This window comes from Priestia sp. 179-F W1.4 NHS (assembly GCF_045369295.1).
Classification (GTDB): Bacteria; Bacillota; Bacilli; order Bacillales; family Bacillaceae_H; genus Priestia; species Priestia zanthoxyli.
In genome coordinates this window covers 346,030-402,608 of sequence record NZ_JBIQFF010000002.1, presented here as the reverse complement: position 1 = coordinate 402,608, position 56,579 = coordinate 346,030, and the positions used below count along the sequence as shown (strand labels likewise).

Annotated in this window: 62 protein-coding genes (2 of these 62 only partly in view); 46 read left to right on the top strand and 16 right to left on the bottom strand. The window is 38.7% G+C overall.

Annotation, left to right across the window (positions count from 1 at the left end):
• A protein-coding gene (locus ACH0CI_RS12565; RefSeq protein ID WP_335707891.1) for an aminotransferase class I/II-fold pyridoxal phosphate-dependent enzyme crosses the window boundary here: on the bottom strand, nucleotides 1-1,319 show its 5' portion. Its footprint begins 157 nt before the window's first position; 1,319 of the gene's 1,476 nt are visible here — the first part of the coding sequence; its start codon is at nucleotides 1,317-1,319; its stop codon lies beyond the left edge, outside the window.
• A gap of 530 nt (nucleotides 1,320-1,849) precedes the next feature.
• On the opposite strand from ACH0CI_RS12565, the gene ACH0CI_RS12560 reads away from it, so the two are divergent.
• Nucleotides 1,850-2,119, top strand: coding sequence for a UPF0223 family protein (locus ACH0CI_RS12560; protein ID WP_013056061.1), 270 nt, complete (start codon nucleotides 1,850-1,852; stop codon nucleotides 2,117-2,119).
• A 305-nt stretch (nucleotides 2,120-2,424) separates the two neighbouring features.
• Here ACH0CI_RS12560 and ACH0CI_RS12555 read toward each other — a convergent pair whose 3' ends face one another.
• A complete protein-coding gene (locus tag ACH0CI_RS12555) occupies nucleotides 2,425-3,060 on the bottom strand; it encodes a YktB family protein (protein ID WP_406901529.1) in 636 nt (211 codons plus the stop codon).
• 268 nt (nucleotides 3,061-3,328) lie between these two features.
• Between ACH0CI_RS12555 and ACH0CI_RS12550 the strand changes: the two genes are divergently transcribed.
• Nucleotides 3,329-3,514, top strand: a complete 186-nt coding sequence (locus ACH0CI_RS12550) for a hypothetical protein (protein ID WP_013056063.1) — start codon at nucleotides 3,329-3,331, stop codon at nucleotides 3,512-3,514.
• A gap of 195 nt (nucleotides 3,515-3,709) precedes the next feature.
• Complete coding sequence (locus ACH0CI_RS12545; protein WP_014460992.1) at nucleotides 3,710-4,516, top strand: inositol monophosphatase family protein; 807 nt, start codon at nucleotides 3,710-3,712, stop codon at nucleotides 4,514-4,516.
• A gap of 108 nt (nucleotides 4,517-4,624) precedes the next feature.
• Here the strand turns inward: ACH0CI_RS12545 and ACH0CI_RS12540 are convergent, their stop codons facing one another.
• Entirely contained in the window at nucleotides 4,625-4,810 is a 186-nt protein-coding gene (locus ACH0CI_RS12540; RefSeq protein ID WP_028414104.1) for a YlaF family protein, read from the bottom strand.
• 113 nt (nucleotides 4,811-4,923) lie between these two features.
• Between ACH0CI_RS12540 and typA the strand changes: the two genes are divergently transcribed.
• Nucleotides 4,924-6,762: a translational GTPase TypA gene (typA, locus tag ACH0CI_RS12535; RefSeq protein WP_013056066.1), complete on the top strand. Its 1,839-nt coding sequence runs from the start codon at nucleotides 4,924-4,926 to the stop codon at nucleotides 6,760-6,762.
• 160 nt (nucleotides 6,763-6,922) lie between these two features.
• Entirely contained in the window at nucleotides 6,923-7,240 is a 318-nt protein-coding gene (locus ACH0CI_RS12530; RefSeq protein ID WP_043979535.1) for a YlaH-like family protein, read from the top strand.
• A gap of 26 nt (nucleotides 7,241-7,266) precedes the next feature.
• On the opposite strand, the gene ACH0CI_RS12525 is transcribed toward ACH0CI_RS12530, so the two are convergent.
• Both ACH0CI_RS12525 and ACH0CI_RS12520 read right to left on the bottom strand, forming a co-directional pair.
• Nucleotides 7,267-7,701 carry a hypothetical protein gene (locus ACH0CI_RS12525; RefSeq protein WP_335708465.1) on the bottom strand — a complete coding sequence of 145 codons (435 nt, stop codon included), beginning with the start codon at nucleotides 7,699-7,701 and terminating at the stop codon, nucleotides 7,267-7,269.
• Nucleotide 7,702: 1 nt separating this feature from the next.
• On the bottom strand, nucleotides 7,703-7,903 hold the full coding sequence (locus ACH0CI_RS12520; RefSeq protein ID WP_013056069.1) for a YlaI family protein: 201 nt from the start codon (nucleotides 7,901-7,903) through the stop codon (nucleotides 7,703-7,705).
• 185 nt (nucleotides 7,904-8,088) lie between these two features.
• Between ACH0CI_RS12520 and ACH0CI_RS12515 the strand changes: the two genes are divergently transcribed.
• Complete coding sequence (locus ACH0CI_RS12515; RefSeq protein ID WP_406901528.1) at nucleotides 8,089-8,544, top strand: pyridoxamine 5'-phosphate oxidase family protein; 456 nt, start codon at nucleotides 8,089-8,091, stop codon at nucleotides 8,542-8,544.
• A 26-nt stretch (nucleotides 8,545-8,570) separates the two neighbouring features.
• On the opposite strand, the gene ACH0CI_RS12510 is transcribed toward ACH0CI_RS12515, so the two are convergent.
• Nucleotides 8,571-9,170, bottom strand: a complete 600-nt coding sequence (locus ACH0CI_RS12510) for a YhcN/YlaJ family sporulation lipoprotein (RefSeq protein WP_013056071.1) — start codon at nucleotides 9,168-9,170, stop codon at nucleotides 8,571-8,573.
• 216 nt (nucleotides 9,171-9,386) lie between these two features.
• Here ACH0CI_RS12510 and ACH0CI_RS12505 point away from each other — a divergent pair, with 216 nt between their 5' ends.
• Nucleotides 9,387-10,715 carry a PhoH family protein gene (locus ACH0CI_RS12505; protein ID WP_013056072.1) on the top strand — a complete coding sequence of 443 codons (1,329 nt, stop codon included), beginning with the start codon at nucleotides 9,387-9,389 and terminating at the stop codon, nucleotides 10,713-10,715.
• 37 nt (nucleotides 10,716-10,752) lie between these two features.
• On the opposite strand, the gene ACH0CI_RS12500 is transcribed toward ACH0CI_RS12505, so the two are convergent.
• On the bottom strand, nucleotides 10,753-11,253 hold the full coding sequence (locus ACH0CI_RS12500) for a hypothetical protein (RefSeq protein WP_013082306.1): 501 nt from the start codon (nucleotides 11,251-11,253) through the stop codon (nucleotides 10,753-10,755).
• A gap of 281 nt (nucleotides 11,254-11,534) precedes the next feature.
• Between ACH0CI_RS12500 and ACH0CI_RS12495 the strand changes: the two genes are divergently transcribed.
• The 3 genes from ACH0CI_RS12495 (at nucleotide 11,535) to pyc (ending at nucleotide 16,718) form a co-directional block, all read left to right on the top strand.
• A complete protein-coding gene (locus ACH0CI_RS12495; RefSeq protein WP_370506486.1) occupies nucleotides 11,535-11,801 on the top strand; it encodes an Fpa/YlaN family protein in 267 nt (88 codons plus the stop codon).
• A gap of 143 nt (nucleotides 11,802-11,944) precedes the next feature.
• Nucleotides 11,945-13,135, top strand: a complete 1,191-nt coding sequence (locus ACH0CI_RS12490; RefSeq protein ID WP_014460986.1) for an FtsW/RodA/SpoVE family cell cycle protein — start codon at nucleotides 11,945-11,947, stop codon at nucleotides 13,133-13,135.
• Between the two features lie 133 nt (nucleotides 13,136-13,268).
• Nucleotides 13,269-16,718 (top strand): pyruvate carboxylase, encoded by a 3,450-nt coding sequence (pyc, locus tag ACH0CI_RS12485; protein ID WP_335707015.1) that lies wholly within the window; start codon nucleotides 13,269-13,271, stop codon nucleotides 16,716-16,718.
• 39 nt (nucleotides 16,719-16,757) lie between these two features.
• Here pyc and ACH0CI_RS12480 read toward each other — a convergent pair whose 3' ends face one another.
• Nucleotides 16,758-17,660, bottom strand: a complete 903-nt coding sequence (locus ACH0CI_RS12480) for a COX15/CtaA family protein (RefSeq protein WP_406901527.1) — start codon at nucleotides 17,658-17,660, stop codon at nucleotides 16,758-16,760.
• 504 nt (nucleotides 17,661-18,164) lie between these two features.
• Here ACH0CI_RS12480 and cyoE point away from each other — a divergent pair.
• The 6 genes from cyoE to ctaG all read left to right on the top strand — a co-directional run bounded on the left by cyoE (nucleotide 18,165) and on the right by ctaG (nucleotide 24,149).
• Complete coding sequence (gene cyoE, locus ACH0CI_RS12475; RefSeq protein ID WP_028414097.1) at nucleotides 18,165-19,103, top strand: heme o synthase; 939 nt, start codon at nucleotides 18,165-18,167, stop codon at nucleotides 19,101-19,103.
• 137 nt (nucleotides 19,104-19,240) lie between these two features.
• A complete protein-coding gene (gene coxB / locus ACH0CI_RS12470; protein ID WP_028414096.1) occupies nucleotides 19,241-20,296 on the top strand; it encodes a cytochrome c oxidase subunit II in 1,056 nt (351 codons plus the stop codon).
• Nucleotides 20,297-20,330: 34 nt separating this feature from the next.
• Nucleotides 20,331-22,196 carry a cytochrome c oxidase subunit I gene (gene ctaD, locus ACH0CI_RS12465; protein ID WP_033578414.1) on the top strand — a complete coding sequence of 622 codons (1,866 nt, stop codon included), beginning with the start codon at nucleotides 20,331-20,333 and terminating at the stop codon, nucleotides 22,194-22,196.
• The gene (gene ctaE, locus ACH0CI_RS12460) at nucleotides 22,196-22,816 is read left to right on the top strand and encodes a cytochrome c oxidase subunit III (RefSeq protein ID WP_013056081.1); all 621 of its coding nucleotides are present in this window, start codon (nucleotides 22,196-22,198) and stop codon (nucleotides 22,814-22,816) included. The genes ctaD and ctaE overlap by 1 nt, the downstream gene beginning before the upstream one ends.
• 4 nt (nucleotides 22,817-22,820) lie before the next feature.
• Complete coding sequence (gene ctaF, locus ACH0CI_RS12455) at nucleotides 22,821-23,153, top strand: cytochrome c oxidase subunit IVB (protein ID WP_014460982.1); 333 nt, start codon at nucleotides 22,821-22,823, stop codon at nucleotides 23,151-23,153.
• A 57-nt stretch (nucleotides 23,154-23,210) separates the two neighbouring features.
• Nucleotides 23,211-24,149: a cytochrome c oxidase assembly factor CtaG gene (ctaG, locus tag ACH0CI_RS12450; RefSeq protein ID WP_406901526.1), complete on the top strand. Its 939-nt coding sequence runs from the start codon at nucleotides 23,211-23,213 to the stop codon at nucleotides 24,147-24,149.
• Between the two features lie 36 nt (nucleotides 24,150-24,185).
• On the opposite strand, the gene ACH0CI_RS12445 is transcribed toward ctaG, so the two are convergent.
• Nucleotides 24,186-24,545: a YugN family protein gene (locus ACH0CI_RS12445; RefSeq protein ID WP_013056084.1), complete on the bottom strand. Its 360-nt coding sequence runs from the start codon at nucleotides 24,543-24,545 to the stop codon at nucleotides 24,186-24,188.
• Between the two features lie 185 nt (nucleotides 24,546-24,730).
• Between ACH0CI_RS12445 and ACH0CI_RS12440 the strand changes: the two genes are divergently transcribed.
• The 4 genes from ACH0CI_RS12440 (at nucleotide 24,731) to ACH0CI_RS12425 (ending at nucleotide 27,960) form a co-directional block, all read left to right on the top strand.
• The gene (locus ACH0CI_RS12440) at nucleotides 24,731-25,150 is read left to right on the top strand and encodes a CBS domain-containing protein (RefSeq protein WP_028414093.1); all 420 of its coding nucleotides are present in this window, start codon (nucleotides 24,731-24,733) and stop codon (nucleotides 25,148-25,150) included.
• A gap of 190 nt (nucleotides 25,151-25,340) precedes the next feature.
• Nucleotides 25,341-26,357, top strand: a complete 1,017-nt coding sequence (locus tag ACH0CI_RS12435; RefSeq protein WP_406901525.1) for a CAP domain-containing protein — start codon at nucleotides 25,341-25,343, stop codon at nucleotides 26,355-26,357.
• Between the two features lie 84 nt (nucleotides 26,358-26,441).
• On the top strand, nucleotides 26,442-27,218 hold the full coding sequence (locus ACH0CI_RS12430) for a sporulation protein YpjB (protein WP_034266841.1): 777 nt from the start codon (nucleotides 26,442-26,444) through the stop codon (nucleotides 27,216-27,218).
• Nucleotides 27,219-27,282: 64 nt separating this feature from the next.
• Nucleotides 27,283-27,960 carry a zinc metallopeptidase gene (locus ACH0CI_RS12425; RefSeq protein ID WP_013056088.1) on the top strand — a complete coding sequence of 226 codons (678 nt, stop codon included), beginning with the start codon at nucleotides 27,283-27,285 and terminating at the stop codon, nucleotides 27,958-27,960.
• A 28-nt stretch (nucleotides 27,961-27,988) separates the two neighbouring features.
• On the opposite strand, the gene ACH0CI_RS12420 is transcribed toward ACH0CI_RS12425, so the two are convergent.
• On the bottom strand, nucleotides 27,989-28,855 hold the full coding sequence (locus ACH0CI_RS12420; RefSeq protein ID WP_013082317.1) for a YitT family protein: 867 nt from the start codon (nucleotides 28,853-28,855) through the stop codon (nucleotides 27,989-27,991).
• 312 nt (nucleotides 28,856-29,167) lie between these two features.
• On the opposite strand from ACH0CI_RS12420, the gene ACH0CI_RS12415 reads away from it, so the two are divergent.
• From ACH0CI_RS12415 to ACH0CI_RS12325, 19 genes are all read left to right on the top strand, one after another.
• Nucleotides 29,168-29,497: a nucleotide pyrophosphohydrolase gene (locus tag ACH0CI_RS12415; RefSeq protein WP_013056090.1), complete on the top strand. Its 330-nt coding sequence runs from the start codon at nucleotides 29,168-29,170 to the stop codon at nucleotides 29,495-29,497.
• A 13-nt stretch (nucleotides 29,498-29,510) separates the two neighbouring features.
• Nucleotides 29,511-30,311, top strand: a complete 801-nt coding sequence (gene dapB, locus ACH0CI_RS12410; RefSeq protein WP_406901523.1) for a 4-hydroxy-tetrahydrodipicolinate reductase — start codon at nucleotides 29,511-29,513, stop codon at nucleotides 30,309-30,311.
• Nucleotides 30,312-30,323: 12 nt separating this feature from the next.
• Nucleotides 30,324-30,722: a methylglyoxal synthase gene (gene mgsA, locus ACH0CI_RS12405; RefSeq protein ID WP_013056092.1), complete on the top strand. Its 399-nt coding sequence runs from the start codon at nucleotides 30,324-30,326 to the stop codon at nucleotides 30,720-30,722.
• A 10-nt stretch (nucleotides 30,723-30,732) separates the two neighbouring features.
• A complete protein-coding gene (gene bshB1, locus ACH0CI_RS12400; protein ID WP_406901522.1) occupies nucleotides 30,733-31,443 on the top strand; it encodes a bacillithiol biosynthesis deacetylase BshB1 in 711 nt (236 codons plus the stop codon).
• On the top strand, nucleotides 31,444-32,571 hold the full coding sequence (gene bshA, locus ACH0CI_RS12395) for an N-acetyl-alpha-D-glucosaminyl L-malate synthase BshA (protein ID WP_013056094.1): 1,128 nt from the start codon (nucleotides 31,444-31,446) through the stop codon (nucleotides 32,569-32,571).
• A gap of 15 nt (nucleotides 32,572-32,586) precedes the next feature.
• Nucleotides 32,587-33,780: a CCA tRNA nucleotidyltransferase gene (locus ACH0CI_RS12390; protein WP_098621483.1), complete on the top strand. Its 1,194-nt coding sequence runs from the start codon at nucleotides 32,587-32,589 to the stop codon at nucleotides 33,778-33,780.
• Nucleotides 33,765-34,754 carry a biotin--[acetyl-CoA-carboxylase] ligase gene (locus ACH0CI_RS12385; RefSeq protein ID WP_335707013.1) on the top strand — a complete coding sequence of 330 codons (990 nt, stop codon included), beginning with the start codon at nucleotides 33,765-33,767 and terminating at the stop codon, nucleotides 34,752-34,754. Before ACH0CI_RS12390 ends, ACH0CI_RS12385 begins: the two co-directional genes overlap by 16 nt.
• A gap of 272 nt (nucleotides 34,755-35,026) precedes the next feature.
• Nucleotides 35,027-35,860: a 3-methyl-2-oxobutanoate hydroxymethyltransferase gene (panB, locus tag ACH0CI_RS12380; protein ID WP_028407963.1), complete on the top strand. Its 834-nt coding sequence runs from the start codon at nucleotides 35,027-35,029 to the stop codon at nucleotides 35,858-35,860.
• A gap of 1 nt (nucleotide 35,861) precedes the next feature.
• Entirely contained in the window at nucleotides 35,862-36,719 is an 858-nt protein-coding gene (gene panC, locus ACH0CI_RS12375; protein ID WP_406901520.1) for a pantoate--beta-alanine ligase, read from the top strand.
• On the top strand, nucleotides 36,720-37,103 hold the full coding sequence (gene panD / locus ACH0CI_RS12370) for an aspartate 1-decarboxylase (RefSeq protein WP_335707011.1): 384 nt from the start codon (nucleotides 36,720-36,722) through the stop codon (nucleotides 37,101-37,103).
• A 202-nt stretch (nucleotides 37,104-37,305) separates the two neighbouring features.
• On the top strand, nucleotides 37,306-40,107 hold the full coding sequence (dinG, locus tag ACH0CI_RS12365; RefSeq protein ID WP_406901519.1) for an ATP-dependent DNA helicase DinG: 2,802 nt from the start codon (nucleotides 37,306-37,308) through the stop codon (nucleotides 40,105-40,107).
• Nucleotides 40,108-40,194: 87 nt separating this feature from the next.
• A complete protein-coding gene (locus tag ACH0CI_RS12360; protein WP_406901518.1) occupies nucleotides 40,195-40,992 on the top strand; it encodes a ComEC/Rec2 family competence protein in 798 nt (265 codons plus the stop codon).
• A 188-nt stretch (nucleotides 40,993-41,180) separates the two neighbouring features.
• Nucleotides 41,181-41,351, top strand: a complete 171-nt coding sequence (locus ACH0CI_RS12355; protein WP_013056102.1) for a YpmA family protein — start codon at nucleotides 41,181-41,183, stop codon at nucleotides 41,349-41,351.
• A gap of 11 nt (nucleotides 41,352-41,362) precedes the next feature.
• The gene (locus tag ACH0CI_RS12350; RefSeq protein ID WP_013056103.1) at nucleotides 41,363-41,851 is read left to right on the top strand and encodes a cell wall elongation regulator TseB-like domain-containing protein; all 489 of its coding nucleotides are present in this window, start codon (nucleotides 41,363-41,365) and stop codon (nucleotides 41,849-41,851) included.
• A gap of 133 nt (nucleotides 41,852-41,984) precedes the next feature.
• Nucleotides 41,985-43,169: a pyridoxal phosphate-dependent aminotransferase gene (locus ACH0CI_RS12345; protein WP_406901517.1), complete on the top strand. Its 1,185-nt coding sequence runs from the start codon at nucleotides 41,985-41,987 to the stop codon at nucleotides 43,167-43,169.
• Nucleotides 43,170-43,325: 156 nt separating this feature from the next.
• Entirely contained in the window at nucleotides 43,326-44,618 is a 1,293-nt protein-coding gene (gene asnS, locus ACH0CI_RS12340; RefSeq protein WP_335707006.1) for an asparagine--tRNA ligase, read from the top strand.
• A gap of 336 nt (nucleotides 44,619-44,954) precedes the next feature.
• Nucleotides 44,955-45,662 carry a DnaD domain-containing protein gene (locus ACH0CI_RS12335; protein ID WP_071276126.1) on the top strand — a complete coding sequence of 236 codons (708 nt, stop codon included), beginning with the start codon at nucleotides 44,955-44,957 and terminating at the stop codon, nucleotides 45,660-45,662.
• A gap of 140 nt (nucleotides 45,663-45,802) precedes the next feature.
• Entirely contained in the window at nucleotides 45,803-46,474 is a 672-nt protein-coding gene (gene nth, locus ACH0CI_RS12330; RefSeq protein ID WP_335707005.1) for an endonuclease III, read from the top strand.
• Nucleotides 46,461-46,961 (top strand): YpoC family protein, encoded by a 501-nt coding sequence (locus tag ACH0CI_RS12325; protein WP_028414078.1) that lies wholly within the window; start codon nucleotides 46,461-46,463, stop codon nucleotides 46,959-46,961. Before nth ends, ACH0CI_RS12325 begins: the two co-directional genes overlap by 14 nt.
• Nucleotides 46,962-46,996: 35 nt before the next feature.
• On the opposite strand, the gene ACH0CI_RS12320 is transcribed toward ACH0CI_RS12325, so the two are convergent.
• On the bottom strand, nucleotides 46,997-49,822 hold the full coding sequence (locus ACH0CI_RS12320; RefSeq protein ID WP_335707004.1) for a PBP1A family penicillin-binding protein: 2,826 nt from the start codon (nucleotides 49,820-49,822) through the stop codon (nucleotides 46,997-46,999).
• 63 nt (nucleotides 49,823-49,885) lie between these two features.
• Nucleotides 49,886-50,485, bottom strand: a complete 600-nt coding sequence (gene recU / locus ACH0CI_RS12315; protein WP_047751372.1) for a Holliday junction resolvase RecU — start codon at nucleotides 50,483-50,485, stop codon at nucleotides 49,886-49,888.
• Between the two features lie 73 nt (nucleotides 50,486-50,558).
• On the opposite strand from recU, the gene ACH0CI_RS12310 reads away from it, so the two are divergent.
• From ACH0CI_RS12310 to ACH0CI_RS12295, 4 genes are all read left to right on the top strand, one after another.
• On the top strand, nucleotides 50,559-51,554 hold the full coding sequence (locus tag ACH0CI_RS12310) for a DUF2515 family protein (protein ID WP_406901516.1): 996 nt from the start codon (nucleotides 50,559-50,561) through the stop codon (nucleotides 51,552-51,554).
• 340 nt (nucleotides 51,555-51,894) lie between these two features.
• Nucleotides 51,895-52,149 carry a hypothetical protein gene (locus ACH0CI_RS12305; RefSeq protein WP_033578427.1) on the top strand — a complete coding sequence of 85 codons (255 nt, stop codon included), beginning with the start codon at nucleotides 51,895-51,897 and terminating at the stop codon, nucleotides 52,147-52,149.
• Between the two features lie 45 nt (nucleotides 52,150-52,194).
• Entirely contained in the window at nucleotides 52,195-52,545 is a 351-nt protein-coding gene (locus ACH0CI_RS12300; RefSeq protein ID WP_013056113.1) for a YppE family protein, read from the top strand.
• A gap of 167 nt (nucleotides 52,546-52,712) precedes the next feature.
• Nucleotides 52,713-52,850, top strand: a complete 138-nt coding sequence (locus ACH0CI_RS12295) for a hypothetical protein (RefSeq protein ID WP_406901515.1) — start codon at nucleotides 52,713-52,715, stop codon at nucleotides 52,848-52,850.
• A gap of 90 nt (nucleotides 52,851-52,940) precedes the next feature.
• On the opposite strand, the gene ACH0CI_RS12290 is transcribed toward ACH0CI_RS12295, so the two are convergent.
• Nucleotides 52,941-53,111 (bottom strand): hypothetical protein, encoded by a 171-nt coding sequence (locus tag ACH0CI_RS12290; protein ID WP_165573332.1) that lies wholly within the window; start codon nucleotides 53,109-53,111, stop codon nucleotides 52,941-52,943.
• A gap of 126 nt (nucleotides 53,112-53,237) precedes the next feature.
• A complete protein-coding gene (locus tag ACH0CI_RS12285; RefSeq protein WP_013056115.1) occupies nucleotides 53,238-53,432 on the bottom strand; it encodes a YppF family protein in 195 nt (64 codons plus the stop codon).
• A gap of 229 nt (nucleotides 53,433-53,661) precedes the next feature.
• Between ACH0CI_RS12285 and ACH0CI_RS12280 the strand changes: the two genes are divergently transcribed.
• Nucleotides 53,662-54,075 (top strand): YppG family protein, encoded by a 414-nt coding sequence (locus ACH0CI_RS12280; RefSeq protein ID WP_013056116.1) that lies wholly within the window; start codon nucleotides 53,662-53,664, stop codon nucleotides 54,073-54,075.
• Between the two features lie 31 nt (nucleotides 54,076-54,106).
• On the opposite strand, the gene ACH0CI_RS12275 is transcribed toward ACH0CI_RS12280, so the two are convergent.
• Both ACH0CI_RS12275 and ACH0CI_RS12270 read right to left on the bottom strand, forming a co-directional pair.
• Nucleotides 54,107-54,253, bottom strand: a complete 147-nt coding sequence (locus tag ACH0CI_RS12275) for a hypothetical protein (protein WP_168760479.1) — start codon at nucleotides 54,251-54,253, stop codon at nucleotides 54,107-54,109.
• A 151-nt stretch (nucleotides 54,254-54,404) separates the two neighbouring features.
• On the bottom strand, nucleotides 54,405-54,842 hold the full coding sequence (locus tag ACH0CI_RS12270; protein WP_406901514.1) for a CotG/ExsB N-terminal domain-containing protein: 438 nt from the start codon (nucleotides 54,840-54,842) through the stop codon (nucleotides 54,405-54,407).
• A 168-nt stretch (nucleotides 54,843-55,010) separates the two neighbouring features.
• Between ACH0CI_RS12270 and ACH0CI_RS12265 the strand changes: the two genes are divergently transcribed.
• Together ACH0CI_RS12265 and ACH0CI_RS12260 are read left to right on the top strand one after the other, a co-directional pair.
• Nucleotides 55,011-56,099 carry a CotH kinase family protein gene (locus tag ACH0CI_RS12265; RefSeq protein WP_406901779.1) on the top strand — a complete coding sequence of 363 codons (1,089 nt, stop codon included), beginning with the start codon at nucleotides 55,011-55,013 and terminating at the stop codon, nucleotides 56,097-56,099.
• A 131-nt stretch (nucleotides 56,100-56,230) separates the two neighbouring features.
• On the top strand, nucleotides 56,231-56,579 hold the start of the coding sequence (locus tag ACH0CI_RS12260) for a hypothetical protein (RefSeq protein WP_033578430.1). Its footprint extends 731 nt past the window's final position; only the first 349 of its 1,080 coding nucleotides appear in the window; it begins with the start codon at nucleotides 56,231-56,233; the stop codon falls past the right edge of the window.

Here is a 56,579-nt window from a genome sequence, read left to right as displayed (position 1 = left end):
GGATAGACCATTACAAATTCTGCAATAATACGACCTGCTGACTCATGAAAAGGTACCACTTCGGTTTCAGCGTAAAAAGCATCACGAGGTGTTAAAGCCAATACAGGAATATCAGGTAATAAAATAGCTGGTTTTGCCGTTGTCTCAGAAAGGTTATGGAATTTTGCGGATAACTCACGCAGAGCTGTGACAAGACGTGAAAGATCTTCTTCTGTATCTCCGGGCGTGATAATACATAGAATATTATAAAGGTCAGACATTTCCACTTCGATATTATGAGCTTCCCGCATCCATTTTTCTACGTCATAGCCCGTAATTCCTAAATCTGAAACAGAAATAATTAATTTAGTAGGGTCTAAATCATACGTAGCTTTTGTGCCTAAAATTTCTCTGCCTATACATTGGATATGCTCAATTGTATTAATTTCTTTTCGTGCTTTTTCAGCAAGAGAAATTGCACGTTCAGCCAGCTCTTTTCCTTCTGTAGCTAGACGTTTTCGAGCAACATCTAAAGAAGCCAGCAGCAGGTAAGAGGTTGATGTTGTTGTCAGCATGCTTAAAATAGACTGTACGCGTTTTGGAGAAATTAAGCCTTCGCGTATGTTTAAAATGGAACTTTGCGTCATAGAACCGCCTAATTTATGCACGCTTGTTGCTGCCATATCTGCACCGGCCTGCATAGCAGACAGAGGCAAATCATCATGGAAGTGAATATGAACGCCGTGAGCTTCATCAACAAGTACAGGCACTTGATACGAGTGGGCAATTTCTACGATTTTACGAAGGTCTCCGGAAATTCCAAAGTAAGTTGGATTGATAACAAGCACTGCTTTTGCTTCAGGGTGCTGCTTTAAGGCTTTTTCTACAGAGTCCGATGTAATACCGTGAGAAATGCCAAGATTTTCGTCAATTTCAGGATGAATAAAAATAGGCGTAGCTCCTGAAAAAACAATCGCACTCATAACAGATTTATGCACGTTTCTAGGAACGATAATTTTATCTCCAGGTCCACATGTCGCCATAACCATTGCCATAATTGCTCCGCTCGTTCCTTGAACAGAGAAAAAAGTATGATCAGCACCAAATGCTTCTGCAGCTAAATCCTGCGCTTGTTTGATAATGCCTTTTGGCTGGTGAAGGTCATCAAGGGGACCGATATTAATTAAATCAATGGATAAAGCATCATCGCCAATAAATGAGCGGAATTCAGGATCCATTCCATTTCCTTTTTTATGTCCAGGGATATGGAATTGTGTTGGGTTTTTCTTAGCATGATTAACTAATCCAGTAAATAATGGAGTTGAAAATTGAGAAGACAACTTTGCTATACACCTCTTTTATCATAAATTGTCAGTCCCTCTAAGCAAAGCTTAGAGGGACTTTGATTGTTTTTTTATCAAATTACAGCATTCAATTTTATATACCAAAAACTAATGGCTGTTGAATTATACATATTAAAATATCAGATCTTTTTCTACAAAAGAAATTCAACAGAAATTCTACTCCGCAGTTTTCTTGATTTTAACCATTATATAAATGAATGAAACGCGTATGTTTACTACTGTTTGATAATATAAATACAATTTTTAGTTAAAAAAATACAAGTAATTGTAAACTGCTTATTACCCATTATTTTATAGTTCTTTATGTTTTGAAAATCCCCATAAAACAAAAGAATTATAGCACTTATTAACCTATTTGCAAAGATATTTTAAGGAGAAAATAAAAAGAAAAAAAAGGAGAAATTCTTTTGGGTGAAAAGAGAATAAATTTTGTGTACATTATAGATTGTGATAGAGTTAAGAATATAGATATACATAGAATGAAGAAATAAATGGAGTGATGAGAAGTGGAATATCAATACCCTATCTCCCTTGATTGGAGTACAGAAGAAATTATTGATGTAGTGAAGTTTTTTGAAAGCATTGAACGAGCTTATGAAAAAGGTATTGAGCGTGATCACCTAATGGCAGTCTATCGCCGATTTAAAGAAATTGTGCCAAGTAAAGCAGAAGAAAAAACAATCTGTAACGATTTTGAAGACCAAAGCAAATACTCTTCTTATCGAACGATTCAAAAAGCAAAGGCTGCTTCTTCTGGAGATATCATAAAAATGTAAAAAATGAGACTGGGACAAAAGTAGTTTAGCCGAAGTAAAAAACGAATCATTGATCAAATTGTTTGATCAATGATTCGTTTTTTTTGTTACGCTGAACATAGAGTTTATCTGTTTCGTTTCTTCTAGCAGTTGATTGGAAGGCAAGGCGAAGACTCCTGCGGGGAAAGCGGAACAGGCGAGACCCCGCAGGGAAATCAACTGCGGTGTCACAAGCGTTTCAGCTTATGTATCCCATTTATTGGTCTTTCGATGAGCTTCCTTTCGTTATGTGTCACCCTCATTTTTTTTATATCAATTCGTTAAAATTATGCATATGCTTTTTTAGTTAGTTCATATAATGGAGTTACCGTATGAAATGTTTGTTCAATACGAGCCATCCATTCTTCGCCGTTCATTGCAATCGCTTCTTCTTTTGGAATTGTAATGCCGCATAGGATCTCAGCTTTTTTAACCGTCTCTAGACGTTCAAACAAACTCTCTAAGTCTTCAGAAGATAAGTCGCCCATTTTTTTACTATCAGGTTTTGTATGATCTTTCGACCAAACAAACGAGTCTGGGATATTTTGACGAATCTCCTCCATGTTTTGTTTTAGCAGCTTTCCAAATTGTTCTTTAATAGGTGATTCGTAAATGACGGCGAACCACACAAAGACGTGTGTTTCCCAAAGGCCAATTTGAAAATGAGGGAGCTTTTTATACCCGCGTTTACTGTTAGCAAAGGCTACCCACGTATCTGCTGGCGGATTAACCGTTCTTCGTGCATGTTTGGCAATGTGTACGAACATTTCATCTCCACAAAGTGAAGAAAGAGTAGAAGCAAAATGATTGCTCAATTGTTCGAATTTTGGGCGTATCGTTGTCTTGATGGCTTCCATACGTGCATCAAGCCCCTCGATACGGAATACGTTAAAGTCATCTTGTGAAAATCCTGAGAATGCCATGTGAAACCTCCGTTTTTTTAGTGAATATGTATAGCTGCTGTGCATCTATGCAAGTAAGTATGATTTACGCGAAGATTCTACCACATCAAAAGCATAAACACCAATTAATTCGCATATGCTTGTCAAAACGTGTCTATCATTTTTTTATAGGTAATCACACAATTTAGTTGCATGAGATTAGGTTTCGACATAGACTATATCAATCAAAATATCTGAAAATTTAGTTTTCTATAAGTGGGTTCAATAATTTGAGAGGGGTGTTTGAAACATGAAACAAGTGGTGAATATGTATAAGAAGAATGATGGACAAAAAAGATTAGGTGTAATTCGGTTGGAGTTAGATTACGAGTTAGCGACGTTATATGAAGCCATGATGGAGAATAATGAGGAACAAAAACAAAAATGTAAGCGGAAGCTCGAGAAACTTCGTGAAGAAATGATATCTCTTCAGTAGCAGACACGGGAATAAAATAGAACAAATATGGGTAAACTGTAAAAAAGGATTAAACTGAATGAGCAGATTCATAAGTGGTAACAGAGCACGTGGGAGAAGAAGCGGCAGTTCTTCTCCCACGTGCTCTGTTAATTGACATCTTGCAGAGGTTTTTTTAAGCTTAAATAAGAGACGTATTTTTGAGGGGGAATTGAGATGACACAACGCTGGAAAGAAATTGATACATACGTTAAAGAGTGGCTAAAAGAAGCTGGACAAAAAATTCAACAGTCGTTTAGTAAAGAACTTCTCATTCAAACGAAATCGAATCCAAATGATTTAGTAACAAATATGGATAAAGAAATTGAACAGTTTTTTATCTCAAAAATCAATGAAACCTTTCCGGAACATCATATTCTCGGAGAAGAAGGATATGGGGAAGAGCTTGAATCAGAAGAAGGAACGATTTGGATTATCGATCCGATCGACGGTACGATGAACTTTGTTCATCAGCAGCGAAATTTTGCTATTTCCATCGGTATATTCGAAAATGGTGTAGGACAAGCAGGTTATATTTATGATGTTATTCATAATGAGCTGTATCATGCTTTAAAAGGACAGGGCGCGTTTATGAATGACATCCAATTGCCGAAACTTGAACCTGTACCAGTTGAAGAAGCTATTATTAGCTTAAATGCAACGTGGGTGACGGAGAACCGCCGTATTGATCCTTCCGTATTAAGTCCGCTTGTGCGTAAAGTAAGAGGGACCCGTTCATATGGATCCGCAGCTATTGAGCTTGCTTACGTAGCGGCTGGGCGCTTGGATGGATACATTACTTTACGTTTGGCTCCATGGGACTTTGCTGCCGGTAAAGTGTTAATTGAAGAAGTTGGAGGAGTCATGACGGATTTAGAAGGGAAGCCGTTAGAGATTCTTGAAAAAAGCAGTGTATTTGTAAGCAAACCAACATTACATGACGAAATCTTTCGTACGTACCTTGAAGGAAAGTGGAATAAATAAAATAGAAGTGAAGACTTACGTGTAGTCAAAGAATTTTGTGATGAAAAAACGTCATGAACCATTTTGATGTTGTAAATGGCCATGACGCTTTCAATCATCGCAAAAAAATTACAGCTGCCCTTTTTCTCGCATTTTTTTCTTAGTCGTAAAGCCAAGACCCATTACAACAATTAAAGCTACGATAGCTAAAATGACCCCGAGAGCGCTTCCTTCTCCGATAAATATGCCAATTGACATAATAGCTGCAGTTGCGATGAATGCATATAAAACGAATACCCACTTAATGTTTCTCATGTTGATTCCTCCCATTTGTAACGGATATTTATAGTGTACAACAAAATCATTCTGCAATTCTAGAGTTAGTGTGATATAATAGCTTAGTTATTACAAGCATAGGAGTGAAATGCGTGAACATTCGTAAAGATTTACGTAATATTGCCATTATTGCCCATGTAGACCATGGGAAAACAACGTTAGTAGATAAATTATTACATCAGTCCGGAACATTCCGTACTAATGAGCATGTTGAAGAACGTGCGATGGATTCAAATGACCTTGAGCGTGAGCGTGGAATTACAATTTTAGCGAAAAACACAGCTATTAATTATAAAGATACGCGTATCAACATTATGGATACGCCAGGACATGCTGACTTCGGTGGAGAAGTTGAGCGTATTATGAAAATGGTAGACGGTGTTCTACTTGTAGTAGACGCATACGAAGGATGTATGCCTCAAACGCGCTTTGTATTGAAAAAAGCATTAGAGCAAAACTTAACGCCGATTGTTGTTGTTAACAAAATTGACCGTGACTTTGCTCGTCCAACTGAAGTAGTTGATGAAGTAATTGACTTATTTATTGAACTAGGTGCAAGTGAGGAACAAATTGAGTTCCCTGTTGTTTATGCTTCAGCAATCAACGGAACGGCTAGCACGAACCCCGAAAAGCAAGATGAGAACATGTCATCTCTATTTGACTCAATCATCGAGCACATTCCAGCACCAGTAGACAACAGCGACGAACCACTTCAATTCCAAGTGGCAATGCTTGACTACAATGACTATCTTGGTCGTATCGGTGTAGGGCGCGTATTCCGCGGAACAATGAAAGTAGGCCAGCAAGTTGCATTAATGAAGCTTGACGGTACGGTAAAACAATTCCGCGTAACAAAATTATTCGGTTTCCTAGGCTTAAAGCGTGTTGAAATCGAAGAAGCAAAAGCAGGAGACCTGATCGCTGTATCAGGAATGGAAGACATCAACGTAGGGGAAACAGTATGTCCGTTTGACCACCAAGATGCACTGCCAATTTTACGTATTGATGAACCTACTTTACAAATGACGTTCTTAGTAAACAATTCACCGTTTGCTGGTCGTGAAGGTAAATTTGTTACATCTCGTAAAATTGAAGAGCGCTTAATGTCTGAACTTGAGACAGATGTAAGTTTACGCGTGGAAAATACTGATTCACCGGATGTATGGGTCGTTTCAGGACGTGGAGAACTTCATTTATCTATTTTAATTGAAAATATGCGTCGTGAAGGATATGAGATTCAAGTATCAAAACCTGAAGTAATCGTTCGTGAAATTGATGGCGTTCGCTGTGAGCCAGTTGAACGTGTGCAAATCGACGTGCCTGAAGAACATACGGGTTCTATTATGGAATCAATGGGTGCTCGTAAAGGTGAAATGGTTGATATGATTAACAACGGCAGCGGTCAAGTTCGTCTGATCTTTATGGTTCCTGCACGTGGTTTAATCGGTTATACAACTGAGTTCTTATCGTTAACTCGTGGATTCGGTATCATTAACCATTCATTTGATAGCTACCAACCAATGCAGCAAGGTCAAGTTGGAGGTCGCCGTCAAGGTGTGCTTGTTTCTATGGAAAGCGGTAAATCATCTACTTATGGAATCCAAGGCGTAGAAGACCGCGGTACAATTTTCGTGGAGCCAGGTACAGAAGTATACGAAGGTATGATCGTAGGAGAACACACTCGTGAAAATGATATCGTTGTTAACATCTGTAAAATGAAGCAAATGACGAATATGCGTTCTGCTAACAAAGATCAAACAACAGGTATGAAAAAACCTCGTATTATGTCTTTAGAGCAATCACTTGAATATTTAAACGAAGATGAATATTGTGAAATCACACCAGAATCTATTCGTCTACGTAAAAAAATTCTTGATAAAAATGAACGTGAAAAAGCAGCGAAAAAGAAAAAATACGCTGACACGAAATAATAAAAAAAGGAAGTCGTTAGCTTTATTTGCTAGCGGCTTGTTTTTTATCAATTATATCAGAATTTTCTATTTTTTGAAAGCGTTTTATAAAGAGAGAATTTGGAAAGGAAAAAGGTGGCTTATATCGAATAATGTAAAGTAAAGAATAGGGGGAAGAAAGATGGATGTAAAAGAACACCTTTCATTTTTTGCTGCTTTGTATCAAGTAGATGAACATGCAAAAATAGGAATGTGGCTGTTATACTTTACTATTTTAGGGCTATCTGTTCTCGTGTACAAACTCGGGTTTGCAAAGAAGCTGCCGCTTTTAAAATCTATGGTTATTTATCTATTTTTAGCTTTTGGATGTACGATTTTAACGTTTTTAGGCATTTTTTTACCTGTAGCTGAAGGGCTAGTGGTTGCAGCGCTTGTATTAATTATTTATAAAATACGGCTGTATCAGGCTAAAAAGCAAAACTCCACGTTGGGTTCATAACAGACTACATAAAAAGACGCTTGTAGCTACAAGCGTCTTTTTAGTATGCTATAGCCGAAGACAAGAGCGGCTGCGAAAATTAAATGGCCAGCTGTCCAATAAAAAATTGCTACTGCATCATCTACTGCAGGCGTAGGCTTAAGCGCAAGCAGCGTCAACGGAAAATACAAAGGAATGGTTGGAAGTGTTAATAAAAAAGAACACAATACGATTTTTCGAATAGACATATTGTTTAATTTACCTACTATGTAAACAAAAACGATCCCAATTGCAACGGCAATGAATAAATGAAAAACAAACTCCACCCATTCAGGCCATTGAATAGGGCCAATGATAGGAATAAAATCAACATTTAATAAAAGGGTATAAACTTGTTTGCCGGTTAGCCATTCTATCCATTTCAAACATAACCCAAGGATAATCCCGCTGAACATGCCGATACTTATTCCTAAACGGAGCACCTTACCAATCCTCCTCTGTCTTTTTCGACTCATATAGTTTAAAGTTACCAGTAGCTATGCGTTCTTTTGTTCGTTTTTCAATCCGTTCAGAACATTCATTGCACATATATGTATGGATAGGACGGTTGCGCAGTCGTTTTGCCACGAGCGTTTCATCCTCAATTGTTTCAATTTTATCGCACATGACACATTGTACTCTCATTTCTATCACCTCAACTTCTCTATACATCATTCTAGCCGAAAATTCTTGTTTTATAAAGTTTTTTTGCGGTGCTATCTCTCAGGAGAAAAGGAACGATAGGAAAACATTCCTAAAGAAGCAGGTAATTTTGCTTGTTAGCTCGAAGATAGTAACTAGTAAGTACATAAACAGTAGGAGGGATGAAAATGGCCAACGAAGTCGAGACTCAATTAGTAGATGCATTATACGATGAGCTACAGACAGAGAGATTTGCAACCATTTCAACTATTGATTTTGAAACAAATGCTCCAAATGTTAGTGCCATTTCGTGGTTAGTAGCTCCGACTAAACAAAAAATTCGATTTGCCGTAGATGTCAAATCGAGGATTGTAGAAAACATTAAACATACGAATAAAGCAGTGGTAAATATTCTTGCTAATGAATCATGCTACTCAATCAGCGGAATAGCTGAGGTATTGCAAGAAAAGTTAGAAGGAGTAGCTTTAAAGCTGACGCTAATTGAACTAGATATTAATGAAGTAAGAGATGTCATGTTCTATGGCTCTAAGATTTCAGTAAACCCTTCATATGAAAAGACCTATGATCCAGTAGCGGCCGCTAAACTCGATAAGCAAGTAATTGAAGCGATAAAAAAAGCTTAGCAGCAGCCTGCCGCTAAGCGACTTTCTTATTCATTTTTTTGAAGGTGATTATTAGATTGTTTTTCCTGCTCATTCTTTAAATTTTGCTCTTGTTTATTATTTAATTTTTGATTGTTTGTATCTGTTGAACTAGGATTTCGGCGGATTTCTTCTGCAAATTCAGGCATCACTCGGTTTACAATGGCTGCTAATTCATCTAAAAATCCTGTAACCGGCCGACCTTTGCGAATTTCATTTCCAATTTGTTTTAGTCGAGCGACCGTATCAGGATCTGCAATAACAACAGAGTTAGCGCCGTACGGATCAGCTTTCAGACCTTCGGCAACTGTATATTTGATTGAACTTACTTCTGAACGATCAATATCTTTGCCGACGTCAATGCCTACGATTGCATACTTGCCGAGCACAATGGCAGTAGCATCATTTACATTCGGAACGCTTGAAGCCAGTTCAACTAAATGGGCTGATATTTCATTAGCAGTACGCTTGTGAGAGCGTTCAGGAGATGAATTTTTGACCTGTACAATTCGATCTGTTTTTTGTCCTTCTTCAACGTCTGCCTGATTATTGTTGCAGCCGGTTAGTGTAATAAAACATAAGCTAATGGATAGAAAAAATTTGTTCATGTGGGAGACTCCTCCTTATGAATGACTCATTTTTTGTAGTAATTTGTATTTAGTTTCTAATAGTTCTTCTATCTTTATACACGTGTTCATATATTTAAAGAAAATGGTCCGTCCATTTAAGTTCACTTCACACATGTGCGTTACATAGTATATAAATGGATGGGTGCCTTGTTTCACTCCTTACAGGAAAAACAATCGGAGTAGGAGGCTGAATTATTGGGAAAAATTTATGTATTAGATACGAATGTTTTATTACAAGATCCGCATTCAATTTTTTCATTTGATGATAACGAAGTAGTGATTCCAGCCGTTGTGCTAGAAGAAGTTGATTCGAAAAAAAGAAATATGGATGAAGTCGGACGAAATGCAAGACAGGTATCCAAACTCATTGATAACTTGAGACAACATGGAAAGTTATATGAGAAAATCCCGTTAGAAAATGGGGGCCATTTGCGAATTGAACTCAATCATCGCTCTTTTCAGCAGCTTCAAGAAATCTTTGTGGAAAAAACAAATGATAATCGAATTTTAGCTGTTGCTAAAAATTTATCCCTTGAAGAGGAAACAAAAGAAGATGGACGTGAAGTGATACTAGTAAGTAAAGATGTGTTGGTACGTGTGAAGGCTGACGCAATCGGTTTAAGAGCAGAAGATTTTTTAAGTGATCGAGTAGTGGAATTCAATAGTATTTATACAGGCTTTTCAGAAGTCTATATTGCAAAAGAGCTGCTGAGTCAATTTTACGAAAAAGGAGAGCTGCTAACGTCTCAAATTGCGAACCACTCCTTTTTTGCAAATCAATTCTTAGTGATGAAAGATGCATTTGGAGGATCCGGATCAGCCATCGGCATTGTCGATCAAACAACAACGAAAGTAAAAAAACTGTTATTTGAATATGATCATATCTGGGGAATCAAACCTCGAAATGTTCAGCAAATTATGGCGTTAGAACTTCTTCTTAGAGACGACGTTCAACTGGTCACGTTAATTGGAAAGGCAGGTACGGGTAAAACGCTGCTTGCTTTAGCTTCAGGACTTATGCAGACGGAAGATCTAGGGTGTTTTAAAAAGCTACTTGTAGCTCGTCCAATTGTTCCTTTAGGAAAAGATATTGGATTCTTGCCAGGAGAAAAGCAGGAGAAGCTTCGTCCATGGATGCAGCCAATTTATGATAACCTAGAGTACTTATTCAACACTAAAAAACCTGGAGAACTGGATGCCATTCTAGCGGGGCTCAGTTCAATAGAAGTGGAAGCCTTGACGTATATAAGAGGCCGAAGCATTCCGGAACAGTTCATTATTATTGATGAAGCGCAAAATTTAACGAAGCATGAAATTAAAACAATTTTAACAAGGGTAGGGGAAAAGAGTAAAATTGTCCTTATGGGAGATCCGGCTCAAATTGATCATCCTTATTTAGATGAATATAACAACGGATTAACGTACGTAGTTGAAAAGTTTAAAGAGCAAAAAGTATCGGGCCACGTCCGGTTAATCAAAGGAGAGCGCTCCGGGCTAGCACAATTAGCAGCTGATATTCTTTAAAAGAAGCGGGGTTCCTTTTGGAACCCCGCTTCTTTTATTATGTAACGATGATTTCTTCCACATATTTAATAGGGTTATTTCGGTTAGATCCATCAGGTAAATAGACATAGATAGGCCCATCTTCTCTAAGAGGCTTTCCATCTTGGCTGAAACCAAAGATTAGTTTTTGTGCTTCTTCTAATGAAAAAGAAATCAGTGCGTCTTTTGTTTTAAATGAAACGTTGGTAGCTTCTTCAGTAGGTGAAGCGTTAGCTAGAAAAGGTGCAAATAAAATGCCGAATGTTCCATTTACTAGCTCCTGTTTTTTGAATTTCTTTTCAGTTTTTAACGTAGGAGGAAAGACGGCTCCCTCTTGAATTTCACGATCCCAGTGCTTCGAAACAGCCTTTGTGTACGCTTCTGTTTCGTCTTTTTGCTCCGGTGGATGTTCAAAGAAAACCTCCATATCGAGCTTGCGGTCATCGAAAATCCACACGCTTGGGTCGAGTGTCAGCGTATATTTTACTTTTCCTTTTAACATAATAATTGAATTCATCATAAATGCCCCCTTGCTAAAAGTATAAGCGCTTTCTCCTTATTTGTCACTTTGATGAAAAAATTTAGTTGAGAGTGATTCTCGTATGATATAATGTAAGAGTCAACGAAAGTGCGAAATTTCCTACATCTATGGTAACGGTTTTGAGAAAGTAACAGTATAAAAAAGACGACCAGCCTCACGGACATGTTTATCCTTGCTTTTTTGGAGCATAGCCTTTAAAATTGAGAGATAGATTAGGTAATCGCTCGCGAACGGAGGGATTGAGTTTGACGCCTGAGACAATGATAGATCATCGTGAAAAAGCGTATGCGTTGTTAAAAGCTGATGCAGATAAGATTTTGCAATTAATTCAAGTTCAAATGGATAACTTAACAATGCCACAATGTCCTCTTTATGAAGAGGTTTTAGATACACAAATGTTTGGTTTATCAAGAGAAATTGATTTTGCAGTTCGTCTTGGTTTAATTGATGAACGTGTTGGAAAAACATTGCTAGACCGCCTCGAGCGTGAACTTTCTGCACTGCATGAAGCGTTTACAAAAAAATAAAAATCACGCGATCGAAACTCAAACTATATATAAACGTAGTTTGAGTTTTTTATTACAGGTGGTTAAAATTTCCTAATTTACTCAAATTTGTACATAAAAGATGAAACGAAACAGAAACACGTCATTTTTAAAGGAAGAGGGTTATGGTAAAAAAAATATTTAGGCATTTTGACTATTCAATTGTAATTCCAGTGCTGCTTCTTTGTGCGGTTGGACTAGTTATGGTTTACAGTTCAAGTATGATTGTAAGTATTACAAGATATCATACATCAAGCGATTTCTTTTACAACAGACAAAAAATGTGGCTTGCTTTTACGCTTGTATTGTTCATTTTAACAATGCTAACACCTTACAAGCTGTATCCTAAAATACTGCCTTATGCGATTCTAGGCATTTTTGTACTGCTTTTGCTTGTGTTTGTAATGGGACATACGAGTAACAATGCGCAAAGTTGGCTGCAGCTTGGCGGGGCAAACATGCAGCCGGCTGAGTATGCCAAGCTTGTTGTCATTTTATACTTATCGTATGTTTTGTCTAAAAGGCAAGAGTATATTGACAACATCAAAAAAGCTTTTTTTGGACCTATGGGTCTTGTATTTCTAATATTAGGCTTTGTAGCTATTCAGCCTGATCTTGGAACGGGATCAATTATTTTTGCTATTGCCGTTACCATTATGCTATGTTCGGGAATCTCTAAAAAAACCTTTTTCCGCATGCTAGCACTAGGTATTATTTTGCTTACGGTCATTATTACGATTGGTTTTTTTACAGGTCAGTTTACTGCCAATCGAATCGGCCGTTTTACCGGTGCGTCAGATCCGTTTGCTAATGCTCAAGGAACCGGTTATCAGCTGGTTAATTCATATTTAGCAATAGGTACAGGAGGCTTAAAAGGCCTTGGTTTAGGAGAAAGTGTACAAAAGTATGGTTATCTTCCCGAGCCCCATACCGATTTCATTATGGCCATTATTGCAGAAGAATTAGGATTCTTTGGAGTTATGCTCGTGCTGGGCCTTTTAGGCTTCTTAATTTTTAGAATTTTAATGCTGGCTAAAAAATCTCAGGATCCGTTTGCTAGCATGATTTGTATTGGAGTAGCCAGTATGATAGGTATTCAAACAGGCATTAACCTTGGAGGGCTTACGGGACTCATTCCGATTACCGGCGTCACGCTTCCGTTTATCAGTTACGGAGGGTCTTCGCTGCTAACGCTTATGGTGTCTATGGGAATTATTGTAAATATTTCGTTTTTCGTAAATTATCAAAATAAAAAACAGAAAAATACGGAAAATATTGTGCTACATCCGAACAATACATCAACAACAAGTGATTGATTTTCGTAAAAAAATTGTGTAAAAAAAGCAAAAATTTATTGGGATTTTATTATTTTCCATTGATTTTTGCTTTTCTTTTATCCAATTTTGCTATATATTGAAGTTTATACGAAATTGAGAGGAGATTAGCAACATGAGTTTTGTAACTAAAAAAATCAAAAAAGTATTAGTAGCAAACCGAGGAGAAATTGCGATTCGTGTATTTCGAGCATGTACTGAACTGAATATTCGGACTGTTGCAATTTATTCGAAGGAAGACGCAGGTTCTTATCACCGTTACAAAGCGGATGAAGCCTATTTAGTAGGAGCGGATAAAAAGCCGATTGATGCTTATTTAGATATAGAAGGCATCATCGACATTGCTAAGTCTCATGATGTAGATGCTATTCACCCTGGCTATGGTTTTTTGTCAGAAAATATCCAATTTGCAAAACGTTGCGAAGAAGAAGGCATTATTTTCATTGGCCCAAAATCCAAGCATCTTGATATGTTTGGCGATAAAGTAAAAGCACGTCATCAGGCTATTCAAGCAGATATTCCCGTTATTCCTGGTACAGATGGTCCTATTGATTCAATTGACGAAGCAAAAGAATTTGCTAATCAGCATGGATATCCTCTAATGATCAAAGCAGCTTTGGGCGGAGGCGGTCGAGGCATGCGTATCGTTCGCGATGCAGACAGCCTGAATGAATCTTATGATCGTGCCAAATCAGAAGCAAAAGCGGCTTTTGGTAATGATGAAGTATACGTCGAGAAACTAGTTGAAAATCCAAAACATATTGAAGTGCAAATTTTAGGTGATGAACAAGGAAATGTTGTGCACCTTTACGAACGCGACTGTTCAGTGCAGCGTCGTCACCAAAAAGTAGTAGAAGTAGCACCAAGTGTTTCTATAGATGAAGACTTACGTCTCCGCATTTGTGAAGCAGCTGTGCAGCTGATGGAAAAAGTGCAGTACATAAATGCTGGTACAGTAGAATTTTTAGTATCAGGAAACGATTTTTATTTTATTGAAGTAAATCCACGTGTTCAAGTAGAGCACACAATTACTGAAATGATTACAGGTATTGATATCGTTCAATCGCAAATTTTAATTGCGGACGGCTACGCACTTCACAGCAAGGAAGTGTCTATTCCTGCACAAGACCAAATTCACGTACATGGATATGCAATTCAATCTCGTGTAACGACAGAAGACCCGTTAAATAACTTTATGCCGGATACGGGTAAGATTATGGCTTATCGTTCTGGTGGCGGTTTTGGCGTACGTTTAGATACGGGAAACAGCTTCCAAGGTGCTGTCATTACGCCGTATTATGATTCACTATTAGTAAAAGTAACAACATGGGCCTTAACATTCGATCAAGCCGCATCAAAAATGGTACGGAACTTAAAAGAGTTTCGTATTCGTGGAATTAAAACCAATATTCCATTTCTTGAAAATGTAGTAAAGCATGATAAGTTCTTAACAGGCGCTTATGATACATCCTTTATTGATACAACGCCTGAACTTTTCGTCTTCCCTAAGCGAAAAGACCGCGGAACTAAAATGCTTACATACATTGGGAATGTTACGGTAAACGGATTCCCAGGTGTATCGGAAAAGAAAAAGCCAATCTTTACGAAACCGCGTGTTCCTAATGTCGATATAAAACAACCAATTCCAAACGGAACAAAGCAGATTTTAGATGAAAAAGGCGCTGAAGGGCTAGTAAATTGGGTGAAAGAACGCAAGGAAGTGCTATTAACGGATACAACCTTCCGTGATGGCCATCAGTCTCTTTTAGCAACGCGTATTCGTACAAACGACTTAAAACAAGTAGCTAACCCAACTGCACGCTTGCTTCCGGATTTATTTTCTATGGAAATGTGGGGAGGAGCAACGTTTGATGTCGCTTATCGATTCTTAAAAGAAGATCCGTGGGATCGCTTGCTTACTTTACGTCAACAAGCGCCAAACGTTCTTTTCCAAATGCTTCTTCGCGCGTCAAATGCGGTTGGATATAAAAACTATCCTGATAATGTAATCAAGGAATTTGTTGAAAAATCAGCTTATGCAGGTATTGATGTTTTCCGTATCTTTGACAGCTTAAACTGGGTGCAAGGAATGACTCTTGCAATTGACTCCGTTCGTCAAACAGGGAAGATTGCAGAAGCAGCGATGTGTTATACAGGTGATATTTTAGATCCGACGCGCCGTAAGTATGATTTGGATTACTACAAGAACTTAGCAAAAGAGCTTGAGCAGTCTGGAGCACATATCCTGGGCATTAAAGATATGGCGGGTCTTTTAAAACCACAGGCAGCTTATGATTTAGTATCGGCTCTAAAAGAAACGGTTGATATTCCAATTCACCTTCATACGCATGATACAAGCGGAAACGGTGTGTACACGTACGCAAAAGCAATTGAAGCAGGTGTAGACATTGTAGACGTAGCCGTAAGCTCAATGGCAGGCTTAACGTCTCAGCCGAGCGCTAACTCTCTTTATTACGCATTAGAAGGTGCGGACCGCAGACCAAATCTGGATATTAAAAATCTAGAAGAGCTTTCTTACTATTGGGAAGACGTGCGAAAATATTACCAAGACTTCGAAAGCGGGATGAATGCTCCTCATACGGAAGTGTACGAGCATGAAATGCCAGGCGGTCAATATAGCAACTTACAGCAACAAGCAAAAGCAGTTGGTTTAGGAAACCGCTGGGATGAAGTAAAAGATATGTATTCACGCGTGAATTTGTTATTTGGTGATATTGTAAAAGTTACGCCATCATCAAAAGTAGTTGGAGACATGGCATTGTTTATGGTTCAAAACAATTTGACAGAAGAAACGCTGTTTGAGCGGGGTGAAACGCTTGACTTCCCGGATTCCGTTATTGAATTGTTTGAAGGGTATTTAGGACAGCCTCACGGGGGATTCCCTAAAGAGCTTCAGCGCATCATTCTAAAAGGCAGAAAACCTATTACAGTTCGTCCTGGAGAACTGTTAGAAGATGTGGACTTCGATGCAGTGAAAGAAAAGCTATTTAAAGACTTAAATCGTCAAGTGACGAGTTTTGACGCCATTGCTTATGCGCTGTATCCAAAAGTATTTATGGATTATCACAAAGCAGTCGAACAATACGGAGACATCTCTGTTCTTGATACACCGACTTTCCTATACGGCATGCGTTTAGGAGAAGAGGCTGAAATTGAGATTGAAAAAGGAAAAACCTTAATCGTTCGCCTTGTATCCATTGGAGAACCGCAGGCAGACGGTACGCGAACAGTATACTTTGAATTAAACGGTCAGCCTCGTGAAGTCGTGATTAAAGACGAAAGTGTCAAAACAACCGTTACGGCAAAACAAAAAGCCGACCAAGGAAATCCGGCCCACATTGGCGCTTCAATGCCTGGAACCGTTATTCGAGTAGTAGTAGAAAAAGGCGATAAAGTCTCAAAAGGTGATCACTTAATGATCACAGAAGCAATGAAAATGGAAACAACCGTGCAAGCACCATTTGACGGCGTGATTAAACAAGTACACGTATCGAATGGAGATGGCATCCAGCCGGGAGATTTATTAATTGAATTAGAAAGCTAATTAAAAAAGGTACGAGCTCAGAGCTCGTACCTTTTTTGATTAATTATGTGTATGACGCGTTGCAAGTAAGGTCAAGTAGCTTAATACACCGAATAGGAAAGAGATAATTAAAGAATGAGCAAGCGCGAGCTCTAGCTGCAGACGTGTGACAACAACAAGCATACCGGAAACCGCCTGGAAAATAACTAGAATGAGAGCAGCTAACCATCCGTAAAAAATATTTTTTTGATGACGATAATATTTAACTGCATGGATAAAGGCAGCTAAAATCCATACAAACGTTAAAACAGCAGCGGATCTATGTCCCATTTGAATCCACTGATTCAAATCAACGGGTAGCCAACCGTTTCCGTTTGAACAAAATGGAACGTCTGGACAGGCTAAGCTAGCTTCTTTATGGCGAACAAGCGCGCCCGTGTACACAACGGAATATGTGTATAAGATAACCCCGTAAATATGTTTTTTCATTTTAGAGCCTAGCTGCATATTAGCTGTGTCGAGCTTTTGATCCACTTCAAAGATGATAAGTGTTAACAGCAGTACAGAAGCAAACGAAATAAGGGAAATACCAAAATGAAGAGCAAGCACCGCATCTGATTGCCCCCACATAACGGCAGCGGCCCCAATTAATGCTTGCAGTACTAGGAAGAAAAAAGAGATAAACGCTAAAGGTCTAACTTCTTTTATATGTCCTAGTGAAATCCACGCCCATACGCATAAAGCGAGTACAAGAAAGCCCGACACGCCAGAAACTAAGCGGTGGCTTAATTCAACAACGGTTTCAAATGTTAAAGGGTCGGGAATGAGCTGTCCGTTACACAGAGGCCAAGAATCTCCGCACCCGTCTGCTGAACCAGTTTTCGTAACAAGAGCACCGCCAAGTAGAATAAGTAACATGGCTATGCTCGTCACAACGGATAAAAACTTTAATCCAAGTCGCACAATAATCACCATCCTAAAAGCAAAGTAAGTAATATAACGAGCTAAACATTTTATTCTAATCTTTTTGTATATTAAACATAAATTTCATTTATTCTCCATAAACTTGATTGAATTTGTTATAATGGTAGAAAGTGTAAGGTTTGTTCATGAGTTTGACTCTGCAGATATGTAAAAGGTACCGTACAGAAAACTATTTTACTTGCAGAAATATCTTTTAACAAGTGACAGGGACATGCATTTAGCTCATGACAAAAAAAATCCATATTTTTTTCATGAATTCTTCACAAAGTAACGGCAAAATATGGTTTAATAAACATGAGAAATAGATAATTCTCTACTATTTTATCGTTTACATGTGAAGCTTTTAAGTAGTTTCGGTGAGAGGAATATGACTTCTTTGTGAACAAAGAGGAGATTTTTGTAAAAATATGTTGAAAACGCCTTCATTTATAGACTCTTTATTTACTAGATAAAAGTCTGTGGATGAGTAAAGGAGGAAGCGCCATGGAAGATTCAAAAATGGTGGAAGATTCAACGCTTTCTGCATCGCCTAACACAGCTCATGTAAGCGAAAATAGTTCCATTTGGTCAGATTTTTTAGCTACGATTAAAATCGGAATAGTCAACTCAAATTTCATCACCACCTTTACTGGTTTTTGGCTAGCTCTTTTCTTCAACGAACAACACTTCTTAGAAAACCTGGATAAAGCATTTTTTACTTTAATAGGTTCTTCACTTATCATCGCCGGTTCATGCAGTTTGAACAATTACATAGATCGTGACATTGACCCTCTAATGGAACGAACAAAGGGACGACCTACAGTGACAGGAAGTTTTACACCTTTGACGGTCCTTGGGATTGGAATCGGTTTGACGTTAACCGGCTTGCTTATGCTACTAGTTGTTTCTTCCGTAGCCGCTCTCATCGGATTAGCAGGAATACTTACATATGTAGTTCTTTACACCATGTGGTCCAAAAGACTATACACAATTAATACAGTAATCGGAAGTATATCAGGCGCTGTCCCGCCATTAATTGGATGGGCCGCTATCGATCCCAATTTACACGTAGTGGCTTGGGTATTATTTTTAATCATGTTTATTTGGCAGCCGCCTCATTTTTTAGCTCTTGCTATGCGAAGATGTGAAGAATATCGAGCAGCGGGAATCCCTATGTTGCCTGTTGTACATGGTTTTGAGCTTACAAAACGACAGATTCTCATTTGGATTGCTTGTTTGTTGCCATTACCTCTTTATTTATACGAATTAGGCATTCCATTTCTAATTTTGGCCACTGTTTTAAACATAGGATGGCTATTTTTAGGATTTGCTCAATACAATAAACAAGAAGACACAAAGTGGGCTAGCATGATGTTTGTCTACTCACTAAACTATTTAACTATTTTATTTGTCTCAATGATTGTCGCAACGCTTTTTGCCTAGATAAAATCTTTCACTGAATGCGACGCTGCACAAGGGGGATTTCTTCTACATGTAGAATTCATTATAGAAGGAATAAGTTTTATGCTCAAGAGGGCATAGATGAAATCACGTCAATGAAAGAGAGGTTGGGGAATGGTATGAAAAAATGGCGATTGAACTTTCGTGTTTTGTCGTTATTTACGCTGCTTGCATTCGTGTTATCGGCCTGTGGAAAACCGTTTTTGTCAACACTTAAGCCTGCAGGTGAGGTAGCTGAAGAACAATATTCGCTTATGCTTCTTAGTACAGCCATCATGGTTTTAGTTATTATTGTGGTCACCATTATCTTTATATTTGTTATTCTGCGCTTTCGTCGTCGTAAAGGCGAAGAAAACGTGATTCCAAAGCAAGTGGAAGGAAGCAGAAAGTTAGAAATTATATGGACAGTGATTCCTATCTTGCTGCTCATTATTTTGACTGTTCCAACGGTCATCTCAACATTTAAGCTAGCGGACGTAAAAGGAATGAAGGACAAAGATGCTGTCGTAGTAAATGTGCGTGCTAACTTGTACTGGTGGGAATTTGAGTATCCTAATCAAAAAATTATTACATCCCAAGATCTAGTTGTTCCAACGGATAAAAAAGTCTACTTTAATATTAAAGCTTCTGACGTCAAGCACTCATTCTGGATTCCTTCAGTTGGAGGAAAGCTCGATGCTAACACAGAAAATGATAATAAATTTTGGCTAGTGTTTGATTCTAAAAAATCGAAGGAAGCTAACGGGGTTTTCTACGGAAAATGTGCTGAGCTTTGCGGTCCATCTCATTCTCTTATGGACTTTAAAGTACGGGCTGTATCAAGCAATGAATTTGATACGTGGGCAAAAGATTTGAAAAAGGCAAAGCCTGATGTAGAAACAGCATCCGCAAAAGCGGGTCAAGAGGTCTTTAATGAAAGCTGTATCGGATGCCATGCTGTTGATGTCAAAGACAATCGTCCAGAGCAAGCTCGTCAAGCACCAAACTTAGCCGGTTTTTCTGAACGTGAGCGTGTAGCCGGAGTGCTTCCTCACAACAAGGAAAATATCAAAAAATGGTTAAAAAACCCTGAGAAAGTTAAGCCGGGTAATAAGATGAGTGGTACATATCCTGACTTAACTGATGAACAAGTAAATGAGCTAGCAGACTATTTAATGAGTTTAAAAGAAAAATAAACGTCCAGTCGTTTTTAAAAGGGGAGGTTTAGCGATGAGTACACTCAGTCAAAAGAAGGGTGTAGGTGGAACAATTTGGGATTTTATGACAACCGTTGATCATAAGAAAATCGCCATTCTTTATTTAATTGCCGGCGGTATCTTTTTTCTAGTCGGAGGAGTGGAAGCGCTATTTATACGTATTCAGCTGGCTATACCAAGCAATGACTTTGTTAGTGCAGGAACGTATAATGAAATTTTAACAATGCATGGAACAACGATGATTTTCTTAGCTGCCATGCCGCTTCTTTTTGCTATGATGAATGCAGTTGTTCCGCTGCAAATCGGAGCTCGAGATGTAGCATTTCCATTTTTAAATTTGTTAGGTTTTTGGTTGTTTGCCTTTGGGGGACTCTTTTTAAATCTAAGCTGGTTTTTAGGAGGAGCACCTGATGCAGGTTGGACATCATATGCTTCGCTGTCTATTGCATCGCCTGGTCACGGAATTGATTTTTATGCGATAGGTTTGCAGATTTCCGGAGCCGGGACATTGATTTCAGGTATCAACTTTCTCGTAACAATCATTAACATGAGGGCGCCAGGTATGACTTATATGCGTATGCCGCTGTTTACGTGGACGACGTTTGTTGCATCAGCTCTTATTTTGTTTGCGTTTCCAGCACTGACGGTTGGATTGTTTTTAATGATTTTTGATCGCTTGTTCGGTGGAAACTTTTTTGACGCCACAATGGGTGGAAATACGATTATCTGGGAACATCTTTTCTGGATATTCGGTCATCCGGAAGTATATATTTTAATTCTTCCAGCGTTTGGTGTTTTCTCGGAAATTTTACCTACTTTTTCAAGAAAGAGATTATTCGGATACTCGTCGATGGTTTTTGCTACCGTATTAATCGGATTTTTAGGGTTCATGGTGTGGGCTCACCACATGTTTACAACCGGACTTGGTCCGATTGCAAATGCCATTTTTGCTGTCGCTACGATGGCCATCGCCGTTCCAACTGGAATTAAAATTTTTAACTGGCTGTTTACGCTTTGGGGAGGAAGTATTGAGTTTACGTCTCCAATGCTTTACGCTGTCGCCTTTATTCCGTCATTTGTTATCGGGGGAGTAACAGGAGTTATGGCAGCTGTAGCACCTGCAGATTATCAATTTCAAGATTCTTATTTTATCGTTGCTCACTTCCATTACGTCATCGTAGGCGGTGTCGTATACGCTATATTAGCAGGTGTCACATACTGGTGGCCAAAAATGTTTGGCAAGATGTTAGATGAAAAGTTAAGCAAAGCAACGTTCTGGCTCTTTTTGATTGGTTTCCACTTAACGTTCTTTATTCAGCATTTCTTAGGTCTAATGGGGATGCCTCGCCGCGTATGGACGTTCTTGCCTAATCAAGGTCTCGACCTTGGGAATGCAATCAGTTCATCAGGCGCTGCTTTCATGGCGGTTGCTACGCTCATTTTACTTGTTAACATTATAAAAACCACTGCCAAAGGACAAAAGGTAGGAGGAGATCCTTGGGGAGACGGACGTACATTAGAATGGGCTATTTCATCTCCGCCACCAGAGTATAACTTTAAACAAACGCCGCTTGTACGCGGGTTAGATGCATATTGGATTGAAAAAATGGCAGGAAATAAAGAAATGACGCCAGCCGAACCTCTTGGTGATATTCATATGCCAAACTCATCGTTTATTCCATTTATGATATCGCTTGGGATGTTTATTGCAGGGATTGGCTTTTTGTATCGAAATGATCATGCGTGGGGAGACGTTGTAGGGATTATCGGAATGATCGTCATGTTTTTATCGATGTTCTTCCGTTCATGGATTGATGATCACGGCTTTCATATTCACAAAGAAGACTTAGTTGATGATGACAAGGAGGCGAAGATGTAATGGAGACTGAACAAAAGCTAACCGCTGAAACTTTCCCTGCTTCGCCTGAAAAAGCAACGCTTGAAGGGAAAAATAAATTTACCGGCTTTTGGCTCTTTTTAGGCGGGGAGACGGTTTTGTTTGCTTCACTTTTTGCTACTTATTTAGCTTTGCGCAATTCAACGATGTCAGGACCTAAGCCGGAAGAATTGTTTGATATTAAGCTTGTTTTTGCAGCAACTATGATTTTATTAACAAGTTCACTAACAAGCGTATATGCTATGTATCATATGAAAAATTTTGAGTTTAAAAAGATGCAGCTATGGTTAGGCGTTACGTGGCTTTTAGGTTTAGCGTTTTTAGGGCTAGAAATCTATGAGTTCAGGCATTATGTTCATGAAGGGCATACGTTTACAAGCAGCGCATTTGGTTCTTCTTTCTACGCACTGGTTGGGACACACGGAGCTCACGTAACGTTCGGACTGCTTTGGATTGGTTCTTTGATGATTCGAAATGCGAAGCGGGGGCTAAACTTATATAACGCTCCTAAATATTATGTCGCAAGTTTATACTGGCACTTTATCGATGTTGTGTGGGTCTTTATTTTCACGGTTGTATATTTAATGGGAATGGTGGGATAAGCTGATGACGACAAATCAATCAAACTCAGATAACCCAAGGCTCAATTTAGAATATCGTAAAAAAAGAAACGCAGAAGATATGAAGATGCAAGTTATCTCTTTTGCAATGATGTTGTTTTTAACACTAATTGCTTTTTTTGCGGTTTATCAAGAGTTTAGCGGATGGTACATTATGCCGGTGATTGTGCTCTTGGCGGTTGTTCAAGTCATCTTTCAACTTTATTATTTCATGCATATGAACCACAAAGGACATACCATACCAGCATTTTTCTTGTATTCAGGCGTATTGGTAGCTCTTTTAACCATTTTAGCTTTTGTAACCATTATTTGGTGGTAAAGAAAAGGGCTGGCATGCGCCAGTCCTTTTCATCATCTGTAGAAGGAGGAATAGACGTTGATTAACAATTTGCAGATGTTTGGTTTTGAAGCACTTTGGAGTCCTTACTATTTTTTAACCATTTGTCTGGTGACCGTCTTATATTTTCTCATCGTTGGTAGATGGAGAGGGAATTTTATAGGAGCGGCGGCCGTAGACAGAAAAACAAAAGCGTATTTTGTTATCAGCATGGTTCTTTTGTATATATGTAAAGGAGGACCTGTAGATTTACTAGGGCACTTTATGTTTAGTGCTCATATGACGCAAATGGCAATTGTTTACTTGGTGATTCCCCCGCTTTTTATTTTAGGAATTCCACCGTGGTTAGCTCGTTCTGTTATTTATGTAAGAGGGGTTAAACCTGTTTTTAAATTTTTTACAAAGCCCTTAATTGCTTTACTATTATTCAATGGGTTATTTTCTTTGTATCATATTCCGCTGCTTTTTGATGTTATTAAAACGGATATGACGCTTCACGGAATCGTGAGTGTTGTATTATTTATCGCTGCATTTTGTATGTGGTGGCCACTCATTAATCAGCTAGAAGAAGAACAAACGCTAAGTTCTTTAAAAAAGCTTGGATACATTTTTGCAGATGGCGTACTTCTTACTCCAGCGTGCGCGCTGATTATTTTTGCAAACCATTCTTTGTATGCGACGTATACAGACTCAAGCGCTTGGGTACAAGCTCTTTCCCTTTGTGTACCGCCTTCTATGATTGCAAGTTTAGGTCAGCTTGCTCCCGAGATGTTTAATACGCTGCCACCCGTGGAAGACCAGCAGCTAGGCGGCGTTATTATGAAGATCATTCAAGAAATTGTGTATGGAACGGTTTTAGGCTTTATTTTTTTTCAGTGGGCTCGAAAAGAACGAGAGAAAGATACGTACATGCCTGATTTTACTGAATCTCAAGATATAAAACCAAAGGAATGTCCGTCTACTCCTCCTTTGAATTAAAAAAAGCGCAGTCTGATTACTGCGCTTTTTCTAATTCTATAGCTGAACGGTTTCAAGCTGTGATTTGATTTGTGTTAATATCTTTTCACACTGTTCTACAAGGGATGGCGGGAAATATTCTCCGTCTCCATATTCTACACCATGAGGATAATAATGTTTGCCTAATAGAGGTGTCATAAGGTGAATAACAGCATGCCTGCCCCCTACATCGCCTGAAATAGCATGTCCTTGGACTCGCAAATAGAAAGTATCTCGCTGAAACTCGAATTTTCGATCGTACGTGACGCGTTCATAATCCCATTGTCCGGCGCGGACCAGGCCAAATTGATGCATAATCTCATCTAATAAATCTAAATCTACCTTTAATGAATCAAACTTTGCATATTCAAATTTCATATGAACTCCCTCCCAAAACAGATATACCCCAACTAAATCATAAGCCGAATGGATAAAACTTGCAATATCTAATAAGGAAAAATGTAAACGTTATCTATTTTTATTTAAACGTTTTAAATGCGAAAGTTTACTAAAAAGTTGGTCACACTATAAAGCGAACACACTATGTAAAGGAGGATAAAACAATGAAAACTGTACAAGAGGTAATGACAGCTGATACGGAAACATGCACCACGCTCGATAACGTATATGAAGTGGCAGTGAAAATGAAGGAATGGAATGTAGGCGCAATTCCAATTGTCGATAGAGATCAGTTAGTAGGAATGATTACAGATCGAGACTTAGTTATAAAAGGCATTGCAGAAAAGAAGCCAAATTCAAGTAAAGTAACGGATGTTATGAGTGAAGAGCTTATAACTATTACAGCGGAAGCCTCTGTAGAAGAAGCTTCTAAGCTTATGGCTCAACATCAAATCCGTCGTCTTCCTGTTGTGGAAAATCAAAAGCTAGTCGGGATTGTTTCGCTAGGTGATTTATCAACGTTTCGCTATGCAAATGAACGTGCAGGAGAAGCGCTCTCAGACATTTCAGAACATACGCATTAAAAAGCGAAAGCCAACTGTTTGCAGGATATTCGTAAATAGTTGGCTTTTTCTTTTGTTTCCTTCATACCGATAGCTATTTTTTTTTGAATGCATGTATAATAGAGATAAAAATAAGTTAAACAGGTAAAGAAAACAGGTGTAAGGAGAGGAAGAAAAGCTGAAAAAAGTTATTTTTATTCTCGTATTAATAGTGGCATTTGTATACGCGGAGGATTATTTACCTCAGCTAGAAAAATATCTAACGGGTCAAAATATTGAGCAAAACCAAACGGATTCCAAAAGTCAGCCCACCCAAGAAGTGGCTTCTTATGAAAAACAAAGTGAAAATATGATGAGGCTCATTGGAGATCATTCAGAACAGTTAATTGGAATGCTTGGAGAGCCGGATCGTATTGATTCTTCTGCATATGGCTATGACTGGTGGATTTACAAAAAAAATCGTCAAACGTATGCGCAGGTAGGAGTAGAAAATAATCAAGTCGTATCCGTATACGTCATTGGTTCAAAAACAAATACAGATCCTTTTGAGATTGGTGAGAAGCGAGAAGAAGTGGAAAAAAGAGTTTCACTTTCATCCGAACTCACGCTTCAAAAAGACGGAAATGAATACCGATTTCGTCTGAGTGAAGAGGATATGAAAATGCGTCCAATTATTAAATATGGAGATGTATACGTCCAACTATATTTTGATCAGTTCCTTAATACAATCTCAAGTATTCGAATTATGGATATGGACACGCTATTAAAACAGCGTCCGTACGAAATTGTTTATCGCGGCGAGCTTCCAACAGCTCCGTCATTGACAGCAGAGGAGTGGAAAAGTGTCCAAGAAGGAGAAGAGCAGCAAATTATCGATATTACAAATGTAATTCGAGACCGTTTTCAGCTGTCACCTTTAGCTTGGGACGAAGCCACTGCCGGAGTAGCTTATTTACACAGCAAAGAAATGAGTGACTTAAACTATTTCTCTCACGTTTCACCATCACAAGGTGATTTAGGCAACCGTCTGCAAAAAGGTGATGTAGTATACCGTATCGCGGGCGAAAATATTGCCTCGAATTATCAGGATGGAATCGCTGCGGTTGAAGGGTGGCTTAATAGTGAGGGACATCGTAAGGCTTTACTCAATAAAGAGTTTACGCGTCTTGGTGTAGGTGTATATGAGAAGTATTATACGCAAAACTTTATTACTCCGATGAATGAATAGTAAGATTAAAACTTCCTTTTGAAAATAGGTCTACTCTTGTCCTCTTTCTCATAAGTTTTAGTAGAGGTTAGAGGAGGGACGAGAATGAAAGGAAGAATAGTAGGAATATTGCTCGTACTTTTCTTTGCATATACGACTACTGTACATGCAGCTGAAGGGCAGTGGGAAAAGCTTGATAACTTATCTGATCAAACGCTATCGCTTGTAGAGCAAAAGGAGTATAAAGCAGCCCAACATTTGTTCAGAAATTTTTCGAATGAATTTACCAGTCTCAATACAGCTTCTTTGGGCGTATCGGCCGAAGATATACGTATTTTAACTCTTTGTTATGAACAGGTAGAAAGGTCTCTTTTATCTTCTGATTCCAGTGATGAAGAACGTCTTCAAAAAGCTACTCAATTTCGATTATTAGTCGATGCGCTGCACAGCAAGCATCAGCCTATGTGGACTGAACTCGAAGGCAGTATGCTAGCAACATTTAAAGAGATGCGAAATGAAGCAGTAAAAGGAGAACAGGCGGCTTATGAAGCGCAGCTTAAGCAATTTTTAAAGGAATATGATATGATCTTACCGAGCGCGCAGGTAGACGTGTCGTCTCCCTACGTACAGCGTGTGAGCGCAGACGTTCACTTTTTACAAAGTGAAGGAACGCTAAGTGAGATTAACGATGACCAGTTCAACCAAATGGAACAAAATTTAAAAGATTTTTTTGAACAAGTAAAAGAAAATCGTACGGACCCGTCTTTTATTTGGGTTACAATCACCACCGGAAGTATTATTATTGCTACACTTTTTTATGTAGGAGCGCGAAAGTATTTCGCTGACCAGAAAAGAAAGTCAGCCAGAGGGCGTAATGATTGACGTAAAAGCGCAGAATTGTCTAAAATAAAAGAGTAGTCAAACACATAATGAAAGGTGTGGGTAAATGAGCTTTTTGATTTATTTTCTCATTATTATCCTTGTGCCAATTTGGGCACAGTTTAAGGTGAGAAGTGCTTACAAAAAATATTCACAAGTAAGCAACTCATCAGGAATGACAGGCGCAGAAGTAGCAAGAAAAATTTTGGATGAAAACGGATTGTACAACGTTCACGTAGAGCCTGTAGGCGGATTTTTATCCGATCACTACGATCCTCGCTCAAAAGTCATTCGTTTGTCAGAAGACAACTATTACGGAACGTCTGTCGCAGGCGCTGCCGTTGCGGCTCACGAAGTGGGACACGCGATTCAAGACAAAGAAAACTATTCGTTTTTACGCCTTCGCCACTCGCTTGTGCCGGTGGCAAGCCTTGGATCAAACGCTTCTTGGATTTTAATTATGATTGGAATTATCGCGTCGATTAAGCCGTTGCTATTGTTAGGTATTATCTTCATGGCAGCAGCGGTCGTATTCCAAGTTGTAACACTGCCTGTTGAATTTAACGCTTCAAGCCGAGCGATGACGCAAATCGTCTCAGTCGGAGCGATTCGAAATGACGAAGAGCGCGAGACGCGCAAAGTGCTTAACGCAGCGGCTTTAACATACGTAGCAGCCGCAGCAGTAGCAGTTCTTGAGTTGGTTCGTTTAATCATGATTTATACAGGAATGAATAACGACGACTAATAAAAAATACCGCATTAGCGGTATTTTTTTATCTTTCAAGCGGTTTTTTATTTTCATCAAGGGTAAATCCTTCACCTAAGACATCATGAACATCCGTAACTGCAACGAAGGCGTGTGGATCTACAGAAGTAATAACTTGCTTTAAACGGAAAATTTCATTTTTACTAACAACGCAGTATAGCACGTTGGTATCTTGCTTAGAAAACGAACCCTGTCCTTTTAAAATCGTCACGCCTCGATCCATTTCTTTCATAATTTTATCCGATATGGCTTCGTTATGATTCGAAATGATGGTTGCGCCTTTGGCCGCATACGCACCGTCTTGCATAAAGTCAATAACCCGTGCAGCGACAAAGACTGCAACAAGTGTGTACATAGCTTCTCGGTAGGATAAATAAATGAGAGACGCACTAATTACAATAAAGTCAAAAAGAAACATCGTTTTCCCCATATTCCACCCGATATATTTTTGAACAACACGGGCAATGATATCGACTCCTCCTGTTGTTCCTCCAAACCTGAAAATAATGCCAAGACCCACTCCAATAAAAACACCGGCAAAAAGAGCTGCTAGAGTCATATCATGGCGCAGGGGCATATTCACCGGAAAGCGCTGGAATATCCATAAAAATAGCGATAAGCTAACAACTCCGAGCATGGTATAAATAAATGCTGTTCTCCCTAATAGTTTCCACCCTACAAAAAACAAAGGAATATTTAACACTAAGTTAGAATAAGAGGGATCAATGTTAAATAAGAAAAATAAAAGCAGGGTAATGCCTGTGAATCCACCTTCAGCTAAATTGTTTTGCATGTTAAAATTAACAAGTCCAAACGCAAATATGGCAGCACCAAGCAGTATAAAAATAATATTTTTTAATCTGAGACCTTTCATACTTACAAACCTCCTATGACCGTTTTTGCACTACCTTATCATAAAGGAATATATTTCATTTCGTAAATAACTATCGAAAAGATTTTTGAAAATAGTAAAAAGTGATGACGTTTCTTCTAGTGCTATGTATTAGTAGTATCCTCAATTCGTAAAATATAGACAGATTTTTGAGAATTAAGGGAAACATGAGGAATATTGTGAAAGAGCATCTGATAAAGGCTTGGTAAGAAGAAGTAATTACACTAAATAATTTGAAGTAAAGATGTTATAATAGTAAGCTGAGTGTACTTCTAAAAGAGGTGAAATAAAAAGATGTCAAAAAAAACGATGGAGCAAATGCAGCAAGAAGTTGATGCATATATTAGCCAATTTAAAGAAGGATATTTTAGTCCTCTTGCTATGCTTGCGCGCATGTCGGAAGAAGTGGGCGAATTATCGCGCGAAATTAACCACTATTATGGTGAAAAGCCGAAGAAAACGACTGAAGCAGAACGTACGGTCGAAGAAGAAATGGGCGACATTTTATTTGTATTAATTTGCTTTGCAAATTCATTAAATATCGATTTACAAGAAGCGCATGATCGCGTTATGAATAAATTTAATACGCGTGACAAAGATCGCTGGACGAAAAAAGAAGACTAAGGAGAGATAAAGAATGGACAAAATTCGAATTGTACTTGCAGGACCAAGAGGTCGTATGGGAAAAGAAGCCGTATTATTAATGGAAGAAACAGAGCATTTTGAATTAGTAGCAGCGGTAGATCGTATTAATGAGGGAAAATACATAAGTGATATTGAAGGAATGCCAAATGTACAAGCGCCAATCTACACGGATATTGAAAAATGTTTTCAAGACGTTAAGGCAGATGTTTTAGTTGATTTGACAACACCTGAAATTGGGCGCGTTCATACTAAAACAGCCCTAACATATGGAGTAAGACCTGTCGTAGGAACAACGGGCTTTTCAGAAGAAGATTTAAAAGAATTAAAGCAGCTTGCTGAAGAGAAGGAGCTTGGCTGTATCATTGCACCTAATTTTGCGATTGGCGCTATTTTAATGATGAAGTTTTCACAAATGGCAGCTAAATACTTCGATGATGTTGAAATTATTGAAATGCATCACGATCAAAAGTTAGATGCACCATCAGGAACAGGCTTAAAAACAGCGGAGCTTATCAGTGAAGTTCGTGAAGCAAAAAAACAAGGTCATCCTGAGGAAAAAGAATTGCTAGAGGGAGCACGCGGTGCAGATTATGAAGGAATCCGCCTACATAGCGTACGTTTGCCAGGACTGATTGCTCACCAAGAAGTGATGTTCGGAGGATTTGGACAAACATTAAAAATTCGTCATGATTCATACAACCGTGCTTCTTTTATGTCAGGTGTGAAGCTAGCTGTTGATACAGTTATGAACGTAGACACACTTGTATATGGGTTAGAAAATATTATTGACTAAGGAGCGAGAAAAATGAAAATCGCCTTAATTGCACATGATAAAAAGAAAAATGATATGGTACAATTCACAACAGCCTATCAAGCGATTTTACAGGAACATTCGCTGTTCGCAACAGGAACAACAGGAACGCGTATTTCAGAAGCAACAGGTTTGAAGGTTCACCGCTTTCAATCAGGGCCGCTCGGAGGAGATCAGGAGATAGGAGCTTTAATTGCTCAAAATGAAATGGATATGGTTATTTTTTTCCGCGATCCGTTAACAGCTCAGCCCCATGAACCTGATATTTCAGCTCTGATGCGTCTCTGTGACGTCTATGCAGTTCCTCTTGCAACAAATATGGGAACAGCAGAGATTTTAATTCATGGACTTGAACGAGGCGATTTGCATTGGCGTTCAATTATAAAAAAATAGGGTGAAGATAATGAAAGAAACAATAGATATCCTTGCCTTTGGTGCCCATGCCGATGATGTAGAAATCGGCATGGGTGGAACCATTGCAAGAATGAGTGAACAAGGTTTGAAGGTAGTTATTTGCGATTTGACGCAAGCTGAACTTTCTTCAAATGGAACGGTTGAACTTCGAAAACAAGAAGCGACCAAAGCGGCTGATGTCTTAGGTGTTCATGAGCGAATCCATCTGCATTTGCCAGACAGAGGTTTGGTTTTAAAGGCAGAGTATATAGCTGAAATTGCATCAGTCATTCGCACGTATCAACCAAGGATTATATTTGCTCCTTACTTTGAAGATCGTCATCCTGATCATGGAAATTGTGCAAAACTTGTAGAAGAGGCCGTGTTTTCTGCGGGCGTTAAAAATTATATCGATGATAAAAAGCAAAAAGCTCATCGTGCGGAGTCTCTTTATTTCTATATGATAAATGGATTTCATAAGCCAGATTTTATCGTAGATGTATCAAGCACGTTTCAAAAGAAAGTAGCTAGTCTAGAGGCTTATGAAAGTCAATTTATAAAAACAGCAGATACGTTTGATACGCCGCTGGTAAACGGATATATTGAAACGGTAGAGAGCAGAGAGCGATTATTTGGCAAAGAAGTCGGGGTAGCATACGGTGAAGGTTTTTTATCTAAAAAACCGATTTTGATGTACGACGATTTAGTAGGTGGAAAATAAATGAAGTTAAAAATTGGTATTACATGTTATGCTTCCGTTGGAGGTTCAGGAGTGGTAGCAACGGAGCTAGGGAAGCTGCTGGCTGAAAAGGGGCACGAAATTCATTTTATTTCCTCTAGCATGCCTTTTAGATTGACGAAAGTATATCCAAATATTTATTTTCACGAAGTAGATGTAAATCAGTACTCCGTCTTTAAATACCCTCCGTATGATCTGGCTTTATCCAGTAAAATGGCTGAAGTGGCTAAAAGAGAAAAGCTTGACATTATTCATACGCACTATGCAATCCCCCATGCCGTTTGCGGGATTTTAGCTAAACAAATGGTAGAGCACGAAGTGAAAATTGTGACGACTCTTCATGGGACAGATATTACGGTTCTAGGAGAGGATCCATCGTTAAAAGATTTAATTAAATTTGGAATTGAAAAATCAGATGCAGTGACGGCTGTATCTCAGTCACTTGTTGATCAAACTCACCATTTAATTAGTCCAGATAAAGAAATTGAAACGATGTATAATTTTATTGATGAACGAGTTTATCATAAAAAAGAAGTTCAGTATTTAAAAGCGGAGTACGGCATATTAGAAAATGAAAAAGTCGTTATTCATATTTCAAACTTTCGTCAAGTCAAACGAGTTACAGATATAGTCAAAACATTTGCTATTATTAATAAAAAGCTTCAGTCTAAGCTGCTGCTTGTAGGAGACGGCCCTGAAATGACGGTTGTGTCTCAATTAGTAAGAGAGCTAAATCTTCAAGATTCTGTGTTATTTCTGGGGAAACAAGAAAATGTAGCAGAATTATATTCGATTAGCGATTTAAAACTGTTATTATCTGAAAAAGAAAGCTTTGGGCTTGTACTTTTAGAAGCTATGGCTTGCGGTGTTCCATGCATCGGAACAAATATAGGCGGAATTCCCGAAGTAATTGAACACGAAAAAACAGGATATATTTGCGAAGTGGGAGATGTCGAAGAGGCAGCAAGCAAAGCAATTCAGCTACTTGAAAATGAACAGCTGCATCACCAAATGAGGGAAGCGTCTCTAAGCGCAGTTAATCATAAATTTCATTCAACAGAGATTGTGAGTCAATATGAAAAACTTTATTATAAATTGGTACAGGGTTGAAGAATGGAGGAAGTTATGAAAGAACCGTTCATTCATCCGCTTTATATTATTGAAAAACTGGAGACAGCCGGTTACGAAGCGTATTTTGTTGGAGGAGCGGTTAGGGATCTCATTTTAAATCGGACGATTGGAGATATTGATATCGCTACGTCAGCTAGGCCTGAACAAGTGATGGAACTCTTTCCTAAGACGATTCATGTAGGAATCGAGCATGGTACGGTTGTCGTTGTCCATGAGAACGAGACCTATGAGGTAACTACTTTTCGCTCTGAGGGAGAATATGACGATTTTCGTCGTCCCTCGTCCGTTACGTTTATTTCGTCTCTTATAGAAGATTTGCAGCGTCGCGATTTTACAATCAATGCAATGGCTATGAATGCAAAAGGAGAAATCATTGATCCATTTAATGGAAGAGAAGATTTACGAAACCAGTTAATTCGCACTGTCGGAAATGCTAAAGAACGCTTTCATGAAGATGCTCTTCGTATGATGAGAGCCGTTCGCTTTGTCAGTCAGCTGGCGTTTTCGCTGTCTGATCAAACTAAAAGAGCCATTCAGCAATACGGTGAACTGCTGAGGCATGTTTCTATTGAACGCATTACAGTTGAATTCGAAAAAATGCTGAGCGGAAAGCGTCCGTCTTTAGCATTAGCACTTGTAGCAGATACGGAGCTGTATCGCTACTTGCCCCAATTGAATGTAGATCCGCAAAAATTCCGATCTGTTTGTGCACACGATTGGATGATGCTACAGCGAGTATCGGAGTCATGGACACTTCTGGTACATCTACTCGACATTCAAGACAAGCAGGCATTTTTTAAAAGCTGGAAATTATCTAATAAGCAAATTAAAGATATTCAGCTTCAGTCTATTGGTCTTCGAGACGTTTTGGAAAATGGATGGTCAAAACGCATCATGTATACAATTGGAGAGCAGGCCAGCGTAAGCGTGAACCGTATTTTACAACTTCTTCGAAGCAACGAGCATATGAATGAACATGAGCTTCTTTACATCTATAACGAGCTGCCTATTCATTCTTTAAAAGATTTAGATATAAATGGTCAAGATCTCTTAGCGTGGACAGGTAAAAAGGGTGGTCCATGGGTGTCTCAACTGTTAAAAGAAATTGAGGAGAAAGTTCTATACAATGAGTTAATGAACACGAAATCTTCAATAAGAAAGTGGGTGCAGTCTTGCAGTCAGATATAAGAAGAACGCTGCTTGAAATGTTTACGAACGCAGATGGGGACTATGTGTCCGGCCAAAAGATCAGCGATTTATTAGGCTGTTCAAGAACAGCTGTATGGAAGCATATCGAAGAGCTGCGAAAAGACGGCTATGAACTTGAAGCTGTTCGTAAAAAAGGCTATCGCATTGTTGGGAAGCCGAACAAAGTAAGCAGCAACGAGCTTTTATTAGGGCTCCAAACAACAAAAATCGGTCAGTATATTCATTATGAGGAAAGCGTGCATTCTACTCAAAAAATTGCTCATCGAATTGCTCAAGAAGGAGCAAAAGAAGGAACGGTCGTAGTTGCTGAAGAGCAAACGGCAGGGAGAGGAAGACTTGATAGAGCGTGGTATTCCCCAAAATATACTGGTGCCTGGATGAGTATTATACTGCGTCCTTCTATCCCTCCGCAGCAGGCTCCTCAGCTGACTCTACTATCAGCAGTGGCTGTTGTACAGGCCATTCAAGAAGTGACGAACCTTTCTCCAGACATTAAATGGCCTAATGATGTTTTATTAAATGGGAAGAAGCTAGTTGGGATTTTAACAGAAATGCAGGCTGATTTTGACCGGATTCATTCGGTCATCATTGGAATCGGCATTAATGTGAATCAACAGGAAACGGATTTTAATGAACAAATCAAACACATTGCCACATCTTTACGTATTGAAAAAGGTGAAGAAATTAATCGTGCAGCTTTGATGCAAGCGTTTTTCTTAAAGTTAGAAACCCTTTACGAAGAATACTTAAAAAATGGCTTTGGTTTAATTAAAGTTCTTTGGGAAACGTATGCGATCAGTATTGGCAAGCGAATTATAGCACGCACGATGACAGCAAACATTGAAGGCTTTGCAAAAGGTATAACGGATGAAGGCGTTCTATTGATTGAAGATGACCAAGGAGTTATACACCGAATTCATTCTGCAGATATTGAGCTCTCTGCTAAAAAATAGTAGAAAAATAAAGAAATTTTTATTATAATACGAGTATCAAGGTAGTATCGCAAGAACTTCACTTGATACTCGTTTTTTTATTTTTAATACGACAATAAATCTGCCTTGATCCATTAAGGACTAGGACAGAGGGATGACGCGTAGGTAAGCACATTAGGTAAAGTGTGCTTTTTATAGATAAAGTCTGTCAAAGTCCTTCTTCCTTTTATAGGTAGAAGGACTTTTTGTGTGCAGACGTGCGCTCATCTCCTCTGAGAAGGAGGAGAAAGTTAGTGAAAACAAAATTAGATTTTTTACGTATGAAACAGAACAATGAACCAATTGTGATGCTGACTGCCTACGATTATCCGTCAGCTAAGTACGCTGAAGAAGCAGGCGTAGACATGATTTTAGTAGGCGATTCTCTAGGAATGGTCGTTTTAGGATATGACTCTACGATTCCTGTAACGGTAGATGATATGATTCATCATACAAAAGCGGTTAAAAGAGGAGCTGCTGATACATTTATCGTCACCGACATGCCATTTATGTCCTATCACGTGTCGAAAGAAGACACGATGAAAAATGCTGCTCGTATTATGCAGGAAAGCGGAGCTCATGCTTTAAAAGTAGAAGGTGCAAAGGATGTTCTTTATACAATTTCAGAATTGACGCAAGCTGGTATTCCGGTTGTTGCACATCTCGGGTTAACTCCTCAGTCTGTCGGTGTCCTGGGCGGTTATAAAGTGCAGGGAAAAGAAGCGAAAGAAGCCAAACAGCTAATCCAAGACGCGATCAAGTGTGAGCAGGCGGGAGCTATTGCTGTTGTATTAGAATGTGTTCCTAAACAAGTAGCAAAACAAGTAGCTGAACGCCTGAGCATTCCAACAATCGGAATTGGAGCAGGGGCGGACACGGATGGTCAAGTACTTGTATACCACGATGTATTAACGTACGGAGTCGAGCGTGTGCCAAAATTTGTTCAGTCATTTGCAAAAATAAATGAGCCTATTTTACAGGGGCTTTCTCAGTATGTAAGTGAAGTGAAAAAAAGAGAGTTTCCGAAAGAAGCACATACTTTTTCAATGAAAGAAGAGCAGTTAACGGCACTGTACGGAGGGAAATAAGATGAAAGTCATTACAACAATTAAAGACATGCAGCAGGAGATGAAAAAAGAAAAGCAGCTTGGACGTTCAATTGGATTTGTCCCGACGATGGGCTATTTGCATGAAGGCCATGCTACTCTGCTTGGAGCAGCTCGCACAGAAAATGAAGTAGTGGCGCTAAGTATTTTTGTGAACCCGACTCAATTTGGACCAAATGAAGATTTTGATACGTATCCAAGAGATTTTGAGCGCGATGAGCGCGTGGCAAAAGAAGCTAACGTCGACTATTTATTTTATCCTTCAGTAGAGGAAATGTATAAGTCAAGCCGTTCAGTTGCTATAACCGTGAGAGATCGTGTAGACGTATTGTGTGGAAAGAAGCGCCCTGGTCATTTTGACGGAGTAGCCACGGTACTAACAAAGCTTTTTCACATTGTAACCCCAGATCGTGCATACTTTGGTAAAAAAGATGCGCAGCAAGTTGCTGTAGTAGATGGTTTAATTGAAGATTTTAATTTCCCGGTGGAGCTTAGAGCAGTAGATACGGTGAGAGAAGCAGATGGATTAGCTAAAAGTTCTCGTAACGTATATTTAACAGATAAAGAAAGAGAAGAGGCACCTGTTTTATTTAAGAGTTTACAAAGCGCTCTGCAGCTTCTTGAAGGCGGAGAGAAGCAAGTAGAAATTCTTAAAGAGACCATTCGAAAAGAAATTGAGCAACATAGGAGCGGTAAAGTGGATTATATCGAGGTTTATACGTATCCAGAGCTAAAACCAATTAAGAAAGCCGCTGGAAAAATCATTATCGCTTTAGCTGTTCAATTCTCTAAAGCTCGTTTAATTGATAATGTAATTGTAGACGTACAGGGGGATAACTAAATGTTTCGCACGATGATGAACGCTAAAATACACAGAGCTCATGTAACTGAAGCCAACTTAAATTATGTTGGCAGCATCACCATTGATGAAGATATTATCGACGCAGTAGGAATTGCAGCAAACGAAAAAGTCCAAATTGTAAACAATAATAACGGAGCTCGCTTGGAAACGTACGTGATTCCCGGCGAACGAGGGAGCGGCGTAGTTTGTTTAAATGGAGCTGCTGCAAGACTCGTGCAGCCTGGAGATATCGTCATCATTATCGCTTATGCGCTCGTAGCAAATGAAGAAGTAGCTCACCATCATCCAACCGTAGCGATTATGAATGAGCAGAATAAAATCCAACAATTGCTTAAACAAGAACCAGCTGGTACAATTCTATAAGAACAGTCCCCCTTTATGAGGGGGATTTTTATTTGAATACATACGCTAGTAAGTGAACGGTATAAACCTCTATACACACTAAAGTAAAACTTCTATGTATGAAAGCCTCTCTGTTTTTCACGAGAGGGAGTTGCGCTTTTAAAGCATATAGAGCAGGCTTTCACTTTATACTATAAAAAGACAGACTTGCGAGGTGTTGACCGTGAATAAACGCTTTGTTGTGGTAGATCTTGAAACGACGGGACATTCTCCAAAACAAGGAGATAAAATGATTCAATTTGCTGCTGTCATAGTAGAAGACGGCAAAATTGTTGAACGTTTTTCTAGTTTTTTAAATCCTGGTATGGATATTCCGCCTTTTATTACACAACTAACTAACATTCAAAATGATATGGTGAAAGATGCGCCTTTATTTGAAGAAATTTCACCTAAAATTATAGAATTGCTAGATGATGCTTATTTTGTTGCACATAATGTGGGATTTGATTTAACTTTTTTACAAGAAGAACTCTATCAGTGCGGGATGGAGACGCTTTATAATTCAACCGTGGATACCGTCGAACTGGCCCGGATTCTGCTGCCTACAGTTGATGGGTACAAACTTAGTCAATTAGCTGAGTATTTACATATTGAACATGAAAACCCTCATCAAGCAGATAGTGATGCAGAAGTAACGGCACGTATTTTACTTTTACTAATTGAAAAATTAAAGAAGCTCCCTTTAACAACCTTGAAGCAGCTATACGCGTTAAGCTTACACTTTAAAAGTGAAATTGGAGAACTGATTCAACAAGTTATAGATGATAAAAGTTATGCCGAGGATGATTCTTATGAATTTATACACGGCATTGCGCTAAACAAATATCAGCCGCATTCAGCTAATGAAAAGCAGCACTCTCATACTTACGAAATATTTGAAACTGAAAAGCAAAAGCTGTTCCATCAGGCTCTGCCATTGTTTGAAGAACGAAAAGGGCAGTGGGAGATGATGAACTTTGTACAAGAGTGCTTTGCAGGCAACGAGCATGCTTTAATTGAAGCGGGGACCGGTATTGGTAAAACCTACGCTTATTTAGTTCCTGCCGTGTTTTATGCTTCTGTTCATCACCACCCAGTCATTATCTCAACTAACACGGTAACGCTTCAGCAGCAAATCATCGAAAAAGATGTGCCCATTTTAGAAAAGATTGTGCCATTTCCTGTCACAGCAGCTGTTTTAAAAGGAAGAGAACATTACATTAGTATAAGAAAATTCATTCAGCTCTTAAAAGAGCGAAATAATAATTACGATGCGATCCTCACAAAAGCGAAGCTGCTTATTTGGCTGACGGAAACGGAAACGGGCGACAGCGATGAAATAAACCTGCCTTCTGGGGGCAAACTTTTTTGGGAACAGCTAAATGAAAGCAATCCGTCTCCAAGTGACTTTAAGCATCCTTGGAAGCTTTATTCTTTTTATGAACGAGCGCAGAACAGAGCGCAAAATGCTCATATAGTAGTGACAAATCATCGCTTGCTGTTGATGGATGTGATGAGTAATCATGAGCTGCTGCCTGATTATGAACAAATTATTATTGACGAGGCTCATCACTTAGAAGACATTGCCGGAGAAGAACTGGGAGAGCGCTTAGATTATTTTGCGGTTCATGCGCTATTAAACCGAATCGGAACCCTTCAAGACAAAGGGCTGTTAAAAAAAGTTCATCATACGCTCGTAAAATATAGCATCGATCTTAACACTGAACTTCTTCAAAATCTGTTTGTGCAGCTTCATTCTGAGTGCGATGACTTATTTCGTTTAATTCATTCTTTTGTCCAAAAAAGAATCGGCAATCAGCAGGGCGAGATTGGAAGAAGCAGCTATCGATATAAAGTGGAAAAAGAGCATGGGCATTACTGGACGGCTATTCAAGAAGCAGCGTCGCGTATTCGTTTTTTAATTCACGATCTTTTTACATGGAATGATGGGGCAAGACATTTCTTTGACGATCTATATGACAAAGTCACAAAAAATGAACAGTCGTCTCTTCATGAATTTCAAACGGCTGTTAAAGGATTTGAGCATATATCTCAGCAAATAGAAAAGCTTCTGTTCAAACAGCAGAGCAATTACGTAACGTGGTTTGAAATTGAGCCAAAAGGAGCAGCAAATGCTACGTATATCTATAGTCAGCCTACTTCCATTGCCGATACGCTGGCTGATGAATTTTTCGCTAAGAAACAAAGCGTTATTTTAACATCGGCTACATTGACGGTGAATGGAACATTTGATTATTTAATTCAAGAGCTAGGGTTATATGACTTTCAGCCTGCTCAACTCATTCTTCCTTCCGAGTTTGATTACGAGAAGCAAGCTAGAGTCTATATTCCTCAGGATATGCCTGCTGTTAACGAAGTATCATTATATGAGTATAGCGCTATGATGGCAGAAAGTATTCTTGACGTAGCCAAAGTAACAAATGGTCGTATGCTGGTGCTTTTTACTTCATATGACATGTTGAAAGCTACGTATGGTTATTTAAAAGAGTTAAACGATCTTGAAGAGTTTGTCCTGCTCGGCCAAGGAGTCACAACTAGAAATCGTAATAGACTGCTAAAGGACTTCAGCCAGTTTGAGCATTCCATTCTATTAGGTACAAATAGCCTGTGGGAAGGAATTGATCTGCCAGGAGATTTATTATCATGTCTCGTAATTGTCAGACTTCCTTTTTCATCGCCTAATCAACCTCTGCTGACAGCTAAATTTGAGCAGATGAAAAAAGAAGGAAAAAGTCCTTTTATGAATTATTCACTTCCTCAAGCCGTTATCCGTTTTAAACAAGGATTTGGACGGTTGATTCGTTCAAAAAGTGACCGGGGAGCTATATTTATTTTTGATAATCGTATTACGCGAACAGCATATGGATACCATTTCCTTCACTCGCTTCCAAAAGTCCAGGTTGTTCAAAAAACGTTTTCAAATATCTTACTGGACTACAGAGAATGGTGGAATGAAAAGACTTGAGCATAGCTTAAGTCTTTTTTTATGCATACTGTTTCTTCACTTGAGAGACGATAGTAATATACTATGATAAGCAAATGAGGACAGTGTATGATTAAAATATTGCTAAGTGCTGTACTGTTTTTTAGTTTTATGAACTGTTCGGTTTCAGCAGCCGTCATTAAAAACGTAGATTTTGGTTTGCAAGCTGATGAAGTAGTGATCACCTTTCTGCCTCTTTCAGATGGAGAAGCAAGTCTGATTCAAGACGGAAGCGGTGAGGCGATTTTAGTAAATACCGGGAGTGCATCTTCCTATCCCGAGCTAAACAAGTGGCTGCAGCGATATAAAGTAAAAAAAATCAACCAATTAATAATTACGAAACAGCAAAAGTACTATGCTTCAAATGTTCAGCGAGCTGTGAAGGATTATCATATAGAGCGTATTATTGTCCCGGCTCAGTACCAGGCGGAATTTCAAACAGAGAAGTGGAAAGAAAATGATTTATTTCAGTTAACGGATAATATACACGTTGATGTCTTGCATGCATCGAAGCAAAAAACAGCGGCTATGGATCTATTATTCACGATTGGAGAGCACCGAGTTCTATATGCCATGAGCGGATCAGATGAAGTAGAAGAAAAGTTTTTACGCATTCCCCTTACTCATGTAGATATATTGAAAATTCCTAATTTTGGAGAGGGAACGTTTTTTTCGAATACATTTTTGAAGCAATTAGACACACAGCTTGCCGTTGCGTTTGCGAAACCAGGCCGTTCCTATTCCCCTCGACTGCTTTCAAATTTAACAGCTGAATGGATTGAATTATATGATGTAAGAGAGGGGAGCGCTTACTCTATTAAAATGTCGCTAAAATCCTATGATGTGATGAAATTTTCTGCAAAATAAACAAATTTCCTTTTGCAAAAAGAGGTAAATTCCTTATAATATTATATATGTTTACTTGTTTATTCGGTTTTTGCGCAAAACGTACAGACTGGATTGATGAGTGAAAAAGATGACGATGGTTTTTGATACCTGTTATAATACGGATATCGTCATTTTTGCGTCGTGATAGACGAGCTAGGAGGTTTACAATGGAAAGCAGGATTGAAGTATTATCAACTGTCCGCGTGGAAAATTCCTCGGATTTATATAAAATTGTTGATAGTTTGAATCGCACGTTGAAAAAGCAAGATTTGATGTTCGGATTAGCGTTAGATGAAGAAGATCAAAGCAAAGCTGTATTTACAATTTATCGTACATAAGTAGGGATTTTATGAAAAAGTTAATTATTGTAGCGGTAGCTGCTGTGCTTTTAATTATTGGAGGCATTTCTTTTAGCATTTATCACTCGTCTGTGAAGGATGTTCAGTCTGCTGAGGAAAAAGCAGCATCTCAAGCAAAAAAAGAATTTAATTTGAAATCTGTCACAAGCACCCAGCCATATTTCGGCAATCATGCATTTTATGTAGTAGAAGGTACAAACCGAAGCAATCAAAAGGTAATTGCTTGGATGCCTAAAAGCAAAAAACAAACAGCTGTTTTAAAGAAAGCAAGCAGCGGGATCACAAAAGAAAAAGCCATTTCCATTGTGAAAAATGATAAAAATCCGCAGGAAATTAAGTCGGTGCGCCTAGGCATTGAAAATAAAAAGCCGCTGTGGGAAGTAACATATGTGGATAAAGATAAGAAACATTTAACATACTATTATCTTGATTTCTCTAGCGGTGAATTTATAAAACGATACAGCTTATCTCAATCATAAATCGTTTATACCATATGAAATACCATATGTGTCATAATATAAGATTTCAGCGCTTTATGAAAATGAAGCCAATTTTTTATCTATAATCAGCCTGCGGGCTGATTATAGCTTTAGTTCATAGGGGGAGATTTTAGTGAAGTTAGCAAAACGTGTATCAGCATTAACGCCATCATCAACATTAGCGATTACAGCAAAAGCGAAAGAATTGAAAGCGGCTGGTCATGATGTGATTGGACTTGGAGCAGGGGAACCTGATTTTAATACGCCGCAGCACATTTTAGAAGCGGCTGTTACGGCAATGAATGATGGTCAGACAAAATATACGCCAGCAGGCGGTCTTGCACCATTAAAAGAAGCGGTAATTGAAAAATTCAAACGCGATCAAGGCCTGACGTATTCACCTTCTGAAATTATTGTTTGTACAGGTGCTAAGCACGCACTGTATACGTTATTTCAAGTTCTGTTAGACGAAGGTGACGAAGTAATTATCCCAACTCCTTACTGGGTAAGTTATCCTGAGCAAGTAAAGTTAGCAGAAGGTACACCAGTATTCGTTGAAGGTTCTGAAAATAACGAATTTAAAATCACACCTGAACAATTAGAAGCGGCTATTACTGCTAAAACCAAAGCTGTTATTATCAATTCACCAAGCAACCCAACCGGTATGATTTACACAAGAGAAGAGCTTCAAGCTTTAGGGGAAGTTTGCTTGAAGCACGATATTTTTATCGTATCAGATGAAATTTATGAAAAGCTTGTGTATGGTCAAAATGAACATGTATCGATTGCACAGCTTTCACCAGCGTTAAAAGAAAAAACAATTATCATTAACGGTGTTTCTAAGTCACATTCCATGACGGGCTGGCGCATTGGATATGCAGCTGGTGATGCTACAGTTATTAAAGCAATGACAAACCTAGCGAGTCACAGCACGTCAAATCCAACATCTATTGCTCAATATGCAACAATTGCTGCTTATAACGGCACTCAGGAGCCGGTGGAAATGATGCGAAAAGCTTTTGAAGAGCGTCTAAACGTGATTCATGAAAAGCTGATTAACATTCCAGGGTTCTCATGCTTAAAACCGCAGGGTGCTTTCTACTTATTCCCTAATGCAATTGAAGCTGCAAAATTCACTGGTTTTGATACAGTTGATGCATGGGTAGAAGCTATTTTAGAAGAAGAGAAGGTAGCCCTAGTTCCTGGATCAGGATTCGGTTCACCTGAAAACGTACGTCTTTCTTATGCTACATCACTAGATCTGCTAGAAAAGGCATTGGAACGAATTCAATCATTCATGACTCGTCATATGAAATAAAAAAAGATTATATTTAAAAATAAAAGAGCCTTTTAGCACAAATCACACGTGTTAGAAGGCTCTTTTTGTTTGTTACTTGTTATTATGTTTGTCGAAATGTATAATAGGATGGCATACATAATTACGAAATGTAAGTTTTTTGGAGGGATATTAATCGTGAAAATTACGATTTCAGAAGCAAGCAAGCATGTAGGAAAAGAAGTAACAATTGGTGCTTGGTTAGCGAATAAACGTTCAAGTGGTAAAATTGCCTTTTTACAGCTGCGCGATGGTTCAGGATTCATGCAAGGGGTAGTTGTAAAAGCTGAAGTAGAAGAAGAAACTTTTAAATTAGCTAAGTCTATGACGCAAGAATCATCACTATATGTAACAGGTGTAGTACGTGAAGATGAGCGCTCACCGTTTGGCTATGAGTTAACAGTTACAAGCCTTGAAGTTATTCATGAAGCTGTTGATTATCCAATTACGCCGAAAGAACATGGAACAGAGTTCTTAATGGATAACCGTCATTTATGGCTGCGTTCTAAACGTCAACATGCTGTTATGAAGGTTCGTAACGAAATCATTCGTGCAACGTATGAATTCTTTAACGAAAACGGGTTTACAAAAGTAGATCCTCCAATCCTAACAGGAAGTGCTCCTGAAGGAACAACAGAATTATTCCACACGAAATATTTTGACGAAGATGCATATCTTTCTCAAAGTGGACAGCTTTATATGGAAGCAGCAGCAATGGCGCTTGGAAAAGTATTTTCATTCGGTCCAACGTTCCGCGCTGAAAAATCTAAAACACGCCGTCATTTAATTGAGTTTTGGATGATTGAACCAGAGATGGCTTTCTACCAATTCGAAGATAACTTGAAAGTACAGGAAGAGTATGTGTCTCATGTTGTACAGTCTGTTTTAACAAACTGTAAGTTAGAGTTAAATGTACTAGGCCGTGATACATCTAAGTTAGAACAAATTAAAGCGCCATTCCCTCGTATTTCGTACGATGACGCTCTTAAATTCTTACATGAAAAAGGATTTACAGACATTCAGTGGGGAGACGACTTTGGAGCACCGCATGAAACGGCTATCGCAGAAAGCTATGACAAGCCGGTATTCATTACACACTATCCAACGTCATTAAAACCATTTTATATGCAGCCAGATCCAACAAATGAAGACGTAGTATTATGTGCAGACTTAATCGCACCAGAAGGCTACGGAGAAATCATCGGAGGCTCTGAACGTATTCATGATCAAGAGCTTTTAGCTCAGCGTGTAGAAGAGCACCAATTAGATACAGAAACGTACAAGTGGTATTTAGAGCTTCGTAAGTATGGCTCAGTTCCACATTCAGGATTTGGTTTAGGCCTTGAGCGTACGGTAGCATGGATTAGCGGCGTAGAACACGTTCGTGAAACGATTCCATTCCCACGCTTATTAAACCGTTTATACCCGTAAGGAAGTGAAAAAAGTATTCTGACTCTGGTAGTCAGGATACTTTTTTAGCTTTTTTATGAATCATAAAAAGAAAAGATAAACGAGGCTTTTACTTATATCATAAGGAAACAAAGGCAAACATAGAAAAGAGTCTAACTTAAAAGGGAGTTGCAATTCTCGAAAAAATAAGTTAGTGTAATATTCTTGGAAGGAAGTCATCGTTCGTATATATTTTATATGTGACAGAGCAATGGTATGGTTTCAGCGGAAAGTTTTACATAGAAGCTTTTTTAGCTTCGAATAATTATTACTTTGACTATAAACTTCATGATATACTAACTACTGAGGTGTTCGGATATGAAAAAAGAAACGTTAATTGAATGGTTTGAACAAGGCACAGTTTCAATTCCGAAGCTGCTGTTTAATCACTATAGCGATTTGGGAATGAACGAAACGGAATTCATGACGTTAATGCATATTTATGTTTCCATTGAAGGCGGTGAAGGTTTCCCGACACCTAACGAATTGGCGGCAAAAATGAGTATTTCAAGTGCTGTCTGTATGGATACGCTGCGAGCATTAATTCAGCGCGGCTTTTTATCTATTGAGCAAGATCAACAGCAAAACGCCCTTATTTGTGAACGTTATTCATTAAAACCGCTTTGGGAAAAGCTTATTCATCATATGATGCACGAAACAAGAGAAGTAGAAAAAAACGAAGAAGAACAAGAAGAGCTTAATTTATATACAATGTTTGAAAAAGAGTTCGGCAGAGCATTGTCTCCGTTTGAATGCGAAACGCTAGCGATGTGGATTGATCAAGATCATCATGACCCCATTATTATTAAAGCGGCACTAAGAGAGTCGGTGATGTCTGGAAAATTAAACTTCCGGTATATTGATCGTATTTTATTTGAATGGAAGAAAAATGGCATTCAGACCATTGATCAAGCCCGCAAGCATAGCCAAAAATTTCGTCAAAATCAACAGCCCAAAAAACTATCTTCTGTTAACCCTTCTCAGTCTACATCAGCCATTCCTTTTTTTAACTGGCTAGAGCAATGACAGGATAAAAAGCTGCTTCAAGATCCAAGTAATTGAATCTTGAAGCAGCTTTTTTAAAAGAGTATGAACAAAAGTAGCATTTGACAGGAACCCTATTGTAAAATAGGAGGGAACTACCTGTAAGAAGAAGGAGAACTAGTATGTTAACGTTAAAACAAATCAGACAGTGCCTAGATGCTATAGCAGAAATGTTTCCTGACGCCCACTGTGAGTTAAATCATCGGAATCCCTTTGATTTAGTCATTGCTGTGGCGCTATCTGCTCAGTGCACAGATGCTTTAGTCAACCGCGTAACAGCGGATTTATTCAAGAAATATCAAACCCCTGAAGACTATTTAGCCGTTTCGTTAGAAGAGCTGCAGCAAGATATTAGATCAATCGGCTTATATAGAAACAAAGCTAAAAATATTCAAAAGCTCTGCCGTATGCTCATTGATGAATACGGAGGAGAAGTTCCAAAAGATCGTGATGAGCTGACCAATCTTCCAGGAGTAGGGCGTAAGACGGCTAATGTTGTTGTATCCGTAGCTTTTGGAGTACCGTCAATAGCAGTAGATACGCATGTAGAACGTGTAAGTAAACGCCTTGGAATTTGCAGGTGGAAAGATTCCGTTTTGGAAGTAGAAAAAACGCTGATGAGAAAAATTCCGAAAGATGAATGGTCCGTTACGCATCATCGACTTATCTTCTTTGGACGCTATCACTGTAAAGCACAGTCTCCTCAATGTCATGTCTGCCCGCTTCTTGATCTTTGTCGAGAAGGAAAGAAACGAATGAAAGGAAAAGAGAAGAAGACAGATGTTACCGATTGAAGTGCCGTCACATTTCATATGCGAACCATTTTATTCAAAAGAAGATCGGGTTCTTGAAGTAGATAAAAAAAATGGAAGAAATTATTTTGCTTATGATATTTTATACGATGTACATAAAGAAACGAAAACACCTTGGAGGGATGTTCAAAAGAACATACGGCCATTTTTTGAAAAGTGGGAAACTCAAAGGGAAGAACTGCATACGCTTTTTTCTCAGCGAAAAGCAAAAGAAGCAGCGCCTTGTATGAAACAAGCTGCTGCTATGTATATTAGTTTACTGTTTTGGATTAATGGACAGCCCGTTCGGCGTTTAAATCGGCTGCAAGAAGACATAGCGGACCTAACCTATAAGCCTATTAACTGTGCTGAGAGACTTATGTTTTTGCTGCAGCGAGTTTCTTCTTATCAAGCGTATATTCAGCTGACAGAATTATTTAATGAACTGCGTAAGCAATATGCAAAAATGCTTATTCTTCACAAGAAATAAAGCCCCTACACGTGTAGGGGCTTTTTACTGCTACGTTAATTTTCAGTTGTTGGCTCTTGCTGCGGTGTAGCAGGTGTTGACGGCGTCGATGGTGTAGCAGGAGTTTGTGGTGTTTGACTTCCTGAGTCACTTCCACCGTTGTCTGCTGGAGGAGGAGTTGTGCCTCCGTTATTACTGTTGTTATTACCATCGTTAGCATTGCCGCTATCGTTATTGTTATTATCGGTATTGCCGTTATTACCGCTATTGTTACCGTCACTATTGCTGCCATTATTGCTGTTTTGGTTATCATCCGGCTGAGTAGATGAATCGTCACCTTGATCAGAGCCGTTGTTTTGATCAGTGCTGCTATTGTCTTCATTTTGATTATCGTCCGTTGTTCCGTCATCTTCAGGCTTAGTAGAATTATCTTCGGTAGCTTGATCTGATGAATCAGGGACTTTTACAGAAGAACTAGCGCTTTCGCCCGTATTTGTTGTTACGGTGAAACTATACGTTGCGCCTGCTGCTGGATTGGAAATTGTTTTTCCACCGGCTCCTGCGCCAGATGCGAGTTGTTCAGAACCGTTAGGAGATGACATTGTGACTGTAAAGGTCGTATCACTGGCTGCGTTTGACGCTGACCAGTTAACTGAAATTGCTCCTCCGCTATACGAAGCAGTAATTTTTGGCTTCACATCTTTATTGTCTTTTTTCTCTTTTTTGTCCTCTTTTTTATCTTCTTTCTTTTCTTCTTTTTCTTTCTTCACAAACGTTTGAGATACTTTTGTCGGTGCAGTACCGCGCACAAAGTATTCTTTCGTAATTAGGCTCGAAGGAGTAGAGCCGCTTGGGCGTTTTAAGTCTTTGCCCGTTGGTTTTTCCACGGAACGTTCAACTACGCTGTCCGGCTGCTTGAAACTTCCTTTAGGTTTGCCTTCAGAAATATGAGTAATAACATGCTTAAAGATATTTTTTGCCATGCCTGTTTCATTAGGACTTAAAATATAGCCGTCTTTAGCAGTTTCATAGCCTGTCCATACGGAAATCGTATAGTTTGGCGTAAATCCATTAAACCAAACGTCTTTTTCACCAGCGTCTGGAATATTGTATCGTTGCTTTTCTGCAGCACTAAAGTTCGAAGTTCCCGTTTTACCCGCAATTTCTAATCCTGGTGTACGAACAGCACGAGCTGTACCATATGATTCGTTTACAACAGATTTCATCATGTCCGTCATCATAAATGCCGTGTAATCTTGCATTGCGCGTTTTGGTTTTGGCGTTAAATCAATTTCTGTTCCATCAGGGAATTTTACCTTTGTCACCGTATGCGGTGCATTGTACATACCTTCATTTGCAAAAGCACTATAGGCTCCAGCCATTTGTAGAGGTGTAACACCTGTACGGAAGCCTCCGATAGAATAAGATTCAGAATAAGCTTCGCCGTCTTCTTCATCTAATTTTAGCCCAAGGCCCGTAGCGAACTCTTTTGCTTTGTCCGCACCGGTTGCTTGGAACGCTTTTAAAGCAGGGATGTTCAGTGAACGTCCTAAAGCTTCACGCGCTGAAACCCAACCTTTATAGTTGCGTCCAAAATTTCGGATTGGCGTGCCGTTTGAATAATGATATTCTTCATCTTTTAGCGGTTGTCCAGTAGACCACTTTAAGTTCTCAATCGCTGGACCGTAATCTAAGATCGGCTTAATTGTTGAGCCGGGCTGGCGTCTCATATTTGTTGCAAAGTTTAAGCCGCCTGATACACGATTACGTCCGCCTCCAATTGCTTGAATACCGCCTGTTTCATTATCTACAACCACAAGACCTGCTTGGAATTTATCGTTCGGGAAGTTGACTACTTTGTTATTCATCACATCATCCACATAGTCCTGAGCATTCGTGTCAAGCGTTGTATAAATTTCTAAGCCCGCAGAAAATGGATCCGCGTCTGTTTTCTTTTTTACTTCCTCGATTACTTGATCAATAAATACATCGTACTTAGATGTTGATTCAGTTTGTTTAGCTAGGTGAGCCTGTACATCTACTTGTTTTGCTTTGTCGGCCTCGGCTTGTGTAATGAAGCCGTTTTTAGCCATTAAGTTTAATACTGTGTTACGGCGTTTAGTAGCATTCTCTGGGTTTGTAACTGGGTTATAAGTAGTTGGCGCTTTTGGTAAGCCTGCCAACATAGCAGCTTCATCAAGAGTTAAATCTTTTACGCTTTTAACTCCGTAAAATTTCTCAGCTGCTCGTTCAATACCGTATACTTCACCTGATGCGAAATATATTTTGTTTAAATACATTTCAAGAATTTGTTGTTTCGAATATTTGCGCTCAAGCTGGTAAGCTAACCACATTTCTTGTACTTTACGTTTAACCGTCTTCTTTGGTGATAAGAACGAATTCTTTACCACTTGCTGAGTAATCGTACTACCGCCCTCAGCACCGAAGCCGTCTTTAAAGTTCGCCATTAATGCTCCGCCAATACGGTAAAAGTCGACGCCGTGATGTTTATAAAAACGAACGTCTTCCGTAGCGATAAATGCGTTTTTGACGACTTGAGGGATTTCATCGTATTGCACATATGTACGTTTTTGAGCTCCAATTTCTTTTACAACTGTCTTTCCATCGTTTGCATATACTTTAGATGAAAAAGAGTTTTTTAATACCGAGTCATCAACTTTTGGAGCATCGCTTATCATAGCAAAAAAAGTTCCCACTCCGGCAATGAGCCCGATGATTCCTATCAGTAAAACTGCGGCAACAATTTTACGAAATAGGCCTCCTTTTTTCTTCTTTTTCGGTTTTCCTTGAGATTTACCTTCTGGTTTGTTGTCATTCATAGCTCTTCGTCGTTCTTCACGAGAGCGATAATTATCTGACATAAAAACTCCTACCTTTCAACGCATTGTAAGAGAATGATTTCCGTAAACATATATATCATACTCTTAAAAGTATAATTTATCTATAGTTTTTATGTAATCGATTCTCGGATGGTAACCAAGTTCGATGAAATGTCCTTTTTTTTCAATATCTGCCTTAGGGATTGATTTTCGTCCATCTTTTTTCATGGAATCCCAGTAAGGAAAAAGGAACTGTGCTTCGAACAAGTATATTTCTTGTAAAGTAGAGAACATTAATATAACGAAACAAACCCCGTTTTGTTTCACAATTTGCTTCATATGTTCAATTTGATGTTCATGAAAATTACGCAGAGGAAATGAGGTTTTATTTCTCGTTTCTTTTGCTTCAAAGTCAAGGTGTTTTCCTTTATAGACGCCATTATAATCTGTAGTAGAAGCCTGTTTAAAATAAGCTTCTTTGATAACAGCGGCACTTCTCTTCGGATAGTCTACTTTTACAATTTGAACAGGGGTTGGTTTTTTGTGAACAATGGCTATTCCTTTTGAAACATAGTATTCGTTTGTTTCGTTTAAATCGTCCTCCAGCGTCATACCACGATTGCTATAGCTAGCTTCTAGCTTTTTAGGGGAAGGACTGCTGGTATTCAATGGCTTATAGGCCTTTCCGTTAGGATAGCGAATCATAACCATCACTCCTTTAGTGTAAATCTATTAAACAAACAAATTCTATTATACCAAATCCTACAAATAAAAATAGATGAAAGAAGATGAAGAGATGTCACTCAATAATTCGGAACAAGCGCTGTTGACGGCGATTAAAAAAACAACAGACAAGCTGAATATTGATAATATATCAAGAACCCAAGCTTATGCAACTTTTTATCATAGATATCCTGAAGTAAAGTGGGCATTTCTCGCAAGTATGGTATCCCGAAACGCAGGGTGGAATATGTGTGATTTGCAAGGGAAAACCATGAAAAAAGCGTTATCAAAGCAAACGCGCGATTTATTATTTTTGACGTATGAAAGAGCAAATTGGCTTATTTTCAAAGATGCCTTCCCGCAATTACTATTGTATGCTGTTTCGCGTAAAAAACATGTCTCTTACCTTCATTTACTTCCCTATTTAAATGTTTCATCTTTTATCGAAGAGAAGTGGAGGCAATTTATGCAGAAACCTTGTGAACTGGAGCTTATTTATGCGTTAATTGTGAATGAGCAGCACGTTATTCAAAAGCCTGTCATTGAACAGCCTTTTTACCAAGATAAAGTGTTTAAAAGTATGCTGTTTTTTTTTCAAGATATATTCCACTTTAGCTCCGTCCTTTTTCCTACTACAAAAGGGGAGCTATACGGTTGTTCTGTTCATGATTTTACAAAAGTAAATAATCGGATTGATTTGGGGAAGAAATTAGCGGCTTTATTATTTCATGAAAAGTATTATCCCTTGTTTTATGAATTTTCTTTGAAAACAAAGCATACGGGGTCGAGATACGATTATGAGCAGTATTTTGTGGATGAAACCAGTTGTTGTACACCTGCACTTCGAAAGGTGTATCCGGCTATTAGACATCATGAAAAAAAGAGAGAAAAGTGGTTTTTAACAAAAAAAGAGGAACAAAAGCTCATGAAAAAGCCGCATTTTCCAAAGAAAGTTCATTTTACAAAGTGGTATCTTCAAAAGCAAAAGCAGCTGCATATATTAATGAAAGTAGCGCAAGTAGTTAATGTAAATAAAAACGGTCACAAGTGACCGTTTTGTTCTTAAGTAGAAGGCTGGTTAGGACCGTTTAACTTTTTAGGATCACCGTAGGTTTTTGTTTCAGCCTTATTTTTAGGCTGTGATTTTTGCTGTTTGTTGGCCATATCTAGGCACCTCCTATCATGTTGTAATGAACGTTCAGCAGCAGAATGTATCTCCTTAGCTGAAATGTCTATACTAGTGTTTTCAATATGTTCTCTTTCGATTCACCCTAAATGAAAATGTCGAAAACATCTTTCTTTGACGAATAGAAACTAGTTTTGTCATGTGTGAAGGGACATTGAATAAAAAAGAGAATACGTTATGCAAAGGAAAATTTGGAGGGATGGCGATGAAACAAAGTATGGTTAAAACAAGCGAAATGATGACTTTATTAGATAGCTTACTAGAGCAAGTAGATCTAGTGGATAAAACGATGTCTACATCTATAAATGAAGCATTTACACATTGTGAAGAAACATATATGGAACAAGTTCATCGCATTGACCAATCACTGCAAGAAATTGAAGTAGCTGTGTATGAAAGCATGCCTTCCGAAACAGAATGGAGTAGAAGACGAAGAGAAATGGTTCTTCATACAGTATAAAGATTGTTTATGTTACAATAGTCATCGTAGAGGTGACGAATAACGATGAATGAAGATGTGAAAAAAAGTACGGAGATCATGTTTCAATATAATGAAGTAGCTGTAGAACGATTAGCGTCTATTCAACAGGAAGAAAATTATGAAGTGAAATTTTTTGAAGAAGTAAAGCCTTATGGAGACATTTTCTTCAAAGAACTTGATGAATGGGCTAGTCTCGTAACGGAATGGCTGAAGAAAGAGCGACCAAAATATATTCATGTTAATCAAGTAGAGACGTTAAAAGAAAATTTACAAAACGTTGTACTACAGTCATTTTATCCCGAGACGCGAGAAAAGCGATTTAAAAAGATGTATCACTCAAATAAGTATGTGCTCGAGTCGATATTGAATAATTAATCCCGGCCTTCCGTTAAGATCTACAAGGTGGGGATTTTCTATGTGTGAGATTGTGACAAAAGTATTTTACACGATTTAAAAAACGAACTATCGATCAAAAATTTTGATTCGTAGTTCGTTTTTTTGATGAGAGGCATAGGTTTCATTTGTCTTGTTCCTTCTAGCAGTTGATTGGAGGGCAAGGCGAAGACTCCTGCGGGAAAAGCGGAACAGATGAGACCCCGCAGAAGCGCAAGCGACGAGGAGGCTCATCGACCGCCCGCGGAAAGCGAAGCCTTGCACGGAGATCAACTGCGGTGTCATAAGCGATTCAGCTCATGTATCCCATTTGTTCGTTTCTAGATTGGATTCATTTTGTTATGTCCCAGCCTCTTTTTATCATGATCAATAAAAAGTTAATCAAAATCTTTTTGAGATTGGATAGAAACAGCTGGGTGATCTTGTGAAGCTACTGTATCGATATGATAATCAACTTTTTCGGTATGTTTAGAAGCAACGGCGTTATTTGTTTTATTTACTGCACTTTGTCCCTGTTTTTTGTGATCAAAATGTTTTCCACGACTCATGAGATAGACCTCCTTTATTGAATACTACGTTAAAGCTTTTATAGTATAAACAAGTCAAAAAAGAAGTATGTGTCCACTTTAAAGGAAACAAAGAAACCACCGATTTCTCGGTGGTAGTAAAAAAAATTAATCGTCTTGTGCACTAAAATCGGGCTTAGTAGCTCCAATTTGTTCGAGTTCACGTACAGCGGCTTTGTAATTCATAGGAGTTAAAAAACCTTTTAAATACTGCTGCTGAGCAAAATCGAGTAATTCATTACTTGACTGCGGCTCATATTGTTTCACCGCTATAAAAGCTTCTTGAAGTTCGTTCACATACATGTAAATTCCCTCCTAATCCCCATTTGTGCCACTACGTATCGTAGTATCACTTGTTCTTATCGTACCATATATTTGAATAATCTCGTTTTTTTGAAAAATTTAAACTTTCGACAGAAACCTACATATTTTTGAATACGTTCTCCAAAAGTACAAGTAGACGAACGTCACCTCTTATTTCTGCATACATACTATATATTATGTAATATTAAAAAGGAGGTATTGATTTTGCATGTATACAAGTAAGCACTACCCGTATTATGAGCAACATCAACCAGAACGTTTTGATTTAAGTCAGGTACATCCATTTCCACAGTATCACCAGCAGCCATGGACGGAAGCTTATATGCCGCAACATCCGTACGCTCAGCAACAAATGCCTTTTGGCCCTCAGCAAATTCCCTATATGAACGGAATGTATCAGCAGCCCATGTACAATAATGCAGGTGCGCCTTTTAATCCATACCCTAAAGCTCAGCAGCAAAAGCCTCAGCCATCTCAATTTCAGTCATTAATGTCTCAGTTTAAATCGAGTGATGGCAATTACGATATGAACAAGATGATGAATACTGCCGGGCAGATGATGGGAGCTATGAACCAATTAACATCCTTAGTAAAAGGATTTTCCGGGATTTTCAAAGTATAAGGACTAGAAGGGGTTTTCTAGTCCCTGCTTACTATTTTTTCTTTTGATTTTTCAAATAGGTTTCTCCAAGAAGTGCAAATACTTCATTGTAAGTTAGTCCAGACTGCGCATTTAAACGTTTGATTTCTTCAACATCTGTGGTTGATGAAGTTAAAATTCGATGCTTATTTTTTTTCATAAAAGCTCTCCTTTTCTATTTCTATGTAAAATGAATAACGCTCCATCTTAGTATATTTCCAAATGTGCACCTTCTATAAGTGGAAAAAAACGCCGAAGACATTCGTAGTTCTTCGGCATTTTTTTGCAATAAAGATGAGTGTTTAGAGAAATTAAGAGCGGCGAGTAGAACGACGAGAGCGGCGAGTAGAACGACGAGAGCGGCGAGTAGAACGACGAGAGCGGCGAGTAGAACGGCGAGAGCGGCGAGTAGAACGACGAGAGCGGCGAGTAGAACGGCGAGAGCGGCGAGTAGAACGGCGAGAACGGCGAGTAGAACGGCGAGAGCGGCGAGTAGAACGGCGAGAACGGCGAGTAGAACGACGAGAGCCGCGAGTAGAACGACGAGAACGGCGAGTAGAACGACGAGAGCCGCGAGAAGAGCGACGCGTACCGCGGGTAGAACGGCGAGAGCCGCGGCCAGTGCTACGAGAAGAGCGACGTGGCTTTGTTAGTGGACCGGCAGTTGGCTCTTGAAACATAAAAGATTTCAGTTCTGTACATTCTAGGGCTTCAGCAGCCTCTTTAATTTTTTCAGGTGTAATATGCAATACAAAAACCTCCTTGTCAATTGGACTAGGTCTTGCATTAATAGAATACGCGATGATGCTTGTCCTTGATATGAGTCAAAAGTGGAGTTTGCGGAAATAGTTGATGCTGCGGGGTATCATGGAGAATTTACCCTTCATATACTTTAATAATTGAAGAAAGGTGGTCGAATCATGAAGCAAAAAGAAATCCCTCAATACGCTCTGTTTGTGAATGTAAAAGATTTAAAGGAAATGCAAAGAGATATTTGGTCAGAAGAAGCGGTTCAGGCAACGATGAAGTTTAACAAAAAACGCTACGATATTGATTTGCTCCTAAGAGGCTCCCATATTCGGAAGATGAAGAAAAAGTCATATTATATTGAATTTTATTCTCCGAAAATATTTCAGCGCGCCAAAGAAATACACCTAAACGCTGAATACAAAGATCCATCGCTTATGCGCAACAAATTGTCCCTCGATTTTTTCTCTTCTTTAGATGTTTTATCTCCCTACTCTCAGTTTGTCACTCTTAAGATTAATGGGAAAAATGAAGGAATATATCTTCAGCTCGAATCGGTAGATGAACTATTTTTGAAAAAAAGAAATTTAGCGGATGGATCTATATTTTATGCAGTAGACGGAGATGCTAATTTTTCTTTGATGAGCGATTTGGATAAAAAGCCAAAAACAACTTTGTTATCTGGATATGAAGATAAAGCAGTGAGAGAAGGAGACGAGGGAAAATTAGAAAAGTTTATATTTAATCTTAATACATGGACAAATACAGAATTCGAACAGAATATTGAGAAGTACCTGAACGTCGACCGCTACTTATCTTGGTTAGTCGGTATTATTTGTATGCAGAATTACGACGGTTTTGTCCATAACTATGCGCTCTATCTAAATCATGAAAGCGGGCGCTTTGAACTGATTCCATGGGATTATGATGCAACTTGGGGAAGAGATGTAAATGGAAAAGTAATGGAAGGAGACTATGTACGTGCACAAGGATTTAATACGCTTACAGCTCGCTTACTGGCGGTGAACAGCATTAAAAAGCGATATATTCAAAAAATGAACAATGTTCTAAATAATCAATTTACAATAGAATACATGAAACCAATCATTTATCAACTGCATGATTATATTGCTCCATATGTATTAAAAGATCCTTACGTAAAAGATAACTTGGAGCAATTCCATAAGGAACCAGACCTTATGCTTTCTTTCGTAAAAGACCGAACAGCGTACATTAAAAGTCATCTTTTTGATTTTTGAATTTTACTAGACTGATAGGCAAAAGTGGAATTTAAGAATAATAGGCAAATGCAGGAAGACAATAGCTGTACATGATACGTATATATACATTATGAATGACCAATAAGGACAATTAATAAGGAGGAAAAATAATGAGTAACTATTACTACGACCAAAATCAAGACCAAACTCAAAATGCCAATCGTAGTCGCGCTCGTAAAGTTCAACAATCTGAAAGCACGGGCTACTCTGCCCACTTTAAACCATTAAAAGGGAGAGTAGTAACTGTCTATCGCGGGGGGCCTGAATCTAAAACGGGATATTTAATCGACGTTCAATCAGATTATTTAACACTTGCTCTTGAAACAAAACAAAATAACAATCAGCAAAATAATCAACCGGCGCAGCTTATTCCACAACAGCAATATACATTTATTTATTACCAGCTCGCTCATGTTAAAAGCATTACAGAGGATACAAAGTCTAATTCCGCGCAAACAT

What these genes read in the sequence shown, in the direction of transcription:
- ACH0CI_RS12555 (WP_406901529.1), bottom strand. Translation starts at nt 3,060, where the DNA reads ATGGCATTCTCAGGATTTTCACAAGATGACTTTAACGTATTCCGTATC.
- ACH0CI_RS12550 (WP_013056063.1), top strand. Translation starts at nt 3,329, where the DNA reads ATGAAACAAGTGGTGAATATGTATAAGAAGAATGATGGACAAAAAAGA.
- ACH0CI_RS12545 (WP_014460992.1), top strand. Translation starts at nt 3,710, where the DNA reads ATGACACAACGCTGGAAAGAAATTGATACATACGTTAAAGAGTGGCTA.
- ACH0CI_RS12540 (WP_028414104.1), bottom strand. Translation starts at nt 4,810, where the DNA reads ATGAGAAACATTAAGTGGGTATTCGTTTTATATGCATTCATCGCAACT.
- ACH0CI_RS12530 (WP_043979535.1), top strand. Translation starts at nt 6,923, where the DNA reads ATGGATGTAAAAGAACACCTTTCATTTTTTGCTGCTTTGTATCAAGTA.
- ACH0CI_RS12520 (WP_013056069.1), bottom strand. Translation starts at nt 7,903, where the DNA reads ATGAGAGTACAATGTGTCATGTGCGATAAAATTGAAACAATTGAGGAT.
- ACH0CI_RS12515 (WP_406901528.1), top strand. Translation starts at nt 8,089, where the DNA reads ATGGCCAACGAAGTCGAGACTCAATTAGTAGATGCATTATACGATGAG.
- ACH0CI_RS12510 (WP_013056071.1), bottom strand. Translation starts at nt 9,170, where the DNA reads ATGAACAAATTTTTTCTATCCATTAGCTTATGTTTTATTACACTAACC.
- ACH0CI_RS12500 (WP_013082306.1), bottom strand. Translation starts at nt 11,253, where the DNA reads ATGATGAATTCAATTATTATGTTAAAAGGAAAAGTAAAATATACGCTG.
- ACH0CI_RS12495 (WP_370506486.1), top strand. Translation starts at nt 11,535, where the DNA reads ATGATAGATCATCGTGAAAAAGCGTATGCGTTGTTAAAAGCTGATGCA.
- ACH0CI_RS12490 (WP_014460986.1), top strand. Translation starts at nt 11,945, where the DNA reads ATGGTAAAAAAAATATTTAGGCATTTTGACTATTCAATTGTAATTCCA.
- pyc (WP_335707015.1), top strand. Translation starts at nt 13,269, where the DNA reads ATGAGTTTTGTAACTAAAAAAATCAAAAAAGTATTAGTAGCAAACCGA.
- cyoE (WP_028414097.1), top strand. Translation starts at nt 18,165, where the DNA reads ATGGAAGATTCAAAAATGGTGGAAGATTCAACGCTTTCTGCATCGCCT.
- coxB (WP_028414096.1), top strand. Translation starts at nt 19,241, where the DNA reads ATGAAAAAATGGCGATTGAACTTTCGTGTTTTGTCGTTATTTACGCTG.
- ctaD (WP_033578414.1), top strand. Translation starts at nt 20,331, where the DNA reads ATGAGTACACTCAGTCAAAAGAAGGGTGTAGGTGGAACAATTTGGGAT.
- ctaE (WP_013056081.1), top strand. Translation starts at nt 22,196, where the DNA reads ATGGAGACTGAACAAAAGCTAACCGCTGAAACTTTCCCTGCTTCGCCT.
- ctaF (WP_014460982.1), top strand. Translation starts at nt 22,821, where the DNA reads ATGACGACAAATCAATCAAACTCAGATAACCCAAGGCTCAATTTAGAA.
- ACH0CI_RS12445 (WP_013056084.1), bottom strand. Translation starts at nt 24,545, where the DNA reads ATGAAATTTGAATATGCAAAGTTTGATTCATTAAAGGTAGATTTAGAT.
- ACH0CI_RS12440 (WP_028414093.1), top strand. Translation starts at nt 24,731, where the DNA reads ATGAAAACTGTACAAGAGGTAATGACAGCTGATACGGAAACATGCACC.
- ACH0CI_RS12430 (WP_034266841.1), top strand. Translation starts at nt 26,442, where the DNA reads ATGAAAGGAAGAATAGTAGGAATATTGCTCGTACTTTTCTTTGCATAT.
- ACH0CI_RS12425 (WP_013056088.1), top strand. Translation starts at nt 27,283, where the DNA reads ATGAGCTTTTTGATTTATTTTCTCATTATTATCCTTGTGCCAATTTGG.
- ACH0CI_RS12420 (WP_013082317.1), bottom strand. Translation starts at nt 28,855, where the DNA reads ATGAAAGGTCTCAGATTAAAAAATATTATTTTTATACTGCTTGGTGCT.
- ACH0CI_RS12415 (WP_013056090.1), top strand. Translation starts at nt 29,168, where the DNA reads ATGTCAAAAAAAACGATGGAGCAAATGCAGCAAGAAGTTGATGCATAT.
- dapB (WP_406901523.1), top strand. Translation starts at nt 29,511, where the DNA reads ATGGACAAAATTCGAATTGTACTTGCAGGACCAAGAGGTCGTATGGGA.
- mgsA (WP_013056092.1), top strand. Translation starts at nt 30,324, where the DNA reads ATGAAAATCGCCTTAATTGCACATGATAAAAAGAAAAATGATATGGTA.
- bshB1 (WP_406901522.1), top strand. Translation starts at nt 30,733, where the DNA reads ATGAAAGAAACAATAGATATCCTTGCCTTTGGTGCCCATGCCGATGAT.
- bshA (WP_013056094.1), top strand. Translation starts at nt 31,444, where the DNA reads ATGAAGTTAAAAATTGGTATTACATGTTATGCTTCCGTTGGAGGTTCA.
- ACH0CI_RS12390 (WP_098621483.1), top strand. Translation starts at nt 32,587, where the DNA reads ATGAAAGAACCGTTCATTCATCCGCTTTATATTATTGAAAAACTGGAG.
- panC (WP_406901520.1), top strand. Translation starts at nt 35,862, where the DNA reads ATGAAAGTCATTACAACAATTAAAGACATGCAGCAGGAGATGAAAAAA.
- panD (WP_335707011.1), top strand. Translation starts at nt 36,720, where the DNA reads ATGTTTCGCACGATGATGAACGCTAAAATACACAGAGCTCATGTAACT.
- ACH0CI_RS12360 (WP_406901518.1), top strand. Translation starts at nt 40,195, where the DNA reads ATGATTAAAATATTGCTAAGTGCTGTACTGTTTTTTAGTTTTATGAAC.
- ACH0CI_RS12355 (WP_013056102.1), top strand. Translation starts at nt 41,181, where the DNA reads ATGGAAAGCAGGATTGAAGTATTATCAACTGTCCGCGTGGAAAATTCC.
- ACH0CI_RS12350 (WP_013056103.1), top strand. Translation starts at nt 41,363, where the DNA reads ATGAAAAAGTTAATTATTGTAGCGGTAGCTGCTGTGCTTTTAATTATT.
- ACH0CI_RS12335 (WP_071276126.1), top strand. Translation starts at nt 44,955, where the DNA reads ATGAAAAAAGAAACGTTAATTGAATGGTTTGAACAAGGCACAGTTTCA.
- nth (WP_335707005.1), top strand. Translation starts at nt 45,803, where the DNA reads ATGTTAACGTTAAAACAAATCAGACAGTGCCTAGATGCTATAGCAGAA.
- ACH0CI_RS12325 (WP_028414078.1), top strand. Translation starts at nt 46,461, where the DNA reads ATGTTACCGATTGAAGTGCCGTCACATTTCATATGCGAACCATTTTAT.
- ACH0CI_RS12320 (WP_335707004.1), bottom strand. Translation starts at nt 49,822, where the DNA reads ATGTCAGATAATTATCGCTCTCGTGAAGAACGACGAAGAGCTATGAAT.
- recU (WP_047751372.1), bottom strand. Translation starts at nt 50,485, where the DNA reads ATGATTCGCTATCCTAACGGAAAGGCCTATAAGCCATTGAATACCAGC.
- ACH0CI_RS12310 (WP_406901516.1), top strand. Translation starts at nt 50,559, where the DNA reads ATGAAAGAAGATGAAGAGATGTCACTCAATAATTCGGAACAAGCGCTG.
- ACH0CI_RS12305 (WP_033578427.1), top strand. Translation starts at nt 51,895, where the DNA reads ATGAAACAAAGTATGGTTAAAACAAGCGAAATGATGACTTTATTAGAT.
- ACH0CI_RS12300 (WP_013056113.1), top strand. Translation starts at nt 52,195, where the DNA reads ATGAATGAAGATGTGAAAAAAAGTACGGAGATCATGTTTCAATATAAT.
- ACH0CI_RS12290 (WP_165573332.1), bottom strand. Translation starts at nt 53,111, where the DNA reads ATGAGTCGTGGAAAACATTTTGATCACAAAAAACAGGGACAAAGTGCA.
- ACH0CI_RS12285 (WP_013056115.1), bottom strand. Translation starts at nt 53,432, where the DNA reads ATGTATGTGAACGAACTTCAAGAAGCTTTTATAGCGGTGAAACAATAT.
- ACH0CI_RS12280 (WP_013056116.1), top strand. Translation starts at nt 53,662, where the DNA reads ATGTATACAAGTAAGCACTACCCGTATTATGAGCAACATCAACCAGAA.
- ACH0CI_RS12275 (WP_168760479.1), bottom strand. Translation starts at nt 54,253, where the DNA reads ATGAAAAAAAATAAGCATCGAATTTTAACTTCATCAACCACAGATGTT.